General features: G+C 64.1%; 44 protein-coding genes (1 of these 44 cut by a window edge). 24 read left to right on the forward strand and 20 right to left on the reverse strand.

The window, feature by feature from the left end:
* The 8 genes from AC0L3P_RS14520 to pqqA form a co-directional block, all read right to left on the reverse strand.
* Positions 1 to 747, reverse strand: partial view of an FAD-dependent oxidoreductase gene (locus AC0L3P_RS14520; protein WP_473302293.1) — the 5' end (the start) only. It extends 1,053 nt beyond the left edge of the window; the window shows 747 of its 1,800 coding nt (coding positions 1-747); it begins with the start codon at positions 745 to 747; its stop codon lies off the left edge, out of view.
* 236 nt (positions 748 to 983) lie between these two features.
* Complete coding sequence (locus tag AC0L3P_RS14525) at positions 984 to 1,661, reverse strand: hypothetical protein (protein ID WP_473302294.1); 678 nt, start codon at positions 1,659 to 1,661, stop codon at positions 984 to 986.
* Between the two features lie 15 nt (positions 1,662 to 1,676).
* Positions 1,677 to 2,663 carry a prolyl aminopeptidase gene (gene pip / locus AC0L3P_RS14530; protein ID WP_473302295.1) on the reverse strand — a complete coding sequence of 329 codons (987 nt, stop codon included), beginning with the start codon at positions 2,661 to 2,663 and terminating at the stop codon, positions 1,677 to 1,679.
* Positions 2,653 to 3,852 (reverse strand): pyrroloquinoline quinone biosynthesis protein PqqE, encoded by a 1,200-nt coding sequence (gene pqqE / locus AC0L3P_RS14535; protein WP_473302296.1) that lies wholly within the window; start codon positions 3,850 to 3,852, stop codon positions 2,653 to 2,655. The genes pip and pqqE overlap by 11 nt, the downstream gene beginning before the upstream one ends.
* The gene (gene pqqD / locus AC0L3P_RS14540) at positions 3,849 to 4,160 is read right to left on the reverse strand and encodes a pyrroloquinoline quinone biosynthesis peptide chaperone PqqD (RefSeq protein WP_275169259.1); all 312 of its coding nucleotides are present in this window, start codon (positions 4,158 to 4,160) and stop codon (positions 3,849 to 3,851) included. Before pqqD ends, pqqE begins: the two co-directional genes overlap by 4 nt.
* Positions 4,161 to 4,166: 6 nt before the next feature.
* Positions 4,167 to 4,958: a pyrroloquinoline-quinone synthase PqqC gene (pqqC, locus tag AC0L3P_RS14545; RefSeq protein ID WP_275169257.1), complete on the reverse strand. Its 792-nt coding sequence runs from the start codon at positions 4,956 to 4,958 to the stop codon at positions 4,167 to 4,169.
* Positions 4,955 to 5,884 carry a pyrroloquinoline quinone biosynthesis protein PqqB gene (gene pqqB / locus AC0L3P_RS14550; RefSeq protein WP_473302297.1) on the reverse strand — a complete coding sequence of 310 codons (930 nt, stop codon included), beginning with the start codon at positions 5,882 to 5,884 and terminating at the stop codon, positions 4,955 to 4,957. Before pqqB ends, pqqC begins: the two co-directional genes overlap by 4 nt.
* Positions 5,885 to 6,001: 117 nt before the next feature.
* Positions 6,002 to 6,082 (reverse strand): pyrroloquinoline quinone precursor peptide PqqA, encoded by an 81-nt coding sequence (gene pqqA / locus AC0L3P_RS14555; RefSeq protein ID WP_007595659.1) that lies wholly within the window; start codon positions 6,080 to 6,082, stop codon positions 6,002 to 6,004.
* A gap of 249 nt (positions 6,083 to 6,331) precedes the next feature.
* Here pqqA and AC0L3P_RS14560 point away from each other — a divergent pair, with 249 nt between their 5' ends.
* The 6 genes from AC0L3P_RS14560 to AC0L3P_RS14585 all read left to right on the forward strand — a co-directional run bounded on the left by AC0L3P_RS14560 (position 6,332) and on the right by AC0L3P_RS14585 (position 10,751).
* Positions 6,332 to 6,589, forward strand: a complete 258-nt coding sequence (locus AC0L3P_RS14560; protein WP_007595657.1) for a DUF6894 family protein — start codon at positions 6,332 to 6,334, stop codon at positions 6,587 to 6,589.
* 202 nt (positions 6,590 to 6,791) lie between these two features.
* Entirely contained in the window at positions 6,792 to 8,192 is a 1,401-nt protein-coding gene (locus AC0L3P_RS14565) for an amidase family protein (RefSeq protein WP_473302298.1), read from the forward strand.
* Positions 8,193 to 8,194: 2 nt separating this feature from the next.
* The gene (locus tag AC0L3P_RS14570; RefSeq protein ID WP_275169252.1) at positions 8,195 to 8,671 is read left to right on the forward strand and encodes a glutathione peroxidase; all 477 of its coding nucleotides are present in this window, start codon (positions 8,195 to 8,197) and stop codon (positions 8,669 to 8,671) included.
* Positions 8,668 to 8,925 carry a DUF3297 family protein gene (locus AC0L3P_RS14575; RefSeq protein WP_018318553.1) on the forward strand — a complete coding sequence of 86 codons (258 nt, stop codon included), beginning with the start codon at positions 8,668 to 8,670 and terminating at the stop codon, positions 8,923 to 8,925. The genes AC0L3P_RS14570 and AC0L3P_RS14575 overlap by 4 nt, the downstream gene beginning before the upstream one ends.
* Positions 8,926 to 9,071: 146 nt before the next feature.
* Positions 9,072 to 10,241 (forward strand): D(-)-tartrate dehydratase, encoded by a 1,170-nt coding sequence (gene tarD / locus AC0L3P_RS14580; protein ID WP_473302299.1) that lies wholly within the window; start codon positions 9,072 to 9,074, stop codon positions 10,239 to 10,241.
* Positions 10,242 to 10,463: 222 nt separating this feature from the next.
* Positions 10,464 to 10,751, forward strand: coding sequence for a GIY-YIG nuclease family protein (locus AC0L3P_RS14585; protein WP_275169248.1), 288 nt, complete (start codon positions 10,464 to 10,466; stop codon positions 10,749 to 10,751).
* A gap of 340 nt (positions 10,752 to 11,091) precedes the next feature.
* Here the strand turns inward: AC0L3P_RS14585 and AC0L3P_RS14590 are convergent, their stop codons facing one another.
* Together AC0L3P_RS14590 and AC0L3P_RS14595 are read right to left on the reverse strand one after the other, a co-directional pair.
* A complete protein-coding gene (locus AC0L3P_RS14590; protein WP_473302300.1) occupies positions 11,092 to 12,444 on the reverse strand; it encodes a malonyl-CoA decarboxylase in 1,353 nt (450 codons plus the stop codon).
* A gap of 294 nt (positions 12,445 to 12,738) precedes the next feature.
* Entirely contained in the window at positions 12,739 to 13,536 is a 798-nt protein-coding gene (locus tag AC0L3P_RS14595) for an AraC family transcriptional regulator (protein ID WP_354205126.1), read from the reverse strand.
* Between the two features lie 59 nt (positions 13,537 to 13,595).
* Here AC0L3P_RS14595 and AC0L3P_RS14600 point away from each other — a divergent pair, with 59 nt between their 5' ends.
* On the forward strand, positions 13,596 to 14,768 hold the full coding sequence (locus AC0L3P_RS14600) for an MFS transporter (protein WP_473302301.1): 1,173 nt from the start codon (positions 13,596 to 13,598) through the stop codon (positions 14,766 to 14,768).
* Positions 14,769 to 15,204: 436 nt separating this feature from the next.
* Positions 15,205 to 17,472 (forward strand): cation:proton antiporter domain-containing protein, encoded by a 2,268-nt coding sequence (locus AC0L3P_RS14605; protein WP_473302302.1) that lies wholly within the window; start codon positions 15,205 to 15,207, stop codon positions 17,470 to 17,472.
* On the opposite strand, the gene AC0L3P_RS14610 is transcribed toward AC0L3P_RS14605, so the two are convergent.
* Both AC0L3P_RS14610 and AC0L3P_RS14615 read right to left on the reverse strand, forming a co-directional pair.
* Entirely contained in the window at positions 17,469 to 20,627 is a 3,159-nt protein-coding gene (locus tag AC0L3P_RS14610) for an efflux RND transporter permease subunit (RefSeq protein ID WP_473302303.1), read from the reverse strand. The genes AC0L3P_RS14605 and AC0L3P_RS14610 overlap by 4 nt on opposite strands.
* Positions 20,628 to 20,642: 15 nt before the next feature.
* Positions 20,643 to 21,836 carry an efflux RND transporter periplasmic adaptor subunit gene (locus AC0L3P_RS14615; protein WP_473302304.1) on the reverse strand — a complete coding sequence of 398 codons (1,194 nt, stop codon included), beginning with the start codon at positions 21,834 to 21,836 and terminating at the stop codon, positions 20,643 to 20,645.
* A gap of 254 nt (positions 21,837 to 22,090) precedes the next feature.
* Between AC0L3P_RS14615 and AC0L3P_RS14620 the strand changes: the two genes are divergently transcribed.
* Complete coding sequence (locus tag AC0L3P_RS14620; RefSeq protein ID WP_473302305.1) at positions 22,091 to 22,909, forward strand: ABC transporter substrate-binding protein; 819 nt, start codon at positions 22,091 to 22,093, stop codon at positions 22,907 to 22,909.
* 129 nt (positions 22,910 to 23,038) lie between these two features.
* On the opposite strand, the gene AC0L3P_RS14625 is transcribed toward AC0L3P_RS14620, so the two are convergent.
* The 4 genes from AC0L3P_RS14625 to AC0L3P_RS14640 all read right to left on the reverse strand — a co-directional run bounded on the left by AC0L3P_RS14625 (position 23,039) and on the right by AC0L3P_RS14640 (position 27,295).
* Positions 23,039 to 24,112 (reverse strand): hypothetical protein, encoded by a 1,074-nt coding sequence (locus AC0L3P_RS14625; protein ID WP_275169236.1) that lies wholly within the window; start codon positions 24,110 to 24,112, stop codon positions 23,039 to 23,041.
* A 41-nt stretch (positions 24,113 to 24,153) separates the two neighbouring features.
* The gene (locus AC0L3P_RS14630) at positions 24,154 to 24,603 is read right to left on the reverse strand and encodes a cupin domain-containing protein (protein ID WP_007595617.1); all 450 of its coding nucleotides are present in this window, start codon (positions 24,601 to 24,603) and stop codon (positions 24,154 to 24,156) included.
* Between the two features lie 76 nt (positions 24,604 to 24,679).
* Entirely contained in the window at positions 24,680 to 26,521 is a 1,842-nt protein-coding gene (locus tag AC0L3P_RS14635; protein ID WP_473302306.1) for an ATP-binding protein, read from the reverse strand.
* Between the two features lie 141 nt (positions 26,522 to 26,662).
* The gene (locus AC0L3P_RS14640; protein WP_007595614.1) at positions 26,663 to 27,295 is read right to left on the reverse strand and encodes a cupin domain-containing protein; all 633 of its coding nucleotides are present in this window, start codon (positions 27,293 to 27,295) and stop codon (positions 26,663 to 26,665) included.
* Between the two features lie 218 nt (positions 27,296 to 27,513).
* Between AC0L3P_RS14640 and AC0L3P_RS14645 the strand changes: the two genes are divergently transcribed.
* The 7 genes from AC0L3P_RS14645 to AC0L3P_RS14675 all read left to right on the forward strand — a co-directional run bounded on the left by AC0L3P_RS14645 (position 27,514) and on the right by AC0L3P_RS14675 (position 36,481).
* Positions 27,514 to 29,205, forward strand: coding sequence for a peptide ABC transporter substrate-binding protein (locus AC0L3P_RS14645; protein ID WP_275169231.1), 1,692 nt, complete (start codon positions 27,514 to 27,516; stop codon positions 29,203 to 29,205).
* 27 nt (positions 29,206 to 29,232) lie between these two features.
* Positions 29,233 to 30,183, forward strand: a complete 951-nt coding sequence (locus tag AC0L3P_RS14650) for an ABC transporter permease (protein ID WP_275169229.1) — start codon at positions 29,233 to 29,235, stop codon at positions 30,181 to 30,183.
* A gap of 3 nt (positions 30,184 to 30,186) precedes the next feature.
* A complete protein-coding gene (locus AC0L3P_RS14655; protein WP_275169228.1) occupies positions 30,187 to 31,062 on the forward strand; it encodes an ABC transporter permease in 876 nt (291 codons plus the stop codon).
* A 58-nt stretch (positions 31,063 to 31,120) separates the two neighbouring features.
* Positions 31,121 to 32,449: an NAD(P)/FAD-dependent oxidoreductase gene (locus AC0L3P_RS14660; protein WP_275169226.1), complete on the forward strand. Its 1,329-nt coding sequence runs from the start codon at positions 31,121 to 31,123 to the stop codon at positions 32,447 to 32,449.
* Positions 32,450 to 32,461: 12 nt separating this feature from the next.
* Positions 32,462 to 33,388 (forward strand): 2-hydroxyacid dehydrogenase, encoded by a 927-nt coding sequence (locus tag AC0L3P_RS14665; protein WP_275169224.1) that lies wholly within the window; start codon positions 32,462 to 32,464, stop codon positions 33,386 to 33,388.
* A 9-nt stretch (positions 33,389 to 33,397) separates the two neighbouring features.
* A complete protein-coding gene (locus AC0L3P_RS14670; RefSeq protein ID WP_473302307.1) occupies positions 33,398 to 35,266 on the forward strand; it encodes an ABC transporter ATP-binding protein in 1,869 nt (622 codons plus the stop codon).
* Positions 35,267 to 35,554: 288 nt separating this feature from the next.
* Positions 35,555 to 36,481 carry an AraC family transcriptional regulator gene (locus AC0L3P_RS14675; protein ID WP_275169221.1) on the forward strand — a complete coding sequence of 309 codons (927 nt, stop codon included), beginning with the start codon at positions 35,555 to 35,557 and terminating at the stop codon, positions 36,479 to 36,481.
* A 2-nt stretch (positions 36,482 to 36,483) separates the two neighbouring features.
* On the opposite strand, the gene AC0L3P_RS14680 is transcribed toward AC0L3P_RS14675, so the two are convergent.
* Positions 36,484 to 37,410 carry a catalase family peroxidase gene (locus AC0L3P_RS14680; protein ID WP_473302308.1) on the reverse strand — a complete coding sequence of 309 codons (927 nt, stop codon included), beginning with the start codon at positions 37,408 to 37,410 and terminating at the stop codon, positions 36,484 to 36,486.
* 570 nt (positions 37,411 to 37,980) lie between these two features.
* On the opposite strand from AC0L3P_RS14680, the gene AC0L3P_RS14685 reads away from it, so the two are divergent.
* Together AC0L3P_RS14685 and AC0L3P_RS14690 are read left to right on the forward strand one after the other, a co-directional pair.
* Positions 37,981 to 38,496, forward strand: a complete 516-nt coding sequence (locus tag AC0L3P_RS14685) for a hypothetical protein (RefSeq protein WP_007595598.1) — start codon at positions 37,981 to 37,983, stop codon at positions 38,494 to 38,496.
* A 317-nt stretch (positions 38,497 to 38,813) separates the two neighbouring features.
* Positions 38,814 to 42,143 (forward strand): adenylate/guanylate cyclase domain-containing protein, encoded by a 3,330-nt coding sequence (locus AC0L3P_RS14690; protein ID WP_473302309.1) that lies wholly within the window; start codon positions 38,814 to 38,816, stop codon positions 42,141 to 42,143.
* A gap of 122 nt (positions 42,144 to 42,265) precedes the next feature.
* Here AC0L3P_RS14690 and AC0L3P_RS14695 read toward each other — a convergent pair whose 3' ends face one another.
* Positions 42,266 to 43,489, reverse strand: coding sequence for a polyhydroxyalkanoate depolymerase (locus AC0L3P_RS14695; RefSeq protein WP_275169215.1), 1,224 nt, complete (start codon positions 43,487 to 43,489; stop codon positions 42,266 to 42,268).
* Positions 43,490 to 43,660: 171 nt separating this feature from the next.
* Here AC0L3P_RS14695 and AC0L3P_RS14700 point away from each other — a divergent pair, with 171 nt between their 5' ends.
* Positions 43,661 to 44,317: a glutathione S-transferase family protein gene (locus AC0L3P_RS14700; protein ID WP_275169214.1), complete on the forward strand. Its 657-nt coding sequence runs from the start codon at positions 43,661 to 43,663 to the stop codon at positions 44,315 to 44,317.
* 278 nt (positions 44,318 to 44,595) lie between these two features.
* Here AC0L3P_RS14700 and AC0L3P_RS14705 read toward each other — a convergent pair whose 3' ends face one another.
* Positions 44,596 to 44,820 (reverse strand): hypothetical protein, encoded by a 225-nt coding sequence (locus AC0L3P_RS14705; RefSeq protein ID WP_027570609.1) that lies wholly within the window; start codon positions 44,818 to 44,820, stop codon positions 44,596 to 44,598.
* 182 nt (positions 44,821 to 45,002) lie between these two features.
* On the opposite strand from AC0L3P_RS14705, the gene AC0L3P_RS14710 reads away from it, so the two are divergent.
* On the forward strand, positions 45,003 to 45,359 hold the full coding sequence (locus AC0L3P_RS14710) for a hypothetical protein (RefSeq protein ID WP_473302310.1): 357 nt from the start codon (positions 45,003 to 45,005) through the stop codon (positions 45,357 to 45,359).
* Between the two features lie 9 nt (positions 45,360 to 45,368).
* Here AC0L3P_RS14710 and AC0L3P_RS14715 read toward each other — a convergent pair whose 3' ends face one another.
* Entirely contained in the window at positions 45,369 to 46,472 is a 1,104-nt protein-coding gene (locus tag AC0L3P_RS14715; RefSeq protein ID WP_275169211.1) for a mandelate racemase/muconate lactonizing enzyme family protein, read from the reverse strand.
* Between the two features lie 177 nt (positions 46,473 to 46,649).
* Here AC0L3P_RS14715 and AC0L3P_RS14720 point away from each other — a divergent pair, with 177 nt between their 5' ends.
* The 4 genes from AC0L3P_RS14720 (at position 46,650) to AC0L3P_RS14735 (ending at position 50,919) form a co-directional block, all read left to right on the forward strand.
* The gene (locus AC0L3P_RS14720; RefSeq protein ID WP_275169210.1) at positions 46,650 to 47,483 is read left to right on the forward strand and encodes an AraC family transcriptional regulator; all 834 of its coding nucleotides are present in this window, start codon (positions 46,650 to 46,652) and stop codon (positions 47,481 to 47,483) included.
* Positions 47,484 to 47,618: 135 nt separating this feature from the next.
* On the forward strand, positions 47,619 to 48,545 hold the full coding sequence (locus AC0L3P_RS14725) for an SMP-30/gluconolactonase/LRE family protein (protein ID WP_473302311.1): 927 nt from the start codon (positions 47,619 to 47,621) through the stop codon (positions 48,543 to 48,545).
* 117 nt (positions 48,546 to 48,662) lie between these two features.
* Positions 48,663 to 49,256, forward strand: coding sequence for a GNAT family N-acetyltransferase (locus AC0L3P_RS14730; protein ID WP_275169207.1), 594 nt, complete (start codon positions 48,663 to 48,665; stop codon positions 49,254 to 49,256).
* Between the two features lie 16 nt (positions 49,257 to 49,272).
* Positions 49,273 to 50,919: a GMC family oxidoreductase gene (locus AC0L3P_RS14735; protein ID WP_275169206.1), complete on the forward strand. Its 1,647-nt coding sequence runs from the start codon at positions 49,273 to 49,275 to the stop codon at positions 50,917 to 50,919.
* Positions 50,920 to 51,266 lie beyond the last annotated feature (347 nt).

A 51,266-nucleotide genomic window follows, 5' to 3' on the forward strand; every position in this document is an offset into this window, starting at 1 on the left:
CGCGGTGTTGCCGCCGCCGAGCACGATGACGCGCTTGCCGATCTTGTCGGTATGGCCGAACGAGACCGAGGACAGCCAGTCGATGCCGATATGGACGTTGGCGGCTGCTTCCTTGCGTCCGGGAATGTCGAGCTCGCGGCCGCGCGGCGCGCCGGAGCCGACGAAGATCGCGTCGTACTTCTCCGCGAGCAGCGCCTTCATGCTTTCGATGCGGTGGCCGCCCTTGAAGTCGACGCCGAGACCCAGGATGTAGCCGGTCTCCTCGTCGATGACTGAATCCGGGAGGCGGAATTTCGGGATCTGCGAGCGCATCATGCCGCCGGCTCGGGGATCACCGTCGAACACGGTGCAGTGATAGCCGAGCGGAGCGAGATCGCGCGCCACCGTCAGCGAAGCGGGACCGCCGCCGACGAATGCAACGCGCTTGCCGTTCTTGGCCGAGGGCCGCGGCAGGCGTTGCGTGATGTCGTCCTTGAAGTCGGCGGCGACGCGCTTCAGGCGGCAGATCGCGACCGGCGTCTCCTCGACGCGTCCGCGGCGGCACGCCGGCTCGCATGGACGATCGCAGGTGCGTCCCAGAATTCCGGGAAACACGTTCGATTTCCAATTGATCATATAGGCGTCGCTGTAGCGGCCTTGGGCGATCAGTCGGATGTATTCGGGAACGGGAGTGTGCGCAGGACAGGCCCATTGGCAATCGACCACTTTGTGAAAGTAGTCGGGGGCCGCAATATCGGTCGGTTTCATTCCTACCCTGTCCGCGCAGGCTCAAAGACCCCGCGGCCTTTTCTTGAGCTTGGCGAACGCTAACGCGCGGCGATCTGGTTTCTGAATGACGTCATTGGGTTAGCTTATTAGAACCGTTCCGAAGTACAACGGCAAATTTGGGGGATCACCGGCTTTCATGGGAGCCCAGCGCGCACAGCATTAACGGCCGCGCGCGGTATGTGGCGGTGCAGCATGTTGCGATGCGTCCGATGGGCCTAGTTGCGCGCGATGTCGCTCTTCGAGAGGTCCCACATCAGGCCGTAGGTGCCGACCGACACGGGAAGCGGGAATGGCGAGGCGGCAGGGCCGGTGAAGCGCGCGGCGATCACGGCCGAGACTGCGCCGACATGCGTGCCGTCGATCAGCACGAACCAGTCGCGCGCGCCTTCGTTGCGCACCGCCGGAATGTCCGCGGTCGCGCCCGACAATTCCGGCTCGCTTTCGAGCAGATGCATCGAGATAATGCCGTCGTGCTTTTCCGGCGTCAGCCTGTCTTGCAGTGCGTCACGCCATGCGACTGCATTGTCCGACGTCGGCCGCAGCCGCACGAGGCCGAGCGCCGCGCCCCGGCCGGTACCGTTGCTGATCGTGATGCGCGCGACGACCCGCAGCATGTCCTTGAAATGCGCCATGCTCCGTCGCGACCATTCGGTCTGGTTGGCGAGCCGCGCCCGGTAGGCGGGACTGTCGAGCACGTCGAGTGTCGCAGTCGAATACAGCGAGAGATATTTGGGATTGGCGGCGTGCGCGACATAGCGCCGCGCCTCCAGAAAACCCTCGATCGCAACGCGCTCTTCCAGATGCTCGCGATCGTACCAGCGATTGAAATCGGCTTCATCTGAAACGTCGACGTTCATCGACGTCAGCAGCATGCCTTTCCCGACGAGCGGCATTTTCTTGTTGTCCTACTATCGCGAAATCTTCGAAGCGATGTCCGCGATCGACTTCATGACCGCGTCCCGCACGCCGGTATCATAGAGCGAATGGCCGGCTTCTTCCACGATACGAATCTCGGAACCCGGCCACGCTTTCGCGAGCGCCTGCGATGTCCCGGGAGGACACAACAGATCGTAGCGGCCCTGGACGATGATGCCGGGAATGCCGTCGAGCTTGCCGGCGTTCCGCAACAACTGGTTCTCCGTCATGAAGCTGTCCTGCACGAAATAATGCGCTTCCATGAACGGCGTCGCCGGCAATGTGCGCCAGACGTTCAGCGACGCCAGGTCGATCCGCGTCTTTGCCGCCTTGTGCTCCGACAAGGCGCGCTCGGTGTCGTGCCATGCGCGCGAGGCCGGGCCATGCACGGCCGGATCGGCATCGAGGATGCGGCGATAGTAGGCTTCCACCGGCCGCGCGCGCTCCTCGAGCGCCAGCACGCTGAGAAAATCTTCGTAGAGCGCGGGGTAGAATTGCGAGAGGCGCGAGGTGAAGGCGATCTCGACTTCAGCACGCGTGCCGAGAAACGTCGCGCGCAGCGCAATTCCGGAGACGCGCTCGGGATGCGCCTGCGCATAAGCCAGCGCCAGCGTCGCGCCCCAGGACCCCCCGACCACGATCCAGCGCGCGACGCCGAATTTCTCGCGGATCTTTTCCATGTCCGCGATCAGATGCTGCGTGGTGTTGTGCTGGCGCGATCCCTTCGGCCGGCTGCGGCCGCAGCCGCGCTGGTCGAACAGCACGGCATGGAAACGGTCAGGATCAAACAGCCGGCGATGGTCGGGCTGGCAACCGCTGCCGGGGCCGCCATGCAGATAGACCGCGGGGATTCCGTCGGTGCGGCCGACGCTCTCGACATAAAGCTCGTGGCCGTCGCCGACGTCGAGCATTTCGGAGGTCAGCGGCGCAAAGGGATCGGCGCGCTTGACTGAGCTGGCCGCGTCGGCGTCAGGCATCATTCCCGGATTCCAGAGTGCCGCCGGCGAAATTGCGATAGACGAAGCGGTTGGTATCGCCCTCGGCCTCGCGCTCGGCCTGCTTGAAGATGGCCTCGTGCAGCGGCGATAGCGCACAGGCCGGATCGGTGTTGGCGGCGTCACCGGTCAGCGCAAAGGCCTGGCAGCGACAGCCGCCGAAATCGATCTCGCGGAATTCGCAACTCTTGCACGGCTCCTTCATCCAGCCGGTGCCGCGATAGCGGTTGAAGGCGTCCGAGTTCTGCCAGATCCAGGCGATCGAATGGTTGGAGCGTACCGATTCGAAGTCGAGCCCGGTGATGCTCTCGGCGGCGTGGCAGGGCAGCACCTTGCCGGCCGGCGAAATGTTGAAGAACTGCCGGCCCCAGCCGCCCATGCACTTCTTCGGCCGCAGCGCGTAATAATCGGGCACGACATAGTCGATCGTGAGCCGGCCCTTCAGCCGCTCGCGCGCCTCCTCGACGATGCGGGTGCACTCGTCGAGCTGCGCCACTGTCGGCATCAAGGCGGCGCGGTTCTTCAGTGCCCAGCCGTAATATTGCACATTGGCAACCTCGAGCCGGTCGGCGTCGAGATCGATCGACATCTGGATGATCTCAGGCAGCTGGTGCAGGTTCTGCCGGTGCATCACCGCGTTCACGGTGAGCGGCAGGTCGAGCTCGCGGGTCCATTTTGCCACTTCGAGCTTCTTGCGGTGGCCGTTTTTGTAACCGCCAACGCGATCGGCCAAGCTCTCTTCGACGCCCTGGAAGCTGATCTGGACGTGGCAGAGCCCGGCATCGGCCAGCTCGCTCAACCGTTCGCGCGTCAGCAGCACGGCCGAGGTGATGAGGTTGGTGTAGAGGCCGACGTCGCTGGCGTGCTTGACCAGCTCGACCAGGTCCTTGCGCGCGGTCGGTTCGCCGCCGGAGAAATGCACCTGGAGCACGCCGATCTCGGCGAGCTCGCTCAGGACTTTCTTCCATTCCTCGGTGGTCAGCTCCTTGCCCGAGCGGTCGAGCTCGACCGGGTTGGAGCAATAGGGACATTGCAGCGGGCAGCGATGGGTGATCTCGAGCAGCACGGCGAGTGGAATGCCGAACGTCTCTGCCGTCGAGCGGCTCTTCTCCAGCACCGCGAGACTGTCGCTGGCGTCGGGCGGGATGGTGGGATTGCCGAGCACATCGCTCATGACGTCTTCTCCCGGGCCTCCGTGAGAAAGCCCTTGTCGGCGAGATCCTGCAGCATGACGATGACGTCGGCCAGGATCGCCTCGCGTGGCGCGGCGTATTTTGCCGCGAGCTGGTCGGAAACCTCGCCGACATTGCGCTCGCCGTCGCAGAGCTGCAAGACCTCGACCGCGATCTCGTCCGGCGCCAGCACGCGTTCGGGCGCCAGGATCACCCAGACCTTTCGCGTCTCGTCATATTTCAGCTTGGCGTGCCGCGGCAGCACCGGCCGGCTGGTCTCGCTGACGCTGATGTGACGCGGCCCGGCCATTGTTCCTCAGCTCGCTTTTTGGTGTTCTTGGGGCACGAACGCGCCCGGCGGAATGTGGCCCTCGACATAGGCGTGTTGGAGCGCGTCGAGCTGCACCCAGAGCACGCTGGTCTTGAAGATCAGCGCGTTGCAGACGGAGGCGCGTTGCTCGGGCGTGGTGGCATGCGCCTTGACATAGTCGAGCGCAAAGCCGGCGTCCCGCGGCGCCTGCGCCAACCGGCGCTTGAAGTAGCTCATGATGTCAGGATTGACGAAGTCGTAGTGCTCCAGCATTCCGGCAATGCGCTCTTCGTGCAGGTTCGGCGCGAACAATTCGGTGAGCGAGGAGGCGATCGCCTCCAGCGGCGACTTCTCGCGGCAATAGTGCACATAGGCTTCCACCGCAAAGCGCGTCGCTGGCAGGATGCCTTCGGTTGATTCCACGTAGGCCGTGTCCAGCCCGAGGCCGTCGGTCAGCTTCAGCCAGCGTTCGATACCGCCTTCGGAGCCGATATCGCCGTCATGGTCCTCGATGCGGTGGCGCCATTCCAGCCGCGTGGCGCGGTCGCGGAAGCGCGAGATCACCACCGCGTCCTTGATCGGGATGGTGCTCTGGTAATAGTAGCGATTCAGCGCCCAGGCCTGGACCTGGCCTTTGTTGAGCTTGCCGCCGTGCAGCATCTTATGGAACGGATGCAGGCTGTGATAGCGCGTCGCCCCGATATGGCGCAGCGTCGCCTCCAGCTCCTCGGCCGAGTTAAGTCTGATGTCCTTGCCGATCGAGAGCGCGGTCATTCCAGTCAGTGACGCGGCATTCACAGCACGATCTCCGTTCCGTCGGCGGGTATCTGCCAGCCCGCCGCTTCAGCGGCCTTGCGCTCGGGTGACGCGGGCAGCAGCGCCGGGTTCGAGTTATTGATATGCAGAAATATCTTCCTGTCGAGTGTGAGGTCGGCGAGCCGTGCGATGGCGCCGTGGTCGCCGGACATCGCGACATGGCCCATGCTCTTGCCGGTCTTGTGGCCGAGCCCGGCCCTGATCATCTCGTCGTCCCGCCACACCGTGCCGTCAAAGAACACCAGCGCGGCGCCGTCGATCTCGGCCTTGAGCGCGTCGGTGACCTCGGCGCAGGCGGCGATGAAGTAGAAGCATTTGCCGGTCGCTTTGTCGGTGATCTTCAGCCCCAGCGTATCGCCATCGCCGGTGTCGCCGCCCGGATGCGCCTTGCCTTCCAGGTACCAGGCCGATTTGCCCGAGACCACGAAGGGCAGCACCTCAAGTCCTGAGCGCGCCCCGTCCGGCAGCCGCGGCTCGAACGGCTCATTGATGCCGATCGGCAGGCGCTGCACGTTCTTATCGTTCAGCACGTTGAAGATGCTGTTGGCCTTCAGGATCGCCAGCACCTTCTCATGCGCATAGACCGTGAAGGGCGAGCCCTCGCGCATCGACAGCAGGCCTGCCACCGCGTCCACTTCGCTGTTGGTCAGGATCACGCCTGCGATCGGCGTATGGCGCAGCGCGCCTGCCTTCGGATGCAACTGTGGCGTGGCATTCAATTGCTGGCGGAGGTCGGGGGAGGCGTTGATCAGGAACCAGTTCTCGCCGTCGCCGCTGAAGGCGACCGAGGCTTGGGTCCGTTGCAGCTCTTGGCCGTTTTCACGGGCCGTCCGGCAGCCCTCGCAGCCGCAATTCCATTGCGGCACTCCGCCGCCGGCTGCGGCGCCCAGGACGACGACGCGAAGCATGATCCGTCTCCTGGAAGGAACGCTGCGAGGTGGATCTCAGGCCAACACAGTTTCCGTCGTTCGGAAACCTGCCGTGACCGAAAGACCCACCTGCGCTGAACGCAGATCGCCAGCCACTTACTTGCGGGTGGCGCTCACATACATGTTGATTTCCATGCCACAGGGCACTTCGACGATCTTCGGGGCTTTCCAGGCCATTTTGGCTCTCCATTTTCGAGAATTCGGACGTATCCGCCCAACCCTTAAGTTAGTGCGGGTGGAAAAGTTCGCCAGTGAAATTTTCCCGAGAAGCCTATGTTGCGGCGCGAAAAATGCTGGCGGAACAATACTTGCTGGTGATGCTGCCTTGCGCTTGGCGCATTCGGTCGCGAACCCTGTCCTGATAAAGCAGTTGTGAGTGCAGTGCAGCTTTCAATCCGGTACAGGCGACCCAACTGGAACTTCGTGATGCCCAGATATTTCTTCAACACCCGTATCGGCAACGAACTGATCGTGGATCCTGAGGGAGAGGATCTGCGCAATCCTGACCGCGCCTGGGAGGTTGCCCGCCAGATGATTCTGGAGGTGCTGCGATCGGAAGGCACCCAGCCGGCCCTGCTTGAAGCCGTCATCGAGGTCACCGACCGCGAAGGCGAGATCGTGCTCGAATTCCCCTTCACCGAGGCATTGCTGGACATCCCGGACCAGTCCGCGACGCGGCATTAGCCCCCGTCTCTCCCCGTCATTGCGAGGAGCCCTTGCGACGAAGCAATCCAGACTGCTTCCGCGGAGGCAGTCTGGATTGCTTCGCTTCGCTCGCAATGACGAGAAGCGTGGCCGGCGCAGCCCCCGCCCTTCGTCCCTGCGAAATCCGCATGGCTTTGCCGCGTTCCCGGGTCTAAAAGACGCTGGTTAAACGGAGCAAGCCATGCAAGATCTCTGGCGCCTGTCGGCGGCCGACCTCGCCAATCTCGTCAAAACCAAAAAGGTCTCCGCCAGGGAGGCCGCGCAGGCCGGCTTGGCCCGGCTCGACGCCGTCAATCCCAGCCTCAACGCCGTGATCGACCACCGGCCGGAGAACGTGCTCAAGCAGGCGGATGCCGTCGATGCCGCCATTGCGCGGGGGGAGGACCCCGGCGTGCTGGCCGGCGTGCCCGTCACCATCAAGGCCAATGTTGACCAGGAGGGCTTTGCCACCACTAACGGCCTCAAGCTCCAGCGCGACCTGATCGCGCGCGAGGACAATCCGGTGGTCGCCAATTTCCGCAAAGCCGGCGCCGTTCTCCTTGGCCGCACCAATTGCCCGGCCTTCTCCTATCGCTGGTTCACCACCAATCTGGTCCACGGCGACACCAAGAACCCCCGCGACGCCTCGCTGACGCCGGGCGGCTCCTCCGGCGGCGCCGGCTCGGCGGTCGCGGCCGGCATCGGCCATATCGCCCATGGCACCGACATTGCGGGCTCGATCCGCTATCCCGCCTATGCCTGCGGCGTGCATGGTCTGCGCCCGACGCTCGGCCGCATCCCGGCCTTCAATCCGGCCCTGCCGGAGCGCCCGATCGGGCCGCAGATCATGGCGGTGTCGGGCCCGCTGGCCCGCACCGTCAACGACATCAGGATTTCGCTCGCGGCGATGTCGGCCCGCGACATCCGCGACCCCTGGTTCGTGCCCGCGCCGCTGGAAGGCCCGGCGCGGCCGAAGCGCGCCGCGCTGTGTCTCAATCCGGACGGCCTGGCCACCGCGCCCGAGGTGAAGGCCGCCGTCATCGACGCCGGCAAGCGGCTCGAACGGGCCGGCTGGACCGTCGAGACAATCGAGAACACCCCGCCGATGCGCGAAGCGGTCGAGTGGCAGATCAAGCTCTGGCTCGGCGACGGCTATGAGGCGCAGCTGGAGATGGCCGAGCGTGAGGGCGATCCCGGCGCGCTGGCGTGCCTGCGCGGCAACCGCGCCAGGGTCACGCCGATGGACCAGGCGAATTACGCCAAGGCATTGACCCGCCGCGCCACGCTGACCCGCGACTGGATGCTGTTCTTCGACACCTATGCCGTGCTGCTGACGCCGGTCTCCGGCGAACTGCCGTTCCCCGATCATCTCGACCGCAAGGACGAGGAGTCCTTCAAACGCGTCTGGGAAGCACAGCTGCCGCAGATCGCCATTCCCTTCATGGGCCTGCCGGGCCTCGTGGTCTCCACCGGCCTCGTCGGCAAGGCGCCGGTCGGCGTGCACATCGTGTCCGGCCGCCATCGCGAGGATCTCTGCCTGCTCGCAGGCGAGGCGATCGAGGCGGGCGGCGTGCCGCCGTCGCCGATCGACCCCGTGGGCTAGCGATGTCGGTGATCTACGACTTCAAGGCCAACTCGCTTCTCGGCGAAGAAGTCGCCCTGCGCAGATTCGAGGGACAGGTGCTGCTGATCGTCAACACCGCGAGCAAATGCGGCTTCACGCCGCAATATCGCGGGCTGGAGGATCTGCATCGCGATCTCAATCCGCGCGGCTTCTCGGTGCTCGGCTTTCCCTGCAACCAGTTCGGTGCGCAGGAGCCTGGACCGGCGAGCGAGATCCAGGCGTTCTGCTCGACCAATTACGACGTCACCTTTCCCCTGTTCGAGAAGATCGACGTCAACGGCAGCAATGCGCATCCGTTGTATGAGTACCTGAAACGCCAGCAATCCGGCCTGCTGGGCGCCTCCATCAAATGGAATTTCACCAAATTCCTGGTGGATCGCGCCGGCAAGGTGGTCGCGCGCCACGCGCCGACCGCCCGGCCCGAAGGATTGCGGCAGCAAATCGAGACCCTGTTATGAGCGAGACAATCATGAGCGACGAATTTCCGGACCGCCTCTCGGTCGATCCGAACAGCCCCTATTACAACGCGGACATCCTGGCGCGCGACGTCGGCATCCGCTTCAAGGGTGTCGAGAAGACCAATGTCGAGGAATACTGCATCAGCGAAGGCTGGGTCCGCGTCACCGCAGGCAACGCCAAGGACCGCCACGGCAACCCGCTGACCATCAAGGTGCACGGCCCGGTCGAGCCGTATTTCAGGGATAAGAAGTAGGAGCCCGCTCTCTCCTCGTCATTGCGAACGCTCTCTTCTCCGTCATTGCGAGCGAAGCGAAGCAATCCAGAATCTTTCCGTGAAGGCAGTCTGGATTGCTTCGTCGCTTCGCTCCTCGCAATGACGAAAGTGAAAGGCCAAACCCCATGTCCGTCCGCATCGTCGACGTCCGCGAGATCACGAAGCCGATCTCTTCGCCGATCCGCAACGCCTATATCGATTTCACCAAGATGACGACGAGCCTGGTTGCGGTCGTCACCGATTTCGTCCGCGACGGCAAGCGCGTCGTCGGCTACGGCTTCAACTCCAACGGCCGCTACGGGCAGGGTGGCCTGATCCGCGAGCGCTTTGCCTCGCGCATCCTGGAGGCCGATCCGAAATCGCTGCTGAACGCGGCCGGCGACAATCTCGACCCCGACAAGGTCTGGGGCGCGATGATGACCAACGAGAAGCCCGGCGGTCATGGCGAGCGCTCCGTCGCGGTCGGCACCATCGACATGGCGGTGTGGGATGCCGTGGCGAAGATCGCGGGACAACCGCTGTTCCGCCTGCTGGCTGAGCGTCATGGCGTCAAACCCAATCCGCGCGTGTTCGTCTACGCCGCCGGCGGCTATTATTATCCGGGCAAGGACCTCTCGATGCTGCGCGGCGAGATGCGCGGCTATCTCGATCGCGGCTACAACGTCGTGAAGATGAAGATCGGCGGCGCCGATATCGAGGACGACCGCACCCGCATCGAGGCGGTGCTGAAGGAGATCGGCAAGGACGCGCAGCTCGCCGTCGACGCCAACGGCCGCTTCGATCTCGAGACCGGGATCGCCTATGCCAAGATGCTGCGGGATTATCCGCTGTTCTGGTACGAGGAGGTCGGCGATCCCCTCGACTACGCGCTGCAGGCAGCCCTCGCCGAATTCTATCCGGGACCGATGGCCACAGGCGAAAACCTGTTCAGCCACCAGGACGCCCGCAATTTGATCCGCTACGGCGGCATGCGGCCTGACCGCGACTGGCTGCAATTCGACTGCGCGCTGTCCTACGGCCTGTGCGAATACCAGCGCACGCTGGAGGTGCTGAAAACTCATGGCTGGTCACCGAGCCGCTGCATCCCCCATGGCGGCCACCAGATGTCGCTCAACATCGCAGCCGGCCTCGGCCTCGGCGGCAACGAGAGCTACCCCGACCTATTCCAGCCCTATGGCGGCTTCCCCGACGGTATCAGCGTCGAGAACGGCCACATCACCATGCCCGATCTCCCGGGCATCGGCTTCGAAGGCAAGTCGGACCTCTACAAGGAGATGAAGGCGCTGGCGGAGTAGGTGGGGCGAGGGGCGCGACGGCCGCGCCACACTCCGTCATTGCGAGCGCAGCGAAGCAATCCAGAATCTTTCCGCGGAGGCAGCCTGGATTGCTTCGTCGCATCCGCGCAAAATTGCTTTGCAATTTTGTCGCGAGATCCTCGCAATGACGATGTCGGCGAAAGTCTCCCAATCAGCTCTTGGTTGTGATATCATGAAAGCTCTCCTCAGCTGAGCACGATCATGAAGCAGCCTTGCGTGTACATGTTCGCCAATCGCCGCAACGGGACGATCTATACAGGCGTCACGTCCAATCCACCGCGCCGCGCGTTCGAGCACCGCGAGGGCTTGGTGAAGGGTTTCTCGTCAAGGTATGGCTGCAAGCTTCTCGTCTGGTACGAGCTGCATGCGACGATGACCGACGCGATCACACGCGAGAAGCAGATCAAGGCCGGCAGCCGGGAAAAGAAGCTTGCGCTGATCGAGAGCGTCAATCCGGATTGGATGGATTTGTACGAGACGCTAATCTGATTGCACCAGGTGCCACCACACACCGCGTCATTGCGAGCGTAGCGAAGCAATCCAGAGTGTTTCCATGGAGGCAGTCTGGATTGCTTCGTCGCAAGAGCTCCTCGCAATGACGGTGGAGAGAGGGGGCCTCTTCGACGGGCGCTTTGGCTGCTGCGGGCGAATTGCTGGGAGTGCGCGAGGTGTCGCCACAATCTCGTCATTGCGAGCGCAGCGAAGCAATCCAGAATCTTTCCGCGGAAGCAGTCTGGATTGCTTCGTCGCAAGAGCTCCTCGCAATGACGGCGAAGAGAGCATCGTCGGCTGCGTTCGCAATGACGATGTGGCGTGAGCCGGACGCCGACTACGACAACCGCATATCCAGCAGCCGCCGCCCTTCGCCCTTCAGCAGCTTCTTCACCGCGCTCGAGGCCACGACCTCGCCGTCATTGGCGTAGGCTTCGTGGTTCTTCTCGATGTCATCGAGGCGGTAGAGGTAGTTGACCATCACGCCGGCGGACTCGCGCACGCCCTTGGGCGAGAGATCCCCTAACCAGTTGATGCGCTCGAGGCGGGCGCCGTTGCCGAGATGGAAGCGCGCGACAGAGTCGATCAGCTTGCCTTTCGGCGTGCGCGCCTTGAGGAAGTAGTGCGCCGCGAGCGGCTCGAGCACGCCGCGTAGCAGCGTGGTGGTCTCGGGGTTCTCGAACCATTTGGGATCGTCGAGCCGCTTCAGCATCTCGCGGTCCTCGTCCGACAGCGGCAGGTCCCTGTCCTGCTTCACCCATGGCATGAAGCCCGGCACCGGCGACAGCGTCACGAAATTGTCGAGCTTGGGCAGTTCGCGGCGCAGCTCCTCCACCACCTGCTTGATCAGGAAGCTGCCGAAGGAGATGCCGCCGAGACCGCGCTGGGTGTTGGAGATCGAGTAGAACACAGCGGTGCGGGCGCGCTCGATCGGGACGGAGGGGCGATCGACCGCGAGCAGCGGCGCGATCGCGCCGGGGATCGTCTCGGTCAGCGCCACCTCGACGAAGATCAGGGGCTCGTCGACCATGGCGGGATGGAAGAAGGCGTAGCAGCGGCGGTCGACCGGATCGATGCGGCGGCGCAGATCGTCCCAGTCGCTGATCTCGTGCACGGCTTCGTAACGGATGATCTTTTCGAGGATGTTGGCCGGGGTCGACCAGTCGATCCTGCGCAGCACGAGAAACCCCCTGTTGAACCATGACGAGAGAAGATGCGAGACATCGCGATCGAGCGCGGCGAGATCGGTGTGCCCGTTCATCATGTCGAGCAGATCGGCGCGCATCTTGACGAGATCGCCGGTGCCGCCGGGCGCGCGATTGAGGCGGCGGATCAGCTCCTGCCGGCGCGGCTCGGAGGCAAAATGAAGGGCGCTGGCATCCTCGTCGGCCGGCTTGGCGCGCCATGTCTCGATCGCCTTGGACAGGCGCTCCCGATCCGGGCCGAAATCGCGCACCAGGGCTTCGAAAAAGGCGCGACGTCCCGCCGCATCCAGGTCCTGGTAGATGTCGAGCACCTCACGCGCCATGGCGGTGCCCGAAGCTTCGCCCCGGCCCGACAGCAGCGCGCCGCAGAGCTCGATGAGCCCATCGGCGTCCGGCTTGGTGTCGGCAGAATCCCCGCGGCGAAGCAGCGTGCGGCCGCGCTCGGAGATGGTGGTGAGCAGGTCGGAGAAGAAGGCGTTGGCCATCGGGGCTTTCGTGTCGGGTTTGTGCGATGCGGGAATCTTACACGGGATTTGGGCGGAAGCCGATCACAATCAAGCGGGGGATTTTGGCAAGTTTAGCGGGGGGTGTGCGATCCAGGATTGCTGTCATGCCCCGCCACGGCGAGGCAATTGCGCATGAAAGTTTGGGGCGCTGCAGCTTCCACATCGTCATGGCCGGGCTTGTCCCGGCCATCCACGACCTTCGTTGGCACCCCAGAGAACGTGGATGCCCGGGACAAGCCCGGGCATGACGACCTCTTGTGAACGTTCGCGGCCCTACCTCCCCGCAAACTCCGTCGGCGTCCGCCCTGTCACCTGGCGAAACGCGGCGGAAAACGCCGGCACGCTGGCATAGCCGAGCTGGGTCGCGAGCTGCTTCACCGACACGTTGGCATCGGTCGACAGCCGCTGGATCGCCGCCGCAATTCTTGCGCGCTGGCACCAGCTCTTGAAGCTCAGCTGCGTCTCAGTGGAAAACAGCCGCGACAGCGTGCGCGCTGATGTTCCGACCTCGCGCGCCAGCGTGTCGATGTCGTGCAGGCCGGTGGGATCGTCGAGCACGATCATGGCCGCGCGCCGGCAGCGCGGCTCGTGCGGCAGCGGCACGAAGGTCGCGGAATCCTCGGCCTGGACCAATTCCAGCATCACCAGGCGAACCAGCAGATCGGTCCGCTCCTCGGTATTGCGCGCGTCGAACAGTGCGAGGATCGCCTGGTTCAGCAGCGGCGACACCCGCACCACGAATTCCTTGGTCAGTCCCTCATGGCGCTGCTCGCGCTTCAGCCAGGACAGGTCGAAATACAGCGTGCGCATCTCGATGTCGGCGAGCAAATCGATGGCGTGCTGGAGCCCGGCCGGCACCCAGACCGCGCGGTCCGGCGGCACCAGCCAGCGCCCTGCCGGCGTCGTCACCTGCATGGTGCCCTTGGCGGCATAGATCAGCTGGGCCTCGCGGTGCATATGCGGAGCGATCCGCATGCCCTTGGGGTAGTCGCGCGCGACCAAATGCACGCCCGCAGGGGAGCGATGGTTGCTTCGGACCGCCCGGAGGATTGGCGTCTCGACGACAGTCATTGGCAGCATCCCGTCATGCCCAAGACATATAACTCATTTCGGAGCAGGAGAGGATTCCCATGAACAGCCCCAGCCGGGTGATCAGTTTCGTCAATGCGGGCCATTTCATCGACCATTACGCGATGCTGATTTTCGCCGCCGCGGTGATCATCATGGGACCGGCGCTCGGCATGGCCTATTCGGAACTCTTGCCTTACGCGACGCCGGGCTTCGTCGCCTTCGGCGCGGGCTCGCTGCTCACCGGCTGGCTCGGCGATCGCTGGAGCCGCCGCCACATGATGCTGATCTTCTTCGTCGGCATCGGCGCCTCCATGATCTCGGTCGGCTTCGTGCAGACCCCGGCGCAGCTCGGCGTGGCGCTGTTCGCGATTGGCATTTTTGCCTCGATCTATCATCCCGTCGGCACTGCCATGATTGTGTCCTACGCTGACAGGCTCGGCCGCGAGATGGGTATCAACGGCGTCTGGGGCAATCTCGGGGTCGCGTCGTCGGCGCTGGTCACCGGCGTGATCGGCCAATATCTCGGCTGGCGCTTCGCCTTCATCGTACCCGGCATCGTCACCATCCTGATCGGCATCGCCTTTGCGATGATGGTCGTGCACGAGGACCGCAAGGGCTCGAAGCAGGCGGCAGCGCAGGCGCGGGTCGCCAAGCAGGACATGTGGCGCGTGATCCTGTCGCTGCTGATCGTGGTGATCGCGATCTCCACCACGTTCAATGCCGTCACCGTGGCGCTGCCAAAGCTGTTCGCGGAGCGGCTTGCCGATCTCACCAAAAGCCCGGCGCTGCTCGGCATCATCGCCGCCTGCGTCTACGTATTCGGCGCGATGACGCAGTACACGATCGGCCGGCTGCTCGACCGCTACTCGCTGAAGACAGTGGCGCTGCCGCTGTCCTTCATGCTGGCGCCGTTTCTGTATCTGGCCGCGAGCCTGTCCAATTTGCCGCTGATCCTGGTTTCGATCGGCATCGTCATGGGCGCGTTCGGGCAGGTCACGGTCAACGATGCCATGGTCGGCAAATACACCAGCGAGGAATGGCGCTCGCGCGCCTATGCCGTGCGCTATTTCATCGGCTTCACCGCGGCCGGCGCCTCGGTCGGCCTGGTCGCCTGGCTCTACGAGCAGGGCGGTTTCGTCACCATGCTGCACGCCTTCGCCGCACTCTGCCTGCTCGCGATCGCAGCCGCGATCATTCTCCCGCGCGAGATCAGGACACCGCAGGCGGTGTGAGGGATCTGCGTGAGGCGCGCGCCCGTTTCAACCGCGTCATTGCGAGAAGCGTAGCGACGAAGCAATCCAGAATCCTTCCGGGGAGGGACTCTGGATTGCTTCCGCCTTCGCTAAAGCTTCGGCGGACAAGTCGCTGCGCTCGCAATGACGGCGGATGTGGCGGCGGCTCGCTTAGTCTGCCGATGATGCCATCATGCCAGTGTTTTGCCCGACGGAGCAAGCAATTTCGGCAAAGACGAAATTCTGGCTTCGGCGCACACAAATTTTTCTCCAGCCTTTTCAACCCCATCTCTACTGTGCATGGGGTTGTTTTCGCGCTTTTTGGTGTTGCCTCCCTAACCACCTGCAAGCGACAGGAACCTGCTGCGCCTGCCGCGGGTTCTATCCCCGTCATCCCGGCACCTCGCCGGGGCAGATGAAGGGGTGCAATTCCTGCATGCAGTGGAGCCTGCTCCGACCGGTCGGCCTTGTCCCCGCGGCGCTTGTCCTCACCACCGTTGCGGCCAGCGCCGAGGGCGGCAAATCGGCCGGTCCGTCGGAATTCCTGCTGGTGGCGCAGATCGTGCTGTTGATCGCGGTCGGCCGCGGTCTCGGCGAGATCATGCAGCGCCTCGGCCAGCCCTCGGTGATCGGCGAACTGCTCGCCGGCATCCTGCTCGGTCCCTCGCTGTTCGGTTGGGTCTGGCCTGACGCACAGCACGCAATCTTCCCCAAGACGCCCGAGCAGAAAGCGATGATCGACGGTATCGCGCAGTTCGGCATCCTGCTGCTGTTGCTGCTGACCGGCATGGAGACCGACCTCAAGCTGGTCAGGAAGGTCGGCAAGGCCGCGATCGCAATCTCGATCGCCGGCATCCTCGTGCCCTTCGCTTGCGGCTTCGCGCTCGGCGAGTTCCTGCCCGACTCACTCTTGCCGAATTCGCAAGCCCGCCTGGTTGCGTCGCTGTTCATGGGCACGGCGCTGTCGATCTCCTCGGTGAAGATCGTCGCGGTGGTTGTGCGCGAGATGAACTTCATGCGCCGCAATGTCGGTCAGATCATCGTCGCCACCGCCGTCATCGACGACACCATCGGCTGGATCATCATCGCGGTCATCTTCAGCCTGGCCTCGCACGGCACGCTCGATATCGCCTCGGTGGCGAAAGCCGTGCTGGGCACACTGGCCTTCCTCGCCATCAGCTTCACCATCGGCCGCCGCCTCGCATTCCAGTTGATCCGCTGGGCCAACGACAATCTCGTCAGCACCGCGCCGGTCATCACGGTGATCTTGCTGATGATGTGCGCCATGGCGCTGATCACGCATCTGATCGGCGTCCACACCGTGCTCGGCGCCTTTGTCGCCGGCATTCTGGTTGGAGAGTCCCCGATCCTGACGCGGCAGATCGACGAGCGCCTGCGCGGGTTGATCTCCAGCTTCTTCATGCCGGTGTTCTTCGGTCTGGCCGGCTTGAGCGCCGACCTCACCGTGCTCCGCGATCCCAACCTGCTGATGCTCACCGGCCTGCTGGTCGTGATCGCCAGCGTCGGCAAGTTCGGCGGCGCTTTCATCGGCGGAACCGTGGGCGGGCTGAACAGGCGGGAGTCGCTGGCGCTCGCAAGCGGGATGAACGCGCGCGGCTCGACCGAGGTCATCATCGCCACCATCGGTCTTTCCATCGGCGTGCTCAGTCAGAACCTGTTCACGATGATCGTGACCATGGCGATCGTGACCACGATGGCAATGCCGCCGATGCTGCGCGCGGCGCTGGCGAAGCTGCCGATGAGCGAGGAGGAGAGGGAGCGCCTGGAGCGCGAAGAGTTCGAGAAGCGCGGCTTCGTCGCCAATCTCGAACGTCCCTTGCTGGCAGTGGACGAAAGCGTCAATGCCAGCTTCGCCGCCCACATCGCCGGCCTGATCGCCGGCATGCGTGGCCTGCCAATCACGGTGCTGCACATCGGCAAGCGCGCCAAGGAGCAGGAGAAGGGCCGCGACGAGGAAGAAAGCCCCGAAGCGGTGGTGAAGAAGGCGGCTGAAGCGGTATCAGCGAGCGGTGACCAGAATGTCCGCAGCGTCGATGTCACGACGCGGGTCCGCAAATCCGGGCTCGGTGAGACGATAGGAGACGAAGCGAAGAAGGGCTTCGATCTCCTTGTCGTCGGTATCGACAAGGTCGCGGCTACCAAGGATCGATTCGACCGCAAGATCGAGGACATTGGAGCGGAGTTCGAAGGGCCGCTCGCGATCGTCGCGGCCAAGGGCAAGCACCTGAAGCAGCCGATGCCCGAGGCGCTCAACATCCTCGTTCCGGTCTCCGGCAGCGGCGTCTCCAAGCGCGGCGCCGAGGTCGCGGTCGCACTGGCGCAGGCGGGATCAGGCTCGCTCCGGGTGATCTACGTCGCGACGACACGCGACAAGGGCGCGCAACGCGGCACCTCTCGTGGTCTGAGCCAGGAGGCAGGTATCCTGAAGGACGCCAGCGATCTCGCCGCCCGCTACGAAGTCGACATCACCACGACCTTGCGCGCGAACCGGACACCTGAAGCGGCAATCCTGCGCGAGATCGAGACCACCGACGTCGACCTCGTGGTGATGGGCGTCGACCGCATCCAGGCCGATCACCTCTCCTTTGGCGGCGTCGCCGACGCCGTGCTCAGGCAGGCAAAGGTCTCGGTGCTGCTGGTCTCAAGCGGCGAGGCGCGGCCGAATTCCACGGAGAAAGCCTAGGACTTCACCTCGGCCACTGCCACCGCCTTGGGCGTCTTCTTCGACGCACGCCAATTCTCGAAGCGCTGCACCACCACGAAGAACGCCGGCACGAACAGCACCGCGAGGCAGGTCGAGGCCAACATGCCCGAGAACACCGTGATGCCGATCGACTTGCGCGCGCTGGCGCCGGCGCCGGTCGCGATCACCAGCGGCACCACGCCGAGGATGAAGGCGAACGACGTCATCAAGATCGGGCGGAAGCGAGCGCGCGCAGCTTCGATGGCCGATTCCAGCACCGGCTTGCCGTCGCGGCCGTGCAGCTCGAGCCCGACCTCGACGATCAGGATGGCGTTCTTGGCCGACAGCGCGATCAAGAGGATCAGGCCGATCTGGCAATAGAGGTTGTTGTCGATCTTCAGGCCGTTGAGGATCAGCATGGGGCCGAGCAACGACAGCGGCACTGCCAGGATCACCGAGATCGGTGCGTACCAGCTCTCGTACTGGCCGGCGAGCACGAGATAGACCAGCAGCATGGCGAGCCCGAACACCCAGTAGATCTGGTTCGAGACGGCCTTCTCCTGATAGGACATAGCAGTCCATTCGTAGCCGGTGCCCGGCGGCAGCGTCTTCTCGGCGATCTCCTCCATCAGCTTCAGCGACTGGCCCGAGGAGTAGCCCTGCGCCGGCAGGCCGATGACCGTCGAGGACGGATAGAGATTGTAGAGGCTGATCAGCGACGGGCCGGTGGCGGGCGTGATGGTGGCGACAGTGCCGATCGGGATCATGTCGCCGTTCGAGTTGCGCACCATCATGTTGGCGATGTCGCGCTCGGTGACGCGGAAGGCGGGATCGGCTTGGGTGTAGACCTGGAACACGCGGCCGAACTTGTTGAACTGGTTGACATAGGACGAGCCGAGATAGGTCGACAGCGCTGCGAACACCTGGTCCGTCGTAACGTGCAGCGTCTGGATCTTGATGCGGTCGATCTCGACGTTGAATTGTGGCACCGAGGAGCGGAACGAGGACTGCACGCGCTGCAGCGCGCTCTGGCTCTGGCCGTTGCTGACCATCGCGCCGGTGATGGCCTGGAGCTTGGCGAAATCGCTGTTGCCGTCGCGCAGCTCGACCTGCATCGAGAAGCCGGCCGCGTTGCCGATGCCCTGGATCGGCGGCGGCGGCAGCACCAAAGTGCGTGCCTCCATGATCACAGCGAGCTTGTCGTTCAGCCCGTAGACCAGCGAGCGCAGATCCTCGCCCGGTCCTTTGCGCGCGTCCCAGTCCTTCAGGATGATGTAGGCGACACCGGCATTGGCAAGGCTGGCGCTGTTGTCGAGCGCGGAGATGCCGGCGATGGTGATGACCTGCTGAACTCCGGGCGTGTCCTTGATCAACTCGCTCGCTCTGTCGAGCACCTTCTGTGTCCGCTCCAGCGCGGCGCCGTCAGGCAGTTGCACGGCGGCGATCAGATAGCCCTGGTCCTCGATCGGCAGGAAGCCGGTCGGCACCCGGGACATGCCGTAGCCGCCGATCCCGATCAGCACCAGCGCGAATGCGACCGAGATCGTGGCATGCCGGCACAGGAAGCCGATCAGCCTCGTGTAGCCACGCTCGACGCGATCATAGACCGCGTTGAAACCCCGGTAGAAGAAATTGCGCTGCTCGGGCGGCACGGTCGGCCGCAGCCAGAGCGCACATTGCGTCGGCTTCAGCGTCGCCGCGTTGATGGCGGACAGAAGCGCGGTCGCCGCGATCACCAGCGCGAATTGCGAATAGATCCGGCCGGTTAGCCCGGCGAGGAACGAGGCCGGCAGGAACACCGAGATCAGCACGAGCGTGATGCCGACGATCGGCGCGAACAGCTGGTCCATCGCCTTGATCGCGGCGTCGTGGCCATTCATGCCCTGCTCGATGTTGTGAGCAGCACCCTCCACCACGACGATGGCGTCGTCGACGACGATGCCGATCGCGAGCACGATCGCGAACAGCGTCGACATGTTGATGGTGAAGCCGAGCGCGGCCATCGCGGCGAAAGCGCCGATGATGGTGACGGGAACGGTCGTCGCGGGCACCAGCATCGCGCGCCAGTCCTGCAGGAACACCAGGATGACGACCAGCACCAGCAGGCCGGCCTCGATCAGGGTCATGTAGACCTCGTGCACCGAGGCCTGCACGAATTTGGTGGTGTCGAACGGCGTGTCGTATTTCATCCCTTGCGGGAAGGCCTTTGCAAGCTCCGCCATCTTCTTTTCGACAGCTTGCTCGACCTGGAGTGCATTGGCGCCGGGCGACTGGAACACGCCGATGCCGGTGGCCGGCTGCTTGTTCAGCGAGAAGATTTGGCTGTAGGTCTGCGCGCCGAGCTCGACCCAGCCGACGTCGCGCACCCGCGTCACGTCGCCGCTGGTGCCCGATTTGACGATGATGTTCTCGAATTCGGTGGTGTCGTCGAGCCTGCCATTGACGTTGAGGGTATACTGAAACGCCTGTCCCGACGGTGTCGGCGGTGCGCCGACCTGGCCGGCGGAGACCTGCTGGCTCTGCTGCTGGATCGCCTGAATGACATCCTGCGGCACCAGGCCACGAACCTGCAGCTTGTTCGGATCGAGCCACACCCGCATCGAATATTGGCCGGCGCCGAACACGGTGACGTTGCCGACGCCGGGCAGGCGCGAGAGTTCGTCGCGGAGGTTGATGGTGGCGTAGTTGCTCAGATAAAGACTGTCGAACGTCTTGTCGGGCGAGGTCAGCGTCACGAACAGCAGGATCGACGTCGACCGCTTCTGCACGGTGACGCCCTGGTTCTGAACCGACTGGGGCAGTTGCGACAGCGCGCTGGAGACGCGGTTCTGCACCAGCACCTGCGCGAAGTTGAGGTCGGTGCCGATCTTGAAGGTCACGGTCAGCGTATAGGTGCCGTCGGAGCCGCTGTAAGACTGCATGTAGAGCATGTCCTCGACGCCGTTGACCTGCTGTTCGATCGGCAGTGCCACGGTGTCGATCACGGTCTTGGCGCTGGCGCCGGGATAGCGCGTCGTGACCTGCACCGTCGGCGGCACCACATCGGGATATTGCGCGATCGCGAGGTTGAACAGCGCGACGCCGCCGATCAGGATCATCAGCAGCGCGATGACGTTCGAGAGGACCGGCCGCTCGATGAAGAACTTTGAGATCATGGCTGGCGCTCCTACTTACTTGGCAGACGCCTGCGGCTGCTCGATCTTCGTCACCTGCGGGTCGATCTTCTGGCCCGGAATCACCCGCAGCAGCCCTGCGATCACCACGCGGTCATCCGGCTTCAAGCCGCTTTCGATCACGCGCAAGCCGTTGTCCACGGGACCGATCTGCACCTTGCGCTGCTCGACAACGTTGTCGCCGTTGACGACGAGGAGATAGCGGCCGCCCTGATCGCTGCCGAGCGCGGTGTCGGGCACGAGCAGGGCGTCCTTCTCCTGGGTGAAGGGCACGCGAACGCGGACGAAATAGCCGGGCAGCAGCACCCGCTTGTCGTTGGGCACGAGACCGCGCACCGCGAGCGTGCCGGTCGACTGGGTGAGGGTCGGGGCGACATAGTCGAGCTTGCCCTCATGCGGATAGCCGGCCTCGGTCTGCAAACCGACTTGAATCGGAAATTGCTTCATGTCGGCGGCGGTGAGCCCCCGGCGGGCGGCCTCGGCACGGATGCGCAGCACGTCCTGCTCGTTGACGGTAAAGTTCACATAGATCGGGTCCATCGCGACGATGGACGCGAGTTGAGTCGGGGAGGAGACCCCGACGAGTTCGCCGATCGAGACCATATGCGCGCTGACGACGCCGTCGAATGGTGCGCTCACCTTGGTGTAGCCGTAGTTGACTTCGGCGAGGCGGGTATTGGCCTGGGCCTGCTGGAGGTTGGCTTGTGCGTTGTCGCGGTTCGAGGTCGAGTTGTCCAAGGTCGCTTGCGAGGCCGCTTGCCGCTGCACAAGATCGCTCTGCCGCTTGTAATCGGCTTCCGCCTGCCGGAGCGAGGCCTGCGCGCCGGCCTCGGCCGCCTGCGCCTGGTCGAGCTTGAGCTTGTAGGTCTCGGGCTCGATCGTGAACAGCTGGGTGCCTTGCTTGACGAACGCGCCGTCCTGGTAGTCGATCGATTGCAGGAATCCCTGCACGCGCGCGACGAGATCGACATTCTTGACCGGCGCGGTGTTGCCGGTGGCCTCGACATAGCGGGTCACCGGGCGCTGCACCGGCGCGGCGACGTCCACCTTCGGCGGCGGCGGGGCAATGAAAGTGTTCTTGTCCTCGCAGCCGGTGAGCGCGGCCACGGCGATCGCGGCGGCCAGTGCCCGCCCGACAAGTCTCCACGCTCCGTTGCGCCGTGCGGGAGATGCGGGATTCGCGCAGGTCATTCGGTGGCCCCCGGTTGCTATCTGTCGGGGCGGGAGGCTACCAACAAATGCCCGGACGTGGAACACCATAGCCATGGCAGTCGTCGGCCTTGTGCTACAGCCTGCGCTGTGGCCTTTGGCAGTTTTGTCATCCCAAACCGCTTTTCATCGCGCGCACGATCGACCAGAATAGGTCAGGGGCCGAGCGACGACGCGCGAAGCGTTCGGAACGAACAAGAGAAGAATAAAAGAAGAAAAGGTCGGGAGATCATGACATGCCCACGTCTCTCCAGTCGGTGCTTGAGTCGGTCCTTGCCGGCCTCGTTCTCGCAGCGGCGGTTGCCATGCCCGCGCTAGCCGATGGTCTGAAGGACGAGATCGCGCCGACCGGCAAGCTGCGGGTCGCGATCGCGATCAGCCCGGCGGGCGGCGCGTTCTGGTCCACCAAGACCGAAGACGGCTATGCCGGCGTTCCGGTCGATCTCGGCAAGGAGATGGCTGCCCAGCTCGGCGTGCCCGTCGAATATGTCGTGCACCAGAATTCCGGCCAGATCACCGATGCGGCGTCCAAGGGGGCTCTTGAAAAAGGTGCTTGGGACGTCACCTGGCTGCCCGAGGATCCCGAGCGCGAGACCAGGATGATGTTCGGCCCGATCTACGAGGTCGCGGACGCCACCTACATCGTCAAGCCCGGCTCGAGCGTCACCAATTTCGTCACGCTCGACCAGCCCGGCATCAAGGTCGCGGCCGTCAACGCCACCACCACCATGCGCGGCGCGGTCGCGCATTTGAAGAACGCGAAGGTCACGGGCTATCAGACCTACGACGAAATCTTCGGCCTCCTGAAGAGCGGCGAGATCGACGCCTTCGCGCTGTCGCGCGACCAACTCAACAAGATGGCGCAAAGGATTCCGGGCACGCGAGTGCTCGACGAAACCTTCAAGAAGACCGTCACCGCAGTCGCTGTGCCGCTCGGTCATCCCCAAGCGCTCACCTTCGTCGCCAAGTTCATGAACGGGGCGGTGACGAATGGCACCTTACGCAAAGCCTATGATAACAACGGCCTGAAGGACACGCCGATCCGCACCGAATAGGACGGGCCAGTGCGATCGGATACGAACAGCTGGGACGCTGCCGAATGTGCTCGGCCTGCATGGTTCGAGACGCCCGCTTTGGCGGGCTCCTGACCATGAGGGTTTGATGTCCCGCCGCAAACCCCGACCTCAGCGCGGCTTGATCTCCGCGTATTTCGCCATCGCCTTCTCGAACTTCCGGTTGAACAGCCACATCGCCGCGAGGATCTCCCGGAAGCTTGCCGAGGTTCGCGCCCGGTCGGCCTGTCCAAAAGCAAAAATGCTGTTGTTGCGCAGGTGCTTCATGATGGTCGGACTGGACACCCTGTAGTTCAGGAGATCGCCGGACTTGAGCGCCGACCGCGTCGGCGTGGGAACGATCTGGATCAGCTCGAACAGCTTCATCTGGTCGATCGGGTCGGGCAGCGTCTTCACGATTCCCGGGATATCCCGGAAAACATCCGCATGCGCGTTCATCAGGCCGTCGCGCACGTTGGTCCAGTGATTGAAGCGATGATCGGTGCCGCGGGCCCGCGCCTCCTCCTTGTCATCGCGCGCGCTCAAGTCGGGATCGGTGGCCGCGATCTCGGCCTTGATGGCCTCCCATTTCCTGCGCCCGTTGCGGTCCTCGGACGGGCCGGTCTGGAAGCTGCCCATATAGGTGTTCGAGCGCCCGTTGCGGACGTTCTGCTTGCCGTTGGTCTCGGCGAAGAACAGCCCGAGGCTGATGCGGCCCGCGGCTTCGGCGTGGTCAGGCGCAAGCCCCTTGGCGCGCGCGATCGCGACCGCGAGATCGACGACGTCCCTGAACGGCGTCGCCGAGTTCTGCGCGCCGGCCGGCGGCGCTTCCATGATCTCGAACAGCTTTGAGTATTCGTCCACCAGCGGCTCGATATCGGCATCGAAATAGGCCGGAGGTATCTCGAACTTGTTGGGCCTGCCGATCCGCGACGGCATGGCGTCGGTGAGATCCTTGTAGGCACTGATCACGGCGACGCGTGCCAGATAGAGCGCCTGGCCCGGCAGGCCCGGCAGCGGCTGCTTCGCCTCGATCTGGCGCCGCCGCTCGGCCAGGATCGCCTTGAAGTCGTCGAGCGCACGCTCGTAGGAGGCAAGCGCTTCCGCTTGCCTGGCCGTGAGCGTTTGCGCCCGGCTCGGGACGAACGTCGTAAGGAGCAGCCCAAGCGCCGCGATGATTGCGAGGAGTTGACGTCGTGCAGGCATGGCCGGTTCCCCCAACGATTCGTCGCTCGGGGGATCGTAGCCTAGTCGTTGGCTTCGGGCGGCAGGAAGTCGACCTCGTGCAGCGCCGAGATGCGCACGACCTCGGCCGGGTCGGTCAGGTCATGGAGCTGATTGAACAGCGCCTCCAGCTTCTGCATCGGCGAGACCCAGAACAGCGCGCGGGCGGGCTTGTCGGATTTGTTGAAATAGCCGTGCGGGATACCGCGCGGCAGGCGGACGAGGTCGCCGGCATGGGCCTTCACCCATTTGCCGTCGAGCTTGAGGTCGAGTGTGCCTTCCTGCACCAGGATGAATTCGTCCTGGGTCGGATGGATGTGCACCGGCACGAACTGGCCGGGATCGCTGTTGGTCTCGAACGCGAAGGTGGACTCGGTGACCGCCTTCGGGAAGTAGACCTGGCCGAGGATGTTCCAGGTCTTGCCGCCATACCCCGTACCGTTCGCGGTGATGCCTTTTTCGAGTGCAGTCATGGCTCGCCTCCAATGGGATTGTAACTGATACGAGTGTTGCGCAGCAGCCATGCGCTGTCCATGCGCAAGACTCGCACTAATGCCTGTCGCGTTCAGCCGCCTGCCTGCGCAGAAAGCCTTCGAGATCAGCCTGCACGGAATAGGGCGTCGGGATCGGATCGCCCGCGTCGTCGACAGCGGTGTCGAGAGAGCGGCGCAGCATGCGCGCGAGCTCGGCCTTGCGGTAGGGCTTGGTCAGAAGCCGCGCGCCCTTGGTGGCGCGTCCCTGCGCATGCGGGGCGTCGTAGGCATAGCCCGACGTGAATAGCACCCGCAGCGAGGGGCGCGCTGCCACCATTTCGTCGGCGAGCTCGCGTCCATTCAAGTTGCCGGCCATCACGATGTCGGTGAAAAGCAGGTCGAAGGGCGTGCCTTCGGCCGCGATGGCCAGTGCCTCGGCCGCATTGCCGGCCGGGATGACCTTGTAGCCGAGGCTTTCGAGCTGGACCGTGACGTACTGGCGGACGTCGCGGTCGTCCTCGACACAAAGGATCGTTTCCGTCCCGCCCACGACCTTGCGCTCGTCGTAGCCGGTGGGGCGAAGCGTGCTCGCCTCCGCCTTCGGCAGGTAGATCGTGAAAATCGTGCCGCGTCCTTCTTCGGACGAGACCTTGATGCCGCCGCCGGACTGCTTGACGAAACCGAACACCATGCTGAGGCCGAGCCCGGTGCCCTTGCCGACGTCCTTGGTCGAGAAGAAGGGATCGAAGATCCGTTCCAGGATGGCTGGCGGAATGCCGGTGCCGGTGTCGGCGATCTCGATCTCGACATAGTCGCCGGCATAGCCGGCCCCGATCGCCACGGCCTCGCGGACGCCGAACACGACGTTGCGCGTCGTCAGCGTCAGTCTGCCGCCACCCAGCATCGCGTCGCGGGCGTTGATCGCGAGGTTGAGAAGCGCGGAGCTCAATTGGCCGCGATCGACGAGGGCGAGCCAGACGTTGCCGTCGAGCCGGGTCACGATCTCGATCTTCTTGTCGAAGGTTGCCAGCAGCAGCTTTGCGAGCTCTTCCAGCAGTTCATTGATGTCGCTCTCGGCCGGCTTGAGCGCCTGCTTGCGGGCAAAGGACAACAGGCTCGACGTCAGCGCGGCGCCGCGGTCGGCGGCGTCGCTGATCAGCTTGGTAATGGTCGCGAGCGGCGGATTGTCCTTCACGGCGTCGGCGAGGATCTCGATCGTGCCCGTGATCACGGTGAGCATGTTGTTGAATTCGTGGGCGATGCCGCCGGTGAGCTGGCCGACCGCCTCCATCTTCTGGGCCTGGATCAGCTGCTCCTCCGCGGCGCGCTTCCGGGTGACGTCCTTGACGAAATTGTTGATGAGGGTGCGACCCCCGATGTGGAGCGCCGTGCTGGACGCCTCGATCAGGATCTCGTCGCCGTTCCGGTGCAGCAGGGTCGCTTCGAACCGGATGCCGATCGGCGTATCCGACAGTTCCGGCAGCAGCCGCATCATGCGTTGCCTGAAGCCGTCGCGCAGTGGCTCGGCAATGAGGAGGTTGACGACGTCGGTGCCGAACGCCTCCTTGCGCGTCCATCCCGTCAAGGCCTCGGCCTGAAGGCTCCATTCCAGCACGATGCCGTTCTGGTCGGTCTGAACGAAGGCGTCGAGCGCGGTCTTGATGACGGCTTGCGTCATCTGTGCGCTGGCCCGCGCTTGCTCGGTCAGCAACGCGGCGGCGCGTTTTTCCTGCGCCGTTTCGATCGCGCGCGTGCACAGACGAGCGAGCAGGACGGCAATGGCGCCGCTTGCGAGCAGGGCGACGATCTGGGCAATGCCGAACCCGATTCCGGTCGCGGCATAGGAGACGAGGAGAGCCGCCGCGGTCACGATGACCTGCGCGGCCATCGCGAGTGTCAGAAGCCCCCTGAGTTTCATGATCTCACACCAACGCGTCAGTCGCGGACCCCTCGTGTCCGCCCTATCAATGTCCGGCTCCACGTGAGCTACAGATGTCAGCTACAGATTCCGCGCGGCGGCGTCGAGGGGCAATTTGCGGTGGTGTCGGGTGGTGGTGCTTCAACCTGCCGGCGAATCGGTCTGGCGCAGCGTCGTCACCCAGATCACGCGCGCGGTCTGCTGGGTCGGGTTGTCGAACATGTGCGGCACGATGCTCGGAAAGCGAAAGCTGTCGCCGGCCTCGAGCAGATGGGCCTGGTTGTCGAGCCACAGCCGCAGGCTGCCCGAGAGGATATAGCCCGCCTTCTCGCCGGTGTGCTGCAGGAAGTCGGTGCCGGACGATGCGCCGGGATTGAGCGTGAGCTCGTAGAGTTCGAGCTGGCCTTTGTCTGCCGGCGTCAGCGCTTCCTTGACCACGCCGCTGGCGGTGAGCCGCAGCAGACGCCGGCTGTTCTTGCGCACGATATAGCGCTGCACGTCGGCGGGATCGGTGGTCTCGAAGAAATAGGAGATGGGAACGTCGAGCGCGATGCTGAGCAGGCGCAACGTGCGAATCGACGGCATGGCGCGCGCGCGTTCGAGTTGGCTGATCATGCCGTTGGAGAGGCCGGTCTTGTTGGCGACGTCCTGGATCGACAGGCCCGCACGCTGGCGCAGCAGCCGCACGGTTTCGCCGAGGCGCTGGTCGACGGCATCGTCGGCCTCGATCGCCGGGGCATCCTTCGGATCGTTGATCTCGCCGCGACCATCCATGTCGCTCTCCCATGCATCATCTCAGCCCGGAGGACGACGGTCCGGAGCTTCAGTCGAAGTGAAAAGGTCGCGCATCCTAGCAATGCGATTGACAGCTGTATTTAGTCGTGATGAACTTTTGATAGAAAAATTTAGAAGCACTAAAGCCCACTCCTGTCCCTTGCCGGGGATCTCGGGGGCGCGGGAGACGGTGCCGCGTGCGACAACGGAGAGTGGTCATGGCGGACGACACCGGGAAGTTCGGCGTTGGGGCACTGCAACTCGGCATTCCGAATCGCCGTCAGATCTTTCAGCTCGGTGCGGGCGCCGCGGCGGGATGGACGCTTTCGGGCAACGCATTTGCGCAGACCGAACGCCCGACCCAACCGCCGGACAAGCCGCGCGGGCAGGTGATCGCGGCGCTGTCACAGGAGCCGACGGTCTTTCATCCCCTGATGCCGGGCATCGAAGTCGATCAGGGCATCTGGTGGCAGGTGTTCTCGCCGCTCTGGTTCATCGATCCCGACGGCAAGTTCGTTCCCGACCTCGCCCGCGAAGTCCCGACCATCGAGAATGGCGGCCTGTCGGCCGACGGCCTGACTTGGAAGATCAAGCTCCGCAGCGACGTGAAATGGCACGACGGCACGGCGTTCACGGCCGACGACGTCAAGTTCTCGCTCGAGCTGATCAACAATCCCGATTTCCGCGCGCGCAGCCGCGTCGGCCATAGCCTCGTGAAGGACATCAAGGTCGTCGCGCCCGACGAGATTCACTGGCGCATGGAAGCGCCCTATTCGCCCTATATGTCGATCCTGGGATCGCTGACCTTCATCGTACCCAAGCACATCCTGGAGAAGGTGACCGATCCGAACGCCTCGCCGTTCCACAACGCGCCTGTCGGCACCGGGCCGTTTCGCTGGGGCGAGCGCGTGCCCGGGGACCACATTCAGTTGAATGCTCACACCGGCTATCACGGCAAGGGACCTTACGTTGAGCGCGTGGTGTTCAAATATATTCCGGACCTGACCGTCCTCTACACTCAGTTCCGCACCGGGCAGGTCGATTACACCGGCCTGCAAGGCATTTTGCCGAACTTCGTGCAGGAGGCGAAGACGCTGAAGGGGCGCAAGATCTTCGTCTCCTCGACGTCGTCGGTGGAGCACATCGCGCCCAATCTGGAGTTCGGCGCGTTGGCGGACCGCACCGTGCGCGAGGCGCTTTATCTTGCGATCAACAAGCAGGCGATCATCGACGCGCTGAACTACGGCTTGCCGACGCAGACCGAAAGCTTCGTGCCGCAACAGGCCTGGTCGTTCCAGCAGGGACTGCCGCAGCACAAATACGATCCGGCCAAGGCCAACACGCTGCTCGATGCGGCCGGTTGGGTCCGCGGCGCTGGCGGGGTGCGCGAGAAAGGCGGCGTCAAGCTCGAGTTCGCCAATTCCACAACGTCGGGCAATGCGGTGCGGGAGCAAACCCAGCAACTGCTGATCCAGGACTGGCGCGCGATCGGTGCCGCGATGCGCGTGAACAACATGCCGGCGGCCGTGATCTGGGGCGATTTCTGGCAGCAGTCGAAATTCAATTCGGTGATCGTGGGGGTGAATTTCATGCTGGGCAGCGACCCCGACGTGACGCCTCGCTTCGGCTCCGGCGCCATTCCTGCCAAGGGTGGCCGCGGCTACAACACCTATCAGTATCGCAACCCCGAGGCGGATCGGCTTCTCGCAGAAGGTGCCAAGCAATTCGATCTGACGCAGCGCAAGTCGACCTATGGCAATCTGCAAAAGCTGATCCGCGACGACCTCGCGATCCTGCCGCTGTTCCAGGGCTTCATCGCCGAGGGCGTGAAGGAAGGGCTGCAGGGTTTCCGTCCCAACATCAACATGTCGATCAACTGCTGGAACATCCGCGAATGGTACTGGGCTTGATGGTTCAGGTGCGCGAGATCGCCTGAGATGGCCCGTTACGTCGCCAATCGCCTGGCGCAGGCGATCATGTTGCTGGTGATCGTGTCCGCGATCGGCTTCGCCATCCTGCATCTGGCGCCCGGCGGTCCGCTCTCGCAATTCGCGGCGTCCGCGCAGATGACGCAGGAGGACCTCGATCGCGTTACCCGGCAGCTCGGGCTCGATCGGCCGCTGCCGATCCAGTATCTCGACTGGTTCGGCCGGATGCTGAGGGGCGATTGGGGCCGCTCGTATCGCGACGGCGAGGCGGTGCTGTCGGTGATCTCTTCTCATCTCGGCGCCACGCTGGAGCTAATGGCGACCGCGACCATCATCGCCGTCCTGCTCGGCTGCTGGATCGGTGTGCTCGGTGCGCTGCGCCGCTATTCGCTGTTCGATACGCTCGCAACCGTCGGCGCCATGATCGCGCTGTCGATCCCGACCTTCTGGTTCGGACTCGTCACCATCTACGTGTTCTCGGTGAAGCTCGGCTGGCTGCCGGCCGGCAACCGGCAGACCGTCGGCGATGGCTCCTTCCTCGACTTGCTGCATCATCTGATCGCGCCGGCCCTGGTGCTGGCGCTGGTCGAGACCGCGATGTGGGGCCGCTTCATGCGCTCCTCCATGCTCGAGGTGATCAACCAGGACTACATCCGCACCGCGCGCGCCAAGGGCATGCCGGAATGGCGGATCCTTACGGTTCACGCCTTGCGGAACGCGCTGCTGCCGATGATCACGGTGGCCGGCCTTCAGTTTCCGACGCTGCTCGGGGGCGCGCTGGTCGCCGAGACCGTGTTCACCTGGCCGGGCATGGGCCGGCTGTTCCTCGATTCCATCGGCTACCGCGACTATCCCGTGGTGATGGGCATCCTGATGTTCTCGGCGATCATGGTGCTGATTGGGTCGCTGCTCGCCGACATCCTCTATGCCGTCGTCGATCCCAGGATCCGGGTGGGCTAGGCGATGACGAGCGCAGCCCTCACGACCGTTCAGCTCGCGCCGGGCCAGGCCGCCTGGCGGCGCTTCCGCCGGCACCGGCTCGCGCTCGCGGGCGCCGTGATCATTCTGCTGCTCATCCTCGGTTCGGCATTCGGCCCGTACCTCCTGCCGTTCGACGATACCTATATCGACATCATGAAGCGCTTCGCGCCGCCGTTTTCCGGCGCGCACATCCTCGGTACCGACGAACTCGGCCGCGATGTGCTGGCCCGGTTGATGATGGGCGCGCGTGTCTCGCTGTCGATCGGCTTCGTCGCGATGGTGATCGCGATGGCGGTGGGCATCGCCGTCGGCGCCTTCGCCGGCTTCTATGGCGGCGCAGTCGGTGCGGTGCTGATGCGGCTCGTCGATGCCATGCTCTGCTTTCCGACCATCTTCCTGCTGCTTGCGCTCGCGGCGCTCATCGAGCCCGGCTTCGTCACCACCACCGTGCTGATCGCGGCAACCGCCTGGATGTGGGTGGCCCGCGTCGTCGAGGCCCAGGTGCGCTCGCTGCGGGAACGCGAGTTTGCGGTTGCTGCACTCGCGTTCGGCTCGTCGAACCTGCGGATCATGTTCCGCGAGCTCGTGCCCAACGCGGTCGCGCCGATCGTGGTGGCTGCGACGCTGAACGTCGCCAAGGCGATCCTGCTGGAGTCCTATCTGAGCTATCTCGGTTACGGCATCCAGCCGCCGGCCGCGAGCCTGGGCAACATGCTCAACAACGCGCAGATCTATCTCACCAGCGCGCCTTGGCTCGCGATCGCGCCGGGCGTCGCCATCACGCTGGCGGTCACGAGCTTCAACTTCCTCGGCGACGGCCTGCGCGATGCGCTCGATCCGCGAATGAACATCCCATGATCTGCAAACTAGCGACGAGCCGAGCTGTCTCGATCGAACTGAATGCCAGGAGTCTCCCATGTCCCCGCCGCTCACCCGTATAAACAGCGACGAACGCCTGCCGGCGCAGGTGGATGTCGTCGTGATCGGCGGCGGCGTCATCGGCGTCTCCGCGGCCTATCACCTCGCGAAGAAGGGCCTCTCCGTCGCCCTGGTCGAGAAGGGCCATGTCGGCGGCGAGCAGTCGAGCCGCAATTGGGGCTGGTGCCGCCAGCAGGGTCGCGCGCGTGAGGAGATCCCGCTGGCGCGCGAGGCGCTGCGGTTATGGGAGGATATGCAGAACGATGCCGGCGTCGATGCCGGCTTCCGCCGTACCGGCGTGCTGTTCCTGACCAAGAGCAAGGACGAACTCGCCAGCTGGGAGCGATGGGCCGCAACGGCGCGCGAGATGCAGGTCCACTCGACCGTTCTGACGCCGGCGGAAGTCGCCGAGCGCGTGCCCGGCAATTCCGAAACATGGGTCGGCGGATTGCACACGCCCAGCGACGGGCGCGCCGAGCCCTCGATGGCCGTGCCGGCGCTTGCGACCGCCGCGCGAAAACACGGCGTCACCATTCATCAGGGCTGCGCCGCGCGTGGGTTAGAGACGCAAGGCGGACGGGTGAGCGCCGTCGTCACCGAGAAGGGCACCATTCGCACGCAATCGGTGCTGCTGTCCGGCGGCGCCTGGTCGTCGCTGTTCTGCCGCCGCCATGGCATCGAGCTGCCGATCGGCCTCGTCAACGCCACCGCGTGCCGGACCACGCCGGGGCCGGAGATCACCTCCGGCGCGCTCGGCACCGACTTCTATTGCATCCGCCGCCGCCTCGACGGCGGCTTTACGCTGGCGCTGCGCAACCGCGGCACGGTTGAACTGTCGCCCGATCTGTTTCGCTACGCGCGGACCTTCTGGCCAACCTATCTGCATCGCAAGAACGGCTTGAAACTGTCGTTCGGCAAATCCTTCTTCGACCAGCTCATGCGCGGCACGAGCTGGAGCTTGGACAAGCTGTCGCCGTTCGAGACCGAGCGCGTGCGCGATCCCGCGCCTGACATGTCTCTGGTCAATGCCGCGCTGGCTTCGTTGATCAAGTCGAACCCGGAGCTGAAAGAGATCGAGATCGCGGAAGCCTGGGGCGGGACGATCGACTGCACGCCGGACACCATCCCCGTCATCTCGCCGGTCGACGCCATGCCCGGCTTCTTCCTCGCCACCGGCTTCTCCGGCCACGGCTTTGGCATCGGTCCTGCGGCTGGCAAGCTCGCCGCCGACATCGTAACGGGCGCGACGCCGCTCGTCGATCCCGCGGCCTACAGCCACAAGCGCCTGATCGACGGCCGCCGGCTCGCGCCGGTCAGCCCCTTCTGAGGGTTTTGCGGCATGACGGTCCTCTACAAGGCCAACATGGTTCGGGGCGCTGAGTGGGCGGGCTTCTTCGCCGAGCGCGCGCCCGATGTTCCGTTTCGGCTCTGGCCCGACATCGGCGATCCCGCTGACGTCCGCTATCTCGTGGCGTGGGTGCCGCCGGACGACATCGCGACGACTTTCCCCAATCTCGAGCTGGTCTTCTCGGTCGGTGCGGGGGTCGACCAGTTCGACGCGTCAAAAGTTCCGCCACACATTCCGCTGGTGCGCATGCTGGAGCCCGGCATCGCCGAGACCATGGTCGAATACGTCACCATGGCGGTGCTCGCTCTGCATCGCGATCTCCTGCACTTCATCAACCAGCAGAAGGAACAGGTCTGGCGCGAGATCCGGATCACGCCGGCGAGGCGGCGGCGCGTCGGCGTGATGGGCCTTGGCCAGCTCGGCCAGGCCGTGCTGGAACGCCTCACGGCGTTCGGCTTTCCGCTTGTCGGCTGGAACCGCTCGCCGCGCGAGCTCGACGGCGTCACCTGTTATGCGGGCATGGAGTCGTTGCCGGATTTCCTTGCGCAGACCGACATTCTCGTCTGCCTGCTGCCTTTGACCGACGAGACCCGCGGCATCCTGAATGCAGACTTGTTCGCGCGCCTGCCGCGCGGCGCGTCGCTCGTCAACGTCGGGCGTGGCCCGCATCTGGTCGAAGCCGACTTTCTCGCGTCGCTCGACAGCGGCGCATTGTCAGGCGCCGTCCTCGACGTCGCCGAACCGGAGCCGCTGCCCGCAGGCCATCCGTTCTGGGGCCACCCGCGCATCCTGGTCACGCCGCACAATGCCAGCATGACCACGCCGGACACGGCGGTCGATTTCGTGCTGGACGTGATCGCGCGTCACCGCCGCGGTGAAGAATTGCCGGGGCGTGTCGACCGTACTCGTGGCTATTAGGACACTGGCATGAGCATGGGCGCAAGCGGAGCTGATCAAGTCGCTATCAACGCGCAGTCGCCGGTGCTGTCGGTTTCCGGCCTGACGACGTCCTTCCTGCGCGAGCGGCAATGGATTCCCGTGGTCGGCGATGTATCGTTCGATATTGCCTCGCGGGAAACCGTGGCGATCGTCGGCGAATCCGGTTCGGGCAAGAGCGTCACCGCGCTCTCGATCATGCGGCTCATCCCGAAGGAGACCGGCCGCGTCGAAGGCAGTGTCCGGCTTGCCGGTCGCGACCTGCTGACGCTGCCCGAAGCGAGCATGAAGGATGTTCGCGGCAACGACATCGCCATGATCTTCCAGGAGCCGATGACGAGCCTCAATCCGGTGCTCACCATCGGCTTCCAGATTGCGGAAGCGCTGATTCAGCACCGCGGCCTGTCGCGCGCGGCGGCGGAGGCCGAGACCATCCGCCTGCTCGACCGCGTGCGGATACCTGCGGCGAAGTCGCGCTTCCACGAGCATCCGCATCGCTTTTCCGGCGGCATGCGCCAGCGTGTGATGATCGCGATGGCGCTGGCCTGCAAGCCGAGGCTGCTGATCGCCGACGAGCCGACCACCGCGCTCGACGTCACAATCCAGGCCCAGATCCTGGAGCTGTTGAAGGAGCTTCAGCAGGAAGAGGAGATGTCGATCCTCTTCATCACTCACGACATGGGCGTGGTTGCCGAGATCGCGGACCGCACCGTGGTGATGTATGGCGGGCAGGCGGTAGAAACCGACCATACCTCGCGCATCTTCGCAGCCCCTTCGCATCCCTACACAAGGGCACTGCTCGCCGCCGTGCCACGCCTCGGCTCGATGGACGGGCGGACGCGGCCGATGCGCTTTCCGATCGTCGATAAGCTGACGGGAACCTCGGACGAGCCGGCGGAGACGCCCGATACGGTCTCGATTGCCGAGCGACCGCTGCTCGAAGTCTCCAACCTCACGACGCGCTTTCCGATCCGCTCGGGCCTGTTCGGCAAGGTCTCGGGCCGCGTTCATGCGGTCGAGAACATCTCCTTCACCTTGCGCGCTGGCGAGACGCTGGCGCTGGTCGGCGAATCCGGCTGCGGCAAGTCGACGACGGGCCGCTCCATTCTCAAGCTGACGGAGCCGGACAGCGGCACCGTCCTGATCGACGGGCAGGATGTGCTGGCCATGAATGCCCGCACCTTGCGCCACTTCCGCAAGCAGATGCAGATCGTGTTTCAGGATCCGTTCGCGAGCCTCAATCCGCGCATGTCGGTGGGAACGGCGATTGCGGCCCCATTGCTCGCCAACGGGCTCGCCACGGCGTCGCAGGCGCGGGAGAAGGTCGCCGACCTGCTCGTTCGCGTTGGTCTCACCGCCGACATGGCCGCGCGCTTTCCGCACGAATTCTCCGGTGGCCAGCGCCAGCGCATCTGCATTGCCCGCGCGCTCGCGCTCGGACCGAAGCTGATCGTCGCGGACGAAGCGGTCTCGGCGCTCGACGTTTCGGTCAAGGCGCAGGTCGTCAATCTGATGCTGGACCTTCAGGCCAGTATGGGACTTGCCTATCTCTTCATTTCGCACGATATCGCGGTGGTCGAGCGCATGAGCCATCGCGTCGCGGTGATGTATCTCGGTGAGATCGTCGAGACCGGTCCACGCGCGGCCCTGTTCGGAAATCCGCAGCATCCCTATACGAAGAAGCTGATGGCGGCCGTGCCGGTGCCGGATCCAGCGCGCCGCGGCACCAGGCGCGAGGTCACGAACGACGAGATCAGAAGCCCGGTGCGCGCGCCCGACTACCAGCCGCCCGTTCGGCAATATCGCGAGGTGTCGCCGGGCCACGTCGTGCAGGTCTGGGGCGAGGAATGGTCCGCCTGACGAAGGCCATGAGCGCATGGCTCTCTGTCTACGCATCATTTCCAAAATGCACGATGGAGTCGCGCGGCGATCTGCCGGGGAGGTCAACGATGGTGTCCTTCGCGGCGCCGGGCCTGTGACATCACGCTGAAATCACAATGAAATCATCGCGGCGCGATCCAGTGCGACAGCCTGCCGCGCCAGCCTCGTGTTGTGCGCTGCGGCTGGACCGTCGGCCGGCGATCTCCGATAATGTGCGGATCTCGGGAAGGCCGGCGAAGACGTGCCTTTACGGATGGATTTACTGAAATGACACAAGCAGGCGTCTACGGGCAGAGGCTCGGGCAGGGCCTTCGCTCGGAGCAAGCACCGGTCCTGATCACGCGTTCGCTGCACAGCTCCGAACTCGCGGTCACCGAAGTCCGCAACGACGATCCGACACCGGATATTTCCGGCTCGCTGACTGCGGAAGATGCCTATCTCGTCAGCCTGAAACTCCGCGACTATCCGGATTGCGAATGCTGGGAGGAGGGCCGCTGTGTCACCAAGGCGGATGTTCGCGCAGGTGCGACCTATCTGTACGACCTCAAGCGCGACCCGCGCTATGTGATCGACAAGCCGTTTCACTCGCTCTTCTTCTATTTGCCGCGCTCGGCGCTCAACGGCGTTGCCAGGCAACCGGGCGGGCCGCGCGTTGGCGAGCTGAGCTACGAGCCAGGTGTCGGTCATGACGACGAGGTCGTTCGACATGTCGGTGCCTCGTTGCGGCAAGGACTGTGTAGGCCCGACGAGACCAACCAGCTTTTCGTCGATCACATGATGCTTGCGCTCACCGCCCATGTGGCCCAGACCTATGGTGGGCTGAAGCCAGCCGCAGAACCGAGCCGCGGCGGTCTCGCGCCATGGCAGGTGAAGCGTGCGTGTGACCGGCTCGATTCCGATCTCTCGGGCAAGATCGCGCTGCAGCTGATCGCGACCGAGCTTGGCCTGTCGGTCAGCCACTTCTCACGCGCATTCCGGATCTCCACCGGCCTGCCGCCGCATCAATGGCTGCTCCAGCAGCGCGTGAAGGCGGCCAAGCAACTAATGTCGGTCCGCGACCTGCCGTTGTCCGAGATTGCCATCTCGGCCGGATTCGCCAATCAGAGCCATTTCACGCGGGTGTTCTCGTCCATCGTCGGCGTCAGTCCGGGCGCATGGCGCCGCGACACGGATGGCGGACGGGACAAGACTTGAACTTACCGGCGTTTCGCCAGTGAGATCGTGTAGGCCGTGCGGCGCGCGGCAAAGATCTCGTCCGGCGGATGGCCGATGCCGTCGGCAAGATTGACCGGATTGAAGATGGAGCCGTCGCAGGCCTCGTTGGCCTCGAGGCTGGTGATGACGATTGTCCCTAGCCGCACCTGCTCACGGTTGTCCTCGTCCGGCCATCGCAGGGTCACGTCCATGGTGGGATCGCCGGGACGGTCGAGCAAGGCCATCACGTTGAAGCGGATATCGCCGGCTGCGATCCTCCGCGCGAGATCGTCATGCAGGAAATCGGCCGACTTCCCCCTGGCTTCGTCCTCGCTCAAGGTGACGTCACCGCCCACAGGCGCGACCTTGAACTTGATGAAGCGGGTCTCGCCCTTCGCGTTCGTCGCGGGAAAGGCGTGCACGCCCCAATAGGTCGTGCCGGCAAAGCTGCCGGGCAGCCGGCGTGCCGCGACGTAATTCGCCTGGTTCAGTGTTTCAGGATTGGCCGCGGAAAAGGCTCGGACCTTCTCGATGTCAGGCTTGCCGTCCGCGCCTGGGATGCGCGCCTCGAGGAAGGCGAGCATCTGGTCGAGCGTCCGTGCAAAATGCACCGGAGCGGTTTCCGTCAGGATGTCCGAACGATGGGCATCGTCGCCAAGGCTAAAGCTGAAGCCGCGCAGGACGAGATTGTTGGTGTCGGTCACCCCGGGATTGCCGCCGCCAACGGAGAAGCGCGCCAGCACGCGCGACGGTCTTGTGAAGCTCAGCGATCGCGTGATCTCTGCCGCGTGGTCGGACGGCGCATAGGTCCCGCGCACACATCGACCCTTGGCGAAGATCGCGCGCACCTTCGGCGGATTGCCTGCGACCGCCTTCAATGCATCGACGATCGCGGCGGGTGTTGCAGCGAGGGTGGGAAGTTCGGACATGGCTTGGCCTCCGGCGCGAGCGGCATGGCCAGGTTTTAGGTCTGGTGCAGCGCCGACGTCTTTCCCAAAGCCGCGCTGCCTTGTCCGACCCTGCTGATTGCTTGCTCGCGCTTCGGGAATTCACGTGCGCAAAACATGGTATGAGTGGATAGATCTGATGTCGGCGAGACGCGGGACAACTTGTTTACTGATGGCTCTTTCAGCTCCCGCGCTCCCGGGTCTCGCGACGATGCAGACTTGTCCTCCGGAAATTGTGATCGGATAGAGCGACGGCGAACCGCGTTATGTGAACCGTCTCATATTTCATCACTCTCTTTTCGAGCTATCACTCCCGCAAGAAATTGCCGCACCCGGACTTAACTGACAGACACGGGTGAGATGCAAGGCCTGCGTAGCCGCGTGCTCGCAGCTTTGGATTGGCTCTCGTCTAGCTCACGAGCAAGCCAGCCCCATCACTCAGCACAGATTTTTCAGAAATTGGAATCCAGGCAATCGCAAAACGCGTCCACGAGGCTGCCTCTATTCGGGGTCGGCCGGTAGGCCGCTACTTACCTAAGAAGGAGACCCCCAATGAAAATTAGTGATGCAATTTCCAGCGCATTTTCCCTAACGAGGGGCTCCGGCAATCTTCGGATCGCTCGTTCCGGTCTGATCAGGTCGGCCCATCTTCTTGAAAGAATTGGGCTCGCAGCCGTTGGGGCCTCTTGCGGCCTCTATGTGGGTGCGGCCCTGTTGCGTGAGAAAGGCGGACTGTTTGAAAGCGGCTGGATCGTGCTGATAACGATGCTCTACGGAGCTCTTAGCTATTACGTTGGAATTGATTTGTCTCGCAGTGTCGCGCGGAAGTCGATTTCGAGCACCTCGGAAGAGTGGAATGGTTCCGAGCCGGCTGAGATCATGAGCGCGGCCGGAACGTTCGGCGCCGCGATTGCCGCAACTCTGTCCGTCAGCATCCTTGTCCTTGATCATAACCCAGCCAATGGCCTGATAGCCTTTGTTGCCGGCTGTTGGGTGGTTGGTTCTTCGCTCCAAGTCGCGGCGGGCACGATGGCTCGCAACTACGAAGCGCGCATGGACAAGCAATGAAGGAATTGTGCTCACCCAAGAACGTCTGCTTGGCGTCATGACGAGAGCACAAGCCGCAGCGTTGGATTCGGCTTCAGGTCCCGAGTGAGTCGTGACCACTCATCGCAACCTCTGTCGTGCAACGCTGCGTGAAGACGATGTTTGGTAGCGGAGTCGTTCGCATCGGGCGGCGACCCGGCTTAGAAGCCGTGTCGGTACTGAGTAACCTAAATTATCGCACAACAAACAAGACGTGCCATCATGGCGATGTTGGGATATCGTCCCCGCGCCGTGGTCCAAAATCCTGCTAACCGCCAACCACACGATCGGTGGAGCCAATGCAGATTGCGGAGTGGCTCGACAAACTGGGGCTTGGGCAATACGCAGAGCGTTTTGCCCAGAATGCAATCGACGTGGGCATCCTCCCCGAACTGATGGACGAGGACTTTGATAAGCTCGGAGTCCTGCTAGGCCATCGCCGCAAAATGCTGCGTGCTATTGCCGACCTCGATCCAGCCGCGTTGATCGCATCGCCGACGCCTCCTCAGGACGCCGAGCGGCGCCACCTCACCGTTATGTTTTGCGATCTGGTCGGCTCGACCGCGCTCTCGGCGCGTCTCGATCCCGAGGATATGTGGGAAGTGATCCGGGCCTACCGCGCCGCCTGCGCGAGCGTCGTTGCGGCTTATGACGGCAGGATAGCCAGGTTCGTCGGCGACGGAATACTCGTCTATTTCGGCTATCCTCGCGCCCACGAGGATGATGCGGAGCGCGCAGTGCGAGCGGGTCTCGACACTATCTCCGCAATTGGGCAGCTCAAAACAGGCGCCGACGAACGGGTTGAACTGCGCATCGCAATTGCGACAGGGCTTGTGGTGGTCGGTGACCTCATCAGCGGAGATGCGTCAGAGGAACAGGCAACCGTCGGCGACACACCAAACCTTGCCGCTCGGCTCCAGAGCCTGGCGGAACCGGGCGCGGTCGTCGTTGCTTCGTCGACGCGCCGGCTGCTTGGTGATCTCTTCACGTTTCGCAATCTCGGCCGCCGTGAGGTCAAGGGCATAGCCGAACCCATCGCAGTCTGGGCGGTGGAGGGAGCGATCGCATCCGAGAGTCGCTTCGAGGCGGTCCGCGCGGTACGCTCGACCGGTTTTGTCGGCCGCAGGGATGAGATCGAGTTCACTCTCTCGCGCCAGCGGCTGGCATGGCAGGGGCAGGGGCAGATGGTATTGATTTCCGGCGAAGCGGGCATCGGCAAGTCGCGCATTGTCGCAACGCTGTCCGAAAGCCCCTCGTTGGGGGCTCACCGCCGGGTGCGATATCAGTGTTCGCCCTACCATATCAACAGTGCGCTCCATCCCTTTGTCGCGCAGCTCGAGCGCGCCGCCGGCATCCGGTCGCACGACACGCCTGGGCAAAAGCTCGACAAGCTCGAGGCAATGCTGGCGCTTGGAACACAGCAGGTCGCCCAAGCGACACCGCTCATTGCGGCTCTCCTTTCGATTCCCACCGGCGACCATTGTCCGCCGCTGAGTTTGAGCCCGGCGCAGCAGCGGCGACAGACATTTGCCGCCCTTCTGGATCAGCTTGAGGGGTTGGCGCGAGAGCAACCCCTGCTGATTATCTGCGAGGATATGCATTGGGCCGATGCCACGACACTTGAACTGTTCGATCTCGCGGTCGATCGGATCAGAGGCCTGCCGATACTCGTGCTCATGACATCCCGGCCAGAGTTCGAGCCCTCCTGGTCGGGCCTTGCCAACGTTAGTCTGTTGCGGCTCGACCGACTCGATCGGCAGGACTCGCGCGCGCTGGTCGAACAGGTGGCCGTTGGTCGCCAGCTGCCACGCGAGATGATGAAGCAGATCATCGATAGGACGGATGGCATCCCACTATTCGTCGAGGAATTGACCAAGATGGTGCTGGAGTCCGGGCTACTCGTCGAAGATGCCGGGCGCTATCGCCTCGATAATCCGCTCCCGCCGCTCGCTATTCCCGCAACGCTGCAGGATTCGCTGATGGCGCGGCTTGACCGGCTGGCCCCAGTCAAGGAGTTGGCGCAGATAGGCGCCGCCATCGGTCGCGATTTTTCATACGCGCTGCTGAGATATGTGGCGGGACGCGATGATCTGACGCTGAGCGCTGCGCTAGCGCAACTCGAAGAGGCCGAACTGCTGGTGCGTCGCGGGGCTCCGCCCGAAGCAAACTATAGTTTCAAGCACGCTCTCGTTCAGGAAGCGGCCTACGAGAGCCTGCTCAAGAGCAAACGGCAGGTGCTTCACAAGCGCATCGGCGATGTCCTGCGCGAGAAGTTTCCAGTCGTCGCCGAGACTGAGCCGGAAGTTCTGGCACACCACTTCACTGAGGCGGGGCTGAACGAGGTCGCCCTCGAATGGTGGCGCAAGGCGGGCCTGCAGGCGCTGAAACGCTCCGCCTATTCCGAGGCGATTGCACATCTCGGCAAGGCGATTGCCGTCGCCGATGAGCTGCCCGATGAGCACGACCGGATGATGAGTAGGCTACATCTTCAAATCGCATATGGCCGTGCATTACGGGGCAGCCTCGGGCACAGCGCTCCCGAAACGGTAGCCGCATGGACGCGCGCCCGACAGTTCGCAGCCGACATCAATGACCCGGTTGAACTTGCGCCAGTCCATTCGGGTCTCTTCAATGCCTGCCTGACACACGGCGAACTCGCGCCGATGCGGGCGCTGGTGGATGCCATCGTGAACGCCGCTGAACGGCGACCGGACTCACCGGTGGCCGCCGTCGTTGCACATTGGACGGGCGGGGTTACCTGCTGGTTCGGGGGCGACTACTTGAACGCGAGAGTACATCTTGAGAAGGCACTAGAGATCTATGGTGACGAGCCGGATCCCGCGACGTTTAGGGGCTCGGCACTGGATCTCCCATTCGTGATCATGAGGTTTCTTGCCCTGGTGCTTTGGCCGCTTGGCAGGATCGCTCGCGCACGTCGCCTCGCCGTGGAAGCGATAAGTGCTTCCGGAGAAAAACGGGCGCTTTCTCAGGCCAATGCGCTTGTTCATCGAGCTGTGTTCGACGGACTATGCGGGGGCATGTTGCAGCAAACAGAGACGATCCTGGCGCTCGGTCTCGCTCGCGACCACACGATGCCGCTGTATGTGGCCGCCGGCACCTACCTGAATGGCCTGGCCAAGTGGCGTGCCGGCGACGGAATGGCCGGGCTAACGGAAATGCGTCGCGGCTGGACCTTGCTGCACGAGAATGACTGCTACCTCTGTGAGCCGTTTTGGGGGATGCATGTCGCGATGGCGGATGCAGAGTCGGGCCGACTCGAAAACGGGCTGGAAATCTTGAGCGGATTGATCACATGGGCGGGGCAATCCGGTCAGCATTGGCTTGATGCCGAGCTGCATCGCGTCTACGGGGAGCTTTTGTTGCGTCATGATCCTTCGGACCTAGCCAGTGCCGAAAATGCGCTAAACCGAGCGCTGGAAATCGCACGGCACCAACGGGTGAAGACTTTCGAGCTGCGCAGCGCCCTTGGACTTGCACGCCTGCACAAGACAAATGGCCGAGCGGGCGCGGTATCCGAGGTGCTCGCTCCCGTGCTCGCTGAATTCGATGCGGAGCGCAATCTTCCCGAAGTCGTTGAAGCCAGAGAGCTGCTCAAGCAAGTGCATTAGGCACGTGCGGTTTCTCTAGCTAGCCGTTTGGTCAGGAGAGGCGTCGAGATCCTGCCCCAGCATCTCCGGTCGCCTCACTGCAATGCGCGTTCGCTCGTGACGTACGGGCCAGGGCTGACGGGTTACGAATTCACGTGCACGAAATCCCGCAGCAGCGGGTAGATCTCGTTATTCCAGCGCTTGCCCGAGAACACGCCGTAATGGCCGACGCCGGCCTGCATGTGGTGGACGCGGCGGTAGGCGCGCACGCCGGTGCAGAGGTCTTGCGCGGCCAGCGTCTGGCCGATCGAGCAGATGTCGTCCTTCTCGCCCTCGACCGTCATCAGCCCCATGCGGCTGACGGCCTTGGTGTTCACCGGACGTCCCCGATGCATCAGCTTGCCCTGGGGCAGAAGGTGCTCCTGGAATACGTCGCGCACCGTCTCGATGTAGAATTCCGCGGGCAGGTCCATCACGGCGAAATATTCGTCGTAGAAGGTCTTGATGCTGGCCGCCTTCTCCTTCTCGCCCTTGGCGATGTGATCGGCGAGATCGATGTGCTGCTTGATGTGGCGCTCGAGATTCATCGAGACGAAGGCGGTGAGCTGCACGAAACCTGGATAGACTTTCCGCAAGGCACCGCGGCACTGCACCGGCACGTAGTTGATCAGGTTCTGCTCGAACCAGTCGATCGGCCTGCTTTTGGCGAATTCGTTGACCCTGGTCGGCTGGATGCGCGTGTCGATCGGGCCGGCCATCAGCGTCAACGTCGCCGGCCGTGAAGGATGGTTGCCCTCGCACATGATCGCGGCGGCCGCGAGCGCCGAGACCGAGGGCTGGCAGATCGCGACCATATGCGGGCGCGGGCCCAATTGGCCGAGGAAGTCGATGAGATGCTCGGTGTAGTCGTCGAGCCCGAAACGGCCCTCGCTCCGGGGAATGTCACGCGGATTGTGCCAGTCGGTGATGTAGACATCGTGATCCTGCAGCAGCGTCTTCACGGTGCCGCGCAGCAGCGTCGCGAAATGGCCGGACATTGGAGCCACCAGCAGCATGCGCGGCTGCTCGCCCACGCCCTCCTTCTTGAAACGCAGCAGCGAGCCGAACGGGGTCGCGTAAGCGATCTCCTCGGTCACGGCGACTTCGCGATTGCCGACCATGACGCTGTCGATGCCGTAGGCGGGGCGGTGGTAGGTGAGGGTGGAGCGGGAGATCAGCTCAAGCGCGGCCGACAGACGGCCGACGACCTGATCCGACAAGCCCTGAGGCACCAGATTGAGGAATCTGAGTGCGGACGAAGCCCCCGACCGCCACGGCGCCGTCAGGTCCATATGGTTCTGAAAGGCCTGATAATACATCGACATCATACTGAAACGCCCACCTGTCCCCGTGCTGCTATGCAATATCGGAGCCAAACCTGGGATGGGCCGCCCTCAAGATTGGCACGTCGCTTGCTGCTCTTTTCGCGGGAAGCACAGGCGGTGCGCACTCCCGCAGAGTCCGGCAGGGTGCGAGTCACAGGCGTGAGGGAAGGCCACATGGCGAAGGCGACACTGACCATCAGCAGCAAGAACTATTCGTCCTGGTCGCTGCGTGGCTGGCTGCTCACGAAATTTTCCGGGCTCGATTTCGAGGAGATCGTCACCGCGCCGGACGACGCGTCGGCGCGCGCCGAAATCCTGCTGTTGTCGTCGTCGATCCTGGTGCCGTGCCTGCGGCACGAGGGCGCGATCGTCTGGGACACGCTGGCGATCGCCGAATATCTCAACGAGGCGATGCCGAACGCCGGGCTGTTGCCCGCGGATCGCATCCAGCGCGCGCATTGCCGCTCGATCTGCGGCGAAATCCATTCCGGCTTCACCACCTTGCGCGCCTCGCTGCCGGTCAATCTGAAGGGGCACTTCCCGGGCTTCAAGATCTGGTCGCGCGCGCAGGCCGATATCGATCGCGTCTGGGCGATCTGGCGCGACTGCCTGGACAAATCGGGCGGGCCCTTCCTGTTCGGCGAGACCCGTACCATGGCTGACGCGATGTACGCCCCCGTAGTGACGCGCTTCGTGACCTATAACGTCAAGCTCGAGCCGCAGCTGCAGGCTTATGCCGATACCATCATGGCCATGCCGGAGATGAAAGAATGGATCGCGGCGGCAAAGGATGAGCCGGCCGAAATCGAGGAGCTCGAGGTCGAATATTAGGCAGGCCGGGTGCCATTTGCCTGTTTTGCGAGCGAGCATCCAACCGCCGCGCCCCGCAGTCATGTCATTGAAGCCGTTAACTTTTGACGCCCGTGGCCGGTTGGGCCTGCTCAGGCGCTGCGCAGATATTGTATGCGCCTGCTGGCCGGTTGCGACATCTAGCCGTGAACAGGCGCGTACGGGGCTCTACGGCTGATTCGGACGTGATTCGTTCGGGCCGCGTTCCGAAGGTTAAGCCGGGACGCGGCACCGTTGCATTTTGAGACAGACGCCGGTGCTCAGGCTACGCCCGAATGCTTCATGCGCGGGACGCGCCAGCCGATGACTGTAGCTTCAACCGCGACGCCGGCCGCGTGGTTCTGCCAGCGTCCCTCGACATAGCGGCAGGCGAACGGCAGCTGATAAGTCCCGCTGTGGTCCTCGCACAGCACTTCGACTGCAAGGCCAGGCGGCGGTTCTCCGGCGCCGTCGAATTCCGCCAGTCGTCTGTCGCGCGTTGCCATCAAAAAACTCCCCTAAACAAAGCCGCAGAAGGAGCGCCCATTTCCTCCGCATGCAGATCATCGCTCCCCGTCCGAGGGAACAGCCGCAAGCTCAACGCGAGAATGCGGTGCGAGTGTGGTAGCCTCGACAGGCGGCGTGCAAAAAGCGCACATTGCCGTGATTGATTTGACGAGGAACTTGCATGCTGCTTCGAAGCGCCGGCGTCTGTTTCGCGATGTTGCTGCTCGCTACGCTGGCGATTGCGCCGGTCCGCGCGCAGGACGTGCCCGGCATCGAGATCTGCACCGTCGAGAAGACCATGGAGCGCCGCACCAGCTGCCTCCAGAGCAACGTCGACTTCCTCCAGAAGACTATCACCAAGCTGAACCTCGATCACCAGCAGAAGCTGGATGCCGCGGGGCGCCAGATCGATGCGTTGAAGACGACCGTGGCCGGCTTGCAGAAGATGCTCGGCGATCTCCAGGCCGCGCAGGCGAAGGCCGCGCAGGATGTGAAGAAGAAACAGGATGCGCCGCCGCCGAAGGATGCGGCGAAATAGGCGCCGCGCTCAGGCGACGCGATATCGCTCCATCACGCTGCGGTCGGGCTCATAGCCGAGTCCAGGTCCGGTCGGCACCGCGACATGGCCGGTAGCATCGACATCGGCGCGGCCGCCCCAGAGGCAGGCCTCGCGCTTGAGGTAAAACATCTCCACCAACCCGTCGCCGCGCCCCGCCAGGAGATGCAAGGTCGCCAGCAGGCCGGGGCCGAAATATGGGGAGTGCGGAACGATCTTGACGCCGAGCCGATCTGCGAGCGCCGCAACCTTCAGAAATTCCGTGATGCCGCCGACCTTGATCACCGACGGCTGGGCGTGGCTGACCGCGCCCGCATCCATCATCTGGCGGAATTGATATTCCGTGCAGGCGTTCTCGCCGGCAGCGACGCCGAGCCCGCCCTTGCTGCGGACCTCGGCGAGCGCCGCAAAATGCTCCGGCGGCCAGACCGGCTCCTCCAGGAACATCGGCTGCGCGTCGCGGCATGTCCTGGCGAACGCGATCGCCTCTTCGCCTGACAGCGGGCAGTTCATGTCCACCATCAGCGGAATGCCGGGCCCGATCGCCGCGCGCGCGGCAAACACCGCCGGTGCCGTGGTCTCGTGCAGCTTGATGGCGCCATAGCCGAGCGCGAGCGCCTTCTTGCATTCGGCAGCGATGTTGTCGGGCGAACCGATCCGCAACAGGCTCGCATAGGCCGGAATGGCCGGGCGTCTGGTGCCGCCGAGCAGGCGGTGCAGCGGCACGTCCTTGACCTTGGCGGCGAGGTCCCACAGCGCGATGTCGAGCCCGGAGATCGCGAACATGGTGATGCCGTAACGCCCGAACAGATGCAGATTGCGCTGGATTTGCTCCATCACCGCCGGAATCCCGGCGGCATCGGGAACTTCCAGCCCACGGGCCTGCGGTGCGATCATTTCATCGACGGCACTGCGCGTGGTGCGGGGGCAGACATAGGCGAAGGCATCGCCCCAGCCGGTCAGCCCGGCGTCGGTGCTGACCTCGACCATCACCATGTCGAGGGCGGTGATCGCCGAGGCGCCTTGGCGGAAGCTCGCGACACCGGCGTCATAGGGGATGCGGATATGGTGCGCCCGCACGTCGGTGACTTTCATGACGCGGTTCCTCCTGCTTTCTGGTGAGCGGTTTCAAGGATGTCCCGAGTGTAGCCATGAACGCCCGGACGTTGCCAGTGGCTGCTCCGGCGTTATCCTCTTGCGGGACCGCAACACCGATCAAGCGAAACCCGCGGACTTCGGTGCATCATGGTCGCGCTTCGAACGAGAAACGCCATGAACCCAGCCCAGCGCGCGCTCTGGTATGTCGAGAGCCATCTGGCCGAGCCGATGACGCTCGACGAGATCGCTACGATATCGGGCGTGTCGCGGTTCCACATCGTGCGCGCGTTTGCCGCAGCCACCGGGCTGCCGGTGATGCGGTACGTGCGCGCGCGGCGGCTGACCGAAGCGGCGCGCAGTCTTGCGAACGGCGCGCCGGACATCCTGTCGCTGGCGCTGGAGGCAGATTACGGCTCGCACGAAGCATTCACCCGCGCGTTCCGCGACCAGTTCGGCACCACGCCCGAAGCGGTGCGGGCCGCGCAATGCACCGGCCATCTCAAGCTTCAGGAGCCGATCCTCATGGATTCAACCATCGCAGACAAACTCGCCGTCCCGCGCTTCGAAACCACAAAGGCCTTCCTCGTCGCAGGCATCAACGAGCGCATCTCCTGCGACAACGGCGCGGCCATTCCTGGACTGTGGCAGCGCTTCCACCAGGAGGTCGCCGACATTCCCGTGCGCGTTGGATCGGTCGCCTATGGCGTCTGCTGCAACGGCGACGATGCCGGCAATTTCGACTACATCGCCGGCGTCGAGGTCGACGATTTCTCCGAGCTGCCGCGCCGCTTCGGCCGCATCCGTATCCCCGAGCAGCGCTATGCGGTGTTCACCCACGCCGACCACGTCGCCTCGATCAGGCGCACCGTCAACGCGATCTGGAATCAGTGGCTGCCGGCCTCCGGCCTGAAGGCTGCCGATGCGCCGAACTTCGAGCGCTACGACGAGAAATTCGATCCCGCCACCGGCAATGGCGGCCTGGAGATTTGGATACCCGTGCGAGATTAGCGTGCAACGCTGGCATACCATCCCGCTTGCTTGGCAAGCCCCGGCGACTTTGTCATAACCGCAGGCAATCTTGCGTGTGGGGCCCGTGCCGGACATCCCGTGCAAGTCATAACAAGCAGCCGGGAGGGTCCCCACATGTCCAACGTCCGCGTTCTCGCCACCGACCTCGAATTTCCCGAAGGGCCGGTCGTGATGCCGGACGGCTCGGTGGTGCTGGTGGAAATCCGTGGCCAGCGCCTGACCCGGATCCATCCCGACGGCCGCAAGGAGATCGTCGCGAAGATGCCGGGCGGCCCGAACGGCGCAGCCCTCGGCCCCGACGGCAAGATCTACATCTGCAACAATGGCGGCTTCTCCTGGATCCCGACCCGCAACATGGTCATGCCGGGTCCGCAGCCCGACGATTACCTCGGCGGCTCGATCCAGTGCGTCGATCTGCAATCCGGCCAGATCGAAACCGTCGTGACGCGTTGCGGCGAGCACGATCTGCGGGGGCCGAACGATCTGGTGTTCGACAAGCAGGGCGGCCTCTGGTTCTCCGATCTCGGCAAGCGCCGCGCACGCGAGATGGACGTCGGCGGCATGTACTATCTCAAGCCTGGCATGAAGGAGATCGTCGAGGTCGTGCACGGCATACTGCCGGCGAACGGCATCGGCCTGTCGCCGGACGAGGCCACCGTCTACATCGCGGAGACGCCCACCGGTCGGCTCTGGGCCTACGAGCTCTCCGCGCCCGGCACGCTCAAGCCGCGCGATGTGATCTATCGCGGCGAGCGGGGCAAACCGATCTGCGGCCTCGGCGGCTACCAGATGTTCGACTCGCTGGCGGTCGAAGCGAACGGCAATGTCTGCGTCGCCACCCTCGTCTCCGGCTGCATCTCGGTGATCGCGCCTGACGGTACCCTGGTCGAGCAGGTGCCGACCGGCGACCGCGTCACCACCAACATCGCCTTCGGCGGCCCCGAGCTGAAGACCGCCTACATCACGCTCTCAGGCAAGGGCGAGCTGATCGCCATGGACTGGCCGCGCGGCGGATTGCCTCTCAATTTCCTAAACAAATAAACGGTGCTAGTGACCGTCATTGCGAGCGAAGCGAAGCAATCCAGGAATGCGTCCGCGGTGACAGTATGGATTGCTTCGTCGCTTCGCTCCTCGCAATGACAAAGGAGAGAGTTTCAAATGCCCTGGCCTGATCCCATCACCCTGCGCGGACAGCATGCCGGTCTGGAACCGCTGTCGCATCAGCACCGCGAGGGGCTGATCGAGGCCGTGAAGGACGGCGAGCTCTCTACCATCTGGTACACCGCGATTCCGACGCCGGACAACATGGGCAAGGAAATCGACCGCCGGCTCGGTCTTCAGGCCGCGGGCTCGATGCTCCCCTTCACCGTGCTCGATGGCAGCGGCAAAATCGTGGGCATGACGACCTATATGAACATTGATGCCGCCAACCGCCGCGTCGAGATCGGCTCGACCTGGTATGGCAAGAGCGCGCAGCGCGGTCCGCTCAACACGCAGTGCAAGCTGCTGCTGCTCACCCACGCCTTCGAAACCCTGGACTGCATCGCGGTGGAATTCCGCACCCACTTCTTCAATCACCAGAGCCGCCGCGCCATCGAGCGTCTTGGCGCCAAGCAGGACGGCATCCTGCGCAGCCACCAAGTCGCGCCGAACGGCACGCTACGCGACACGGTGGTCTACAGCATCACCGCGGCCGAATGGCCGACGGTGCGAACGCATTTGAATTATCAACTCAACGACAAGCCGCGCTAGAGGCGGCCGAGGCACCATGGACAGATTTGATTATGTGATCGTCGGCGCGGGCTCCGCCGGTTGCGTGCTCACCAGCCGGCTGAGCGAAGACCCCGCTACCAGCGTCTGCGTGCTCGAGGCGGGCCCGAGCGACTGGCATCCCTACATCCATCTGCCGGCCGGCTTCATCAAGACCTTCCACATGAAGAGCATCAACTGGGCCTACCAGCAGGAGGTCGGGCCCTGGACCGGCGGGCGCAGCATCTATGCGCCGCGCGGCAAGACTCTCGGCGGCTCGTCCTCGATCAACGGCCATATCTACAATCGCGGCCAGCGCATGGATTTCGACACCTGGGCGCAGATGGGCAATCGCGGCTGGGGCTATGCCGACGTGCTGCCCTACTTCCGGCGGCTGGAGAAACGCGTCGGCGAGGGCGAGGACATTTATCGCGGCCGCGATGGCAATCTCACGGTTACCACCATGAACTGGCGCGATCCGCTTTGCGAAGCCTTCATGGAAGGCGCGGTGAGCCTCGGCATTCCGCGCAACCCCGACTACAACGGCAAGACCCAGGAAGGCGTCTCCTACTGCCAGCGCACCATCGACAAGGGCTTGCGCGTCTCCGGCGCCACCGCGTTTCTCAAGCCCGCGATGAAGCGTCCGAACGTCCATGTCCACACCCACGCGCATGCGACCGAGATCATCTTCGAGGGCAAGCGCGCCGTCGGCGTGCGCTACACGAAGGGCGGTAGTGGCGGCACGCCGATCGAAGTCCGCGCCAACAAGGAAGTGATCCTCTCCGGCGGCACCTATAATTCGCCGCAGCTCTTGCAGCTCTCCGGCATCGGCTCGCCGGATTTGTTGGGCGCCCACGGCATCGCCGTGCGTCACGCGCTGCCGGTCGGCGAAGGCCTGCAAGATCATTACGCCCCGCGTACGGTCGCCCGCGTCAAAGACATCAGGACCATCAACGAGCTTCGTCGCGGTTGGCGTCTCTGGGTCGAGGCCATGAAATGGGCGACGGCGCGCAAAGGCCTCCTCTCACTGTCGCCGACCATGGTCTATTGCTTCTGGCACTCCGGCGAGAGCGCGGACAGCTCCGACCTCCAGCTCACCTTTACGCCTGCGAGCTACAAGGAAGGCGTGCAGGGCCAGCTCGAAGACGAGCCCGGCATGACGGTGGCCTCCTGGCAGCAGCGCCCCGAGAGCCGCGGCTATGTCCGCATCCGTTCGTCTGATCCGTTCGCGCCGCCGATCATCCAGACCAATTATCTCGACGCCGAGCTCGACCGTCGCGTCATCGTGGGCGGCATGAAGCTCGCGCGCAGGCTTTTGAAGAGTGCGCCGCTGTCGCCCTATTACGCCTACGAGGATTTCCCTGGACCCAACATCAACACCGACGACGAGTTCCTGGCCGCCGCCACCGAGCGCGGCACCACCACTTTCCACCCCGGCTGCACCTGCCGCATGGGCCCGGCGGATTCCACCTGGGCGGTGGTCGACGACAAGCTCCGCGTCCACGGATTGCAAGGCCTCCGCGTGATCGATGCGTCGGTGATGCCGCGCATGATCTCGGCGAACCTCAATGCCTCAACCATGATGATCGCCGACCGCGCCTCGGACCTCATCCGCGGCAAGCAGCCAATGGAAGCCGCGCGTGTACCGGACGCCGCGGTGGCGTAGCAAGGTCTCGTGCCCCGGACGCAGCGCAGCGCTTCCCCGGCGATGCGAAGCATCGTCCGGTGCAGCCGTGCGCTGCAGAGCCGAGGCCCATCTCACGTGACCTTCGTGCGCCTCCTGGCGATTTGAAGCGCGAGTTGGAGAAGGCGATGCTCGCCCTTGCTCCGTCATTGCGAGCGCAGCGAAGCAATCCAGTATCTTTCCGCGGAGGCAGCCTGGATTGCTTCGCTGCGCTCGCAATGACGAGGTGGAGAGAGTGAGCCATACTCTCCGTGTCATCGCCCGGCCAGTGCGCAATTGCGCACTAGGACCCGGCGATCCAGTATTCCAGAGACGATTGTGATTGAGCC

It is taken from the genome of Bradyrhizobium sp. WSM4874 (assembly GCF_055811835.1).

Excerpts from the sequence above, each read along its gene's own strand:
- AC0L3P_RS14525 (WP_473302294.1), bottom strand. The coding sequence starts at position 1,661 with ATGCCGCTCGTCGGGAAAGGCATGCTGCTGACGTCGATGAACGTCGAC.
- pip (WP_473302295.1), bottom strand. The coding sequence starts at position 2,663 with ATGATGCCTGACGCCGACGCGGCCAGCTCAGTCAAGCGCGCCGATCCC.
- pqqE (WP_473302296.1), bottom strand. The coding sequence starts at position 3,852 with ATGAGCGATGTGCTCGGCAATCCCACCATCCCGCCCGACGCCAGCGAC.
- pqqD (WP_275169259.1), bottom strand. The coding sequence starts at position 4,160 with ATGGCCGGGCCGCGTCACATCAGCGTCAGCGAGACCAGCCGGCCGGTG.
- pqqB (WP_473302297.1), bottom strand. The coding sequence starts at position 5,884 with ATGCTTCGCGTCGTCGTCCTGGGCGCCGCAGCCGGCGGCGGAGTGCCG.
- pqqA (WP_007595659.1), bottom strand. The coding sequence starts at position 6,082 with ATGGCCTGGAAAGCCCCGAAGATCGTCGAAGTGCCCTGTGGCATGGAA.
- AC0L3P_RS14560 (WP_007595657.1), top strand. The coding sequence starts at position 6,332 with ATGCCCAGATATTTCTTCAACACCCGTATCGGCAACGAACTGATCGTG.
- AC0L3P_RS14565 (WP_473302298.1), top strand. The coding sequence starts at position 6,792 with ATGCAAGATCTCTGGCGCCTGTCGGCGGCCGACCTCGCCAATCTCGTC.
- AC0L3P_RS14570 (WP_275169252.1), top strand. The coding sequence starts at position 8,195 with ATGTCGGTGATCTACGACTTCAAGGCCAACTCGCTTCTCGGCGAAGAA.
- AC0L3P_RS14575 (WP_018318553.1), top strand. The coding sequence starts at position 8,668 with ATGAGCGAGACAATCATGAGCGACGAATTTCCGGACCGCCTCTCGGTC.
- tarD (WP_473302299.1), top strand. The coding sequence starts at position 9,072 with ATGTCCGTCCGCATCGTCGACGTCCGCGAGATCACGAAGCCGATCTCT.
- AC0L3P_RS14585 (WP_275169248.1), top strand. The coding sequence starts at position 10,464 with ATGAAGCAGCCTTGCGTGTACATGTTCGCCAATCGCCGCAACGGGACG.
- AC0L3P_RS14590 (WP_473302300.1), bottom strand. The coding sequence starts at position 12,444 with ATGGCCAACGCCTTCTTCTCCGACCTGCTCACCACCATCTCCGAGCGC.
- AC0L3P_RS14595 (WP_354205126.1), bottom strand. The coding sequence starts at position 13,536 with ATGACTGTCGTCGAGACGCCAATCCTCCGGGCGGTCCGAAGCAACCAT.
- AC0L3P_RS14600 (WP_473302301.1), top strand. The coding sequence starts at position 13,596 with ATGAACAGCCCCAGCCGGGTGATCAGTTTCGTCAATGCGGGCCATTTC.
- AC0L3P_RS14605 (WP_473302302.1), top strand. The coding sequence starts at position 15,205 with ATGCAGTGGAGCCTGCTCCGACCGGTCGGCCTTGTCCCCGCGGCGCTT.
- AC0L3P_RS14610 (WP_473302303.1), bottom strand. The coding sequence starts at position 20,627 with ATGATCTCAAAGTTCTTCATCGAGCGGCCGGTCCTCTCGAACGTCATC.
- AC0L3P_RS14615 (WP_473302304.1), bottom strand. The coding sequence starts at position 21,836 with ATGACCTGCGCGAATCCCGCATCTCCCGCACGGCGCAACGGAGCGTGG.
- AC0L3P_RS14620 (WP_473302305.1), top strand. The coding sequence starts at position 22,091 with ATGCCCACGTCTCTCCAGTCGGTGCTTGAGTCGGTCCTTGCCGGCCTC.
- AC0L3P_RS14625 (WP_275169236.1), bottom strand. The coding sequence starts at position 24,112 with ATGCCTGCACGACGTCAACTCCTCGCAATCATCGCGGCGCTTGGGCTG.
- AC0L3P_RS14630 (WP_007595617.1), bottom strand. The coding sequence starts at position 24,603 with ATGACTGCACTCGAAAAAGGCATCACCGCGAACGGTACGGGGTATGGC.
- AC0L3P_RS14635 (WP_473302306.1), bottom strand. The coding sequence starts at position 26,521 with ATGAAACTCAGGGGGCTTCTGACACTCGCGATGGCCGCGCAGGTCATC.
- AC0L3P_RS14640 (WP_007595614.1), bottom strand. The coding sequence starts at position 27,295 with ATGGATGGTCGCGGCGAGATCAACGATCCGAAGGATGCCCCGGCGATC.
- AC0L3P_RS14645 (WP_275169231.1), top strand. The coding sequence starts at position 27,514 with ATGGCGGACGACACCGGGAAGTTCGGCGTTGGGGCACTGCAACTCGGC.
- AC0L3P_RS14650 (WP_275169229.1), top strand. The coding sequence starts at position 29,233 with ATGGCCCGTTACGTCGCCAATCGCCTGGCGCAGGCGATCATGTTGCTG.
- AC0L3P_RS14655 (WP_275169228.1), top strand. The coding sequence starts at position 30,187 with ATGACGAGCGCAGCCCTCACGACCGTTCAGCTCGCGCCGGGCCAGGCC.
- AC0L3P_RS14660 (WP_275169226.1), top strand. The coding sequence starts at position 31,121 with ATGTCCCCGCCGCTCACCCGTATAAACAGCGACGAACGCCTGCCGGCG.
- AC0L3P_RS14665 (WP_275169224.1), top strand. The coding sequence starts at position 32,462 with ATGACGGTCCTCTACAAGGCCAACATGGTTCGGGGCGCTGAGTGGGCG.
- AC0L3P_RS14670 (WP_473302307.1), top strand. The coding sequence starts at position 33,398 with ATGAGCATGGGCGCAAGCGGAGCTGATCAAGTCGCTATCAACGCGCAG.
- AC0L3P_RS14675 (WP_275169221.1), top strand. The coding sequence starts at position 35,555 with ATGACACAAGCAGGCGTCTACGGGCAGAGGCTCGGGCAGGGCCTTCGC.
- AC0L3P_RS14680 (WP_473302308.1), bottom strand. The coding sequence starts at position 37,410 with ATGTCCGAACTTCCCACCCTCGCTGCAACACCCGCCGCGATCGTCGAT.
- AC0L3P_RS14685 (WP_007595598.1), top strand. The coding sequence starts at position 37,981 with ATGAAAATTAGTGATGCAATTTCCAGCGCATTTTCCCTAACGAGGGGC.
- AC0L3P_RS14690 (WP_473302309.1), top strand. The coding sequence starts at position 38,814 with ATGCAGATTGCGGAGTGGCTCGACAAACTGGGGCTTGGGCAATACGCA.
- AC0L3P_RS14695 (WP_275169215.1), bottom strand. The coding sequence starts at position 43,489 with ATGATGTCGATGTATTATCAGGCCTTTCAGAACCATATGGACCTGACG.
- AC0L3P_RS14700 (WP_275169214.1), top strand. The coding sequence starts at position 43,661 with ATGGCGAAGGCGACACTGACCATCAGCAGCAAGAACTATTCGTCCTGG.
- AC0L3P_RS14705 (WP_027570609.1), bottom strand. The coding sequence starts at position 44,820 with ATGGCAACGCGCGACAGACGACTGGCGGAATTCGACGGCGCCGGAGAA.
- AC0L3P_RS14710 (WP_473302310.1), top strand. The coding sequence starts at position 45,003 with ATGCTGCTTCGAAGCGCCGGCGTCTGTTTCGCGATGTTGCTGCTCGCT.
- AC0L3P_RS14715 (WP_275169211.1), bottom strand. The coding sequence starts at position 46,472 with ATGAAAGTCACCGACGTGCGGGCGCACCATATCCGCATCCCCTATGAC.
- AC0L3P_RS14720 (WP_275169210.1), top strand. The coding sequence starts at position 46,650 with ATGAACCCAGCCCAGCGCGCGCTCTGGTATGTCGAGAGCCATCTGGCC.
- AC0L3P_RS14725 (WP_473302311.1), top strand. The coding sequence starts at position 47,619 with ATGTCCAACGTCCGCGTTCTCGCCACCGACCTCGAATTTCCCGAAGGG.
- AC0L3P_RS14730 (WP_275169207.1), top strand. The coding sequence starts at position 48,663 with ATGCCCTGGCCTGATCCCATCACCCTGCGCGGACAGCATGCCGGTCTG.
- AC0L3P_RS14735 (WP_275169206.1), top strand. The coding sequence starts at position 49,273 with ATGGACAGATTTGATTATGTGATCGTCGGCGCGGGCTCCGCCGGTTGC.